A 57671-nucleotide genomic window follows, 5' to 3' on the forward strand; every position below is an offset into this window, starting at 1 on the left:
TATCGATGAACCATGATAAATAAGGGATGGAGGCCATGATCCCGGCTGCCGGGACAAATATATGTCCAACGGTATGCAACCCTTCCATGAACTGCTTGCCCAACCCTTGCTCGCTGTCTTTAATCGATGCAAAAGCACCAATCACGGCACACACCATAATGACATAAATAACGAATTTCCCTACCATCTCCATACAAATCCCCCCTGAATTTCGATTCCTTTTGGCCTATCGATTTTAAAAAAAGGGTATAAAAAAAGACGCCTCATATAGCCCAAACTTAGGTTTTCAGCAGAATTGCCTGCCTACGTCCCATTTGGTCCATCAAAGCGCCATTGCTTCATCTATTCACTTGTTTTTTATCATTAATAACGATTAGCTTTGCCACTTCCTCCATGGAAAGCTGCTTATCCATACTTAGCTTTCTAAGCCTGTTATAAGCGATTTCTTCTGTTACATTCTTTCTTTTCATGATAATTCCTTTTGCTTTTTCAATTACTTTACGATTTGTGAGCGATTCATCCAATTGAGCCATTCGTTCCTGATACTTTTTTGCATTATCAGCCTGCAATAGGGCAATCTCCACTGCTGGGATTAGATCGGCCTCTGTAATCGGCTTTACAAGATATCCTACGATATTGGCTCGTTTCGCCTGGTCGATATATTCGCGCTGGCTGAATGCAGTTAAAAGCAAGACAGGTATCTGAAAGGTATTGGAAATAACTTCGCTAGCCTTAAGCCCATTCAATTTAGGCATTTTTATATCCATCAAAACAAGATCCGGTTGTAAAGCATGTGCCAACTCAATTGCCTTCTCGCCGTCACGCGCATGTCCAACCACATCGAAGCCTGCATCCTTGAGCATAATCGTTATATCAAGCAGAACAATCGATTCATCTTCCACGACCAAAATCCTCTTGACCACTTATCCCACCTACCTATTGTATGGAAATCTTACAGAAGCCAGGGTACCTTCTTTGATCCGATGAATCGAAAACTCCCCATTCAAATCATTTTCCACCGTCATGCGGATGATATCCAATCCCAATGATGGTTTCATTGCCGGCGAATATCCGATGCCATTATCCATGACTTGAATCTCCAATTCAGAACCATCCTTTTGAAAGCAAACGGTAATCTTCCCTTCCGTTCCTTCAATAAAAGCATGCTTCACACAATTATGAATGAGTTCATTCACCACAAGTGCGACAGAAATACCAATGTCAGAATCAATCGAATGAAGCTCACCCGTATATTCGATACTCAGGTCGTTTCGAACTTGATCCTCCGTACACACGATCATATCACCGATTTTTTTAATAAGCTCCAGTAAGTCCACATGATCGACATGGCTGCTTGCCAGAATGATTTCATAAACCGACGATATGCTTAACACCCGATTTAGACTGACCAATAAATGGGGCTTGCTTTCTTTTGGAGCCCCTATCCTCATTTGCAGACGAAGTAAACTGGCAACAGTCTGCAAGTTATTTTTCACCCTATGATGAATTTCACGAATGGCTACTGACTTGCTAATCAGCTCTCTCTCTTTATCACGCAGTTCAGTCAAATCGCGGATGATAATGAACGTTTCGTTGGATTTCTTATTGCCTAAATGGAATTTCTTTATTTGGAAAATTTTCTTCCCAATCGTCATTTCCTTCATTAAAATCTCTTCTTTTGAAGCAAGAATATCGGAAAAACTAGGAAAATACTCGAAAATGCAGTCCCCTAACACACAATCCATCAAACAATTTTCCGTTACTAGATTGATGGCAGCCGGATTCGTATAAACAATTCGATTCTGTTTATTAATCAGGAAAATGGACTCTTCGATAAATTCAGGAACTAAGGAATTTTGCTGTTCTTGCCTATCAAAATGATTCAACGTTTCAGGTTCTTCTAGAATCGCCTTTTCCATAATCAAAACGGCTATGACCCGATTGCATTCCCCCTTGACTGGAACAACACTTTGCTGCACCATCGCTCCCTCTTGAGTCAATGCCCGGTTCACAAACATGTCCTTACCGGTACGCAATACATAAAATACTGCCGGCTCAAAAGCTTCATAAGCAAATTTCCCGACAACCGGATGATCATAAACAGATTTTACTGAATGAGCGCATGCCTCTGCCACGACAATGGCATGCTTTCCTTCACGCACCGGACAGTCAATAAAGACATTCGCTTTATTCAAATCAGCTATCAACGATAAATTCGTTGATAGGTTTTCTAGAATTTGAATATCCTTGTCCAGTAAGTGAGTATGCATCTCGCATAATTCTCGGACAGAAGTTGTCCGTTCCATAAGCAAAACCCCAATAAACGTTTATTCATGGATATTATTATTGATTATTATAGATATTGCCCCTATTTTTGTCAATATTCAAAATATTCTAATGTAATGTATTCTTACATTAGATAGCAATATTTAAATAGTATTCCCTATAAAAAGCCATCGCTAAATTAGCCATTTTATCTAATTTGCATTTCTGTTCAACAAATTTTTTCCACCTCCTAACATTTTCGAATTATTCATATTATCTAATTTATCAAATTATTTTTAGTGATTATGAACAATGACAATCCATAATCATTAAATTAATATGTAATAAATAGATACATAAGATGTTATTTAACATAACACAAAATATGATTATGAATCATTTTATCTATATCACCTGGAAGTACATGTTAATAAACTAAAGATGATGGGGGAAAAATAATGGCATTAGAAAATGATTCGAAAAAAATTGTCAGTATCGATGAAGTGACTACATTCAATAAAAAGAAGTTTAATATGCCACATATTTATGTCATATTATTCGTATTTATCATACTTGCAGCACTCGCAACTTATTTCGTTCCTGCTGGTGTTTATGAGCGAATTCCAGGTCCTGAGGATCGATTGACGATTGATCCAGATTCCTATCGACTCGTTGAACAAACACCTATCACTCCAGTAGACTTCATGACAGCTATACCAAAAGGCTTGGTAGCTGCAGGGGAGATCGTTTTTTTCACATTCATCATCGGAGGAATATTTTCAGTACTACGGAAAACAGGACTTATCGAAATAGGAGTGGATAGATTAGCAAGGCGATTTTCGACAAAAAGTATGATGTTAATTCCTATCCTCACAGTAGTATTTGCTATTATTTGCAGTTTGATTGGAACACAGGAATTAAGTTTAGTGTATGTACCTGTCATCCTCCCCCTAATGATTGCCTTAGGATTTGATTCTATGGTTGCCGTCTCTGTAGCTTTAGTCGCAACTACCGCTGGTTTCATGACAGGCTTTCTTAACCCCATTAACACTGGGTTAGGTCAAAAAATCGCAGGTCTTCCCCTATATTCCGGTATCGAGCTAAGGATTATCGCTTTTATCATTTTTGTTACTGCAGGGCTGGCTTACATTATGCGGTATGCTATAAAGGTTAAAAATAATCCAAAGTGTAGTTTTGTATTTGATGAGGATCAAGCCAAACGGACGCTATACTTAAATAAGCCTGGATCTGAAATATATAAGGTAAATAAAAAACAGAAAATTGCATTAATTTTAACAGTCGGTTTCTTGTTCCTACTCGTATATGGCGTTTTAGCAAAAGGTTGGTTTATGTTGGAAATGGCAGGTCTCTTCATTATCATGGGAATCGTTGTCGGTTTAGTTGCCGGGTTAAACTTATCGGAAATTTGCGAAGCATTTAATGACGGATTTCGAGAAGTTTTGGTCGGTGCCATGATTGTGGGTGTTGCAAGAGCTGTCGCTGTTGTTATGGAGCAAGGTCAAGTAATGGACACTATCGTTCATAGTCTCGGTAATCTTGTCGGCGACTTCCCCGCTGTATTTAGCGCTCTTGGCATGTTTATTGTACAAATGTTATGTAGTCTTTTAATCCCCTCCGGAAGCGGTCAGGCTTTAGTTACCATGCCCATCATGGCTCCATTGGCCGACATCATCGGTGTTACCAGACAAACAGCCGTGTTAGCTTATCAGCTGGCAGACGGGATCGGTAATATATTATATCCAACATCTGGATATTTCATGGCCACCCTTGCCTTAGCAGGAGTCGCCTGGCAAAAATGGGTTCGCTTTTACCTGCCCTTGTTTTTTATCTGGTTCCTCTTATCGGGCGCTTTCTTGATCATCGCTCAAACAATTCACTGGAATGGTTAAATTCAAATTAAAGATATTACAAAATACTAAAGCAACGTTGGATTATTACGTTGCTTTAGTTGAATTACAAGCAATTAAATTAAATGAATCCGCCATTGACCCTAATCGTCTGACCCGTAACCCACTGCGCTTGTTCACTTACTAAAAACGAAACCACATTGGCAATATCATCCGTTTCACCTAAACGTCCGAAGGCATTCATTTTTTTCATCCCTTCAATTTGCTGCTCCGATTTCCCTACATTAAACAGCTCCGTATTAACCGGTCCTGGAGCAATTGCATTGATCGTAATCCCTTTTGGGCCGAACTCTTTTGCCAGATGTCTTGTGAACTGTTCAACTGCCCCTTTTGTACCGGCATACATACTATACGAAGGAAACATCTGGCCTATTACGGAGGTTGAAATATTGACGATCCTGCCTTCCGTCTCCATATATTTCAAAGCTTGTTGGCAAGCAAAGAATGTACCCTTGGCGTTCACTGCAAACTGTTTATCAAAGTCTTCTTCCGTTGCTTCGGAAAGTGGTTTATTTATCATCAGTCCCGCATTGTTCACTAAAATATTGATTTTCCCGAACGCTTGGACCGTTTCTTCGAAGAGATTTATAATTTGGGAAACTTGGCTAATATCTGCTTGGATAGCTACCGCTTCCCCGCCGTTCTTCTTTATACCTTCAACTGCTTCATACGCCTTTTGAGAACTGCCTGAATAGTTTATCACCACTTTTGCACCCAAATCAGCAAGCTGTTCCGCTATAGCACGACCAATACCTCTTGATGAACCTGTAACCAAGGCAACTTTTCCATCCAACCGATTTTCCACTCATTTCCCTTCTTTCTTTTCATGATAGGATTTAACAAACATCCTTCTAGTCCATATTTTACCACCTTTCTCCCTTTACCATCAGCCTAGAGTCGTCCTTTATCTCCCATACTCATGAATTTCACCTCTTCTGGTTATAGTAAAGAAGAAAATAAACGGAGGAGGTACATTCAATGAAAAGTTCTAAAGAATTTGTTGAAAGCATTCAAGAGCAGCAAAAAAAGGAAGAAGGCAATTTCCGCCGTCAAGGCAATGGGAATCCCGCTCAGAAATTACCGAATAAAAAACATTAATGAAGCCCATCTTCAAAAGAATTCCAGTCTTAATATAAGGCCGGGATTCTTTTCACTCCGATGTACTTTTTTTCTTCTTCATCTCTTCGATTTCTTTTGAGAATGTTTCTTCTACCTCTGTTTTATTTCCATATAAAAAGAGGTTATCACCTAATTTGATTTTATACTCAGATAACTCTTTCCTGATTTTCACTTCTCCGCTTTCAATAAACAACATATTGATGTCCGCTCCTTCTGGGATAACATCAAACGCTTTGACATTGATGAATTCTGAGTCCGCATAAATATCGATCTCCATGACCACGTCTTCATCTTCTAAAAACAGGACCTCTTCTATCGGGTGCTCCCATAATTCATAATGATTGTACATTTCACTTTTCATCTTATTCGATATTCTATTATTCAGGAATGGTGCTTTCACTAAAACGGTTAAAATCACCAGTATCCCTATAATGATGCTTAACTCCATCAAGCGTAGATCATCTGTAAGCAATGTACTGATCGATGAAATGATGACAGCAAGGGAGAAAGCACCAAACAAAATTAAAAACATGCTTATTTTCCTTCGAACGGGGTGATCAATAATCGATTTTGACTCGTCAGTTGTAAAACCAGTACCCGTCAGCATGGAGATAACCTGAAATCTTGCCACTGAGCTTTTCAATCCAGTCATTTTCATCAAGGTAACCGATATTTCAATAACAAGAACAATGATAATAAAATAAAGTACCATAAACAGTAAATTCATCAAAATGACCACTTCCTCATCTATGATTTACCCAAATTCCACAAAAGAAATCGCAATCGTTCCTTTTCAAACTCCCATCAATATATTCGTTTACTACGAATAACCGATAAGACAAACAAAAAAACACAGTAAGATCCATTGAATCCTACTGTGTTTTTTAATTGATCAATCTTGATCCATCATAACTTCCAAATTTATTATAATGTTTCGTCTCAAATGGTCTTTAGCAGCAGTTTTTTTAACAGCGGTGTAAATTGTTCCGGCAATTCAGCTACACTCGGAATCATCAGCCGTTCTTTTCCGTAGATGTTTTTCATCGTCAATTCTTCACTTTCATCAATCAATCCGTCTGCTAAAAACAGGCCTATGACTTCTATTCCCTTTTTCCTGGCTTCGGAGACGGCAAGGTGCGTATCGACAATTCCATTTTGATCATATTCGCTTGCTGCCGGTTCACCATCGGAAAATACGAGCAAGAAACGGTTTTTTTCACGTCTTTTTTCCAATTCCATTGTGGCAACCCTGATGCTGTATCCGTCCCGGTTGTCTTCCTCCGGTTCAAGCTGCATGATTTTTGCTCCTGTATTTGCATAAAGAGAATCCGAATGGGACTGGATCACGTGGAAGTAATTCGGCTGATATCCCTCTCTCACTTCATTTGCATCTTCCCAAAATCCCACGATTGAGTGGGGTATCCTTAACTTTTTCAGCACTTCATGAAAGAGGACGACCCCTCGTTTCGTTTCATCCATTTTATTATGCATGGAAGCCGAGCAATCGATAAGCAATGTGAATACGGCATCCATTTCATTTGAATCCTGGTTCTTTTTATAAAAGACCCTTGGATTTTCTTCTAGTACAATCGGCAGTAATTTCTTGGATAAACGACCAAAAGCCAAATCTTTTCTTGGTGCATTCTTTTTATTTTCCAGTGTCTTTTCAATTGTACTTGAAAGTTTTCTCTTAAATGGTTCGATATCAGCAACGAACTCGCGGTAGCGTTTTTCTTCAGTAAGAGTTGGTATTTTTGCTTCTTTGATTACCTGGACGACGTCTTTATTGTCTTCACCAAATGGATGTTCACCACTCTTGCCGATATTCGTTTGCTTCTTCTCTAGCGTTTCCTGCTGATTGTATTCCTTTTGTTCACTTTCACCTGACGAGCCTTGGATGGACGCCAGTGCTTGGTCGGCATCTTCCGCTTCACGCGCACCTCCGCCCATCAAGCTTGTTTTCGTTCCCTGTTCCAATTCAAATTGAAGAAAAGTCGAATTATTCTCGCCATTCTTATTTTCTCGGTGCCACGTGGAGAACTTTTCATCAATGAACTCGCTTTTCTCTTCATCTACATCTTCTGTATCATCGTTCAACAGTTCATCATTTCTAGTCAGTTCGTCAAATAAGGTATTTGCTGTATACTTCTCCACATTTGCAATGGGGAAGATGAAATATTCATTCATTGTATCCTGATATCCATCGTTCACACGAAAAACGATTTGCTCACAAATCCTTGTGATATCACTTGTTTTAGTGGCTTCAAAAACCGAATGGATATTCGGCTTGATTTTCTCCAGTTCTTCCAGTTGCCGCACATTGGCTCTAGGAAAAATGGGATCTGGCCTGTCAGATTGAAGCAGTAAATAGATGAGGCAGTATAATTCATCCAGTGCAAAACTTCTTGTGACATTCGTAGCCAATTGGCTTTCGAAATATTGTTTAAGGTAAGCCCTCCTTACCGAAAACCATTTTTTCGTGCCTGGCCTTTCTTTCTTCACCAATTCTTCTAATCGCAAGTCTTCCAATAAAGCGAACAATTGGGCTGCAAACTTTGGAAGTGAACTTTCCTCGATTATCTCCTGATACGCCTTCATGCTCTGGATTGTTGAATGATGAAGCGTACCTATCGTTCTAAGGAGCACGTCCGTTTTCAACCCAGCTTCCTTCACTTCCTTATTTCCGTTTTCCCAAAAATGACTGGCCGTGACCTTATTCTCGATGGAATCAATGAACGAGCCATAATTATATTCGAATTCCAGCTCCGGAATGCCTGACAAGACGGTCGAGAGATCCTGCAGCTGCAAAAAAAGAGCCGTATCAATTATTGAATCATTGAATCGGATATACTTCATGAGGCATTCTCCTAGTTAGAATAATGTGTCAGCCAAGTTCTTTACAAACTCCCGTTCCCGTTCCTCGTCCAACTTATCCACGATGGAACGAAGAATCGCCCGTTTTGGCGGAATCAATACACTCAGATCGCAAGCATCAAGCAAAGCCCGGATCGATGCCGCATCTTCGGCCACTTTTCCTTGATTCACAGCGTTTATCAGGTCACTCGACAGTTTAACGAACAATTCGATATTTCTTGAATCCTTTAACTTTGTATTGGTCTCGATCAATTGCTTTAATTGCTCCCCTTCAATATAAGGAACCTCGATCACGATAAACCTATTCTTCAGCGCTTCATTCAATGGAACTGTGCCTACATAGCCTTCGTTGATCGCAGCAATGACATTAAAGCCATCTTTAGCAGTGATGACTTCGTTCGTGAATGGATTCGTTATCGTCCTCCTGTAATCAAGCACCCCATTGATCAGCGGCAGTGTTTCAGGTTTAGCCATGTTTATTTCATCTATGTATAGAAAATGACCGTGATTCATTGAATTGATCACAGGTCCTGGAACGAATTCAATCACCTGTTTTTCCTCTTTGTAAGCCAATGTCTTGAAGCCCAATAAGCTTTCGGCATCAAGATCGACTGAGCAGTTCACACTGAACATCGGTTGGTTGAACAAATTCGATAATGTCTCGGCAAACTTTGTCTTTCCAGCTCCTGTCGGACCTTTCAGGAGGATATTCTTCCCCATGCTTAAGGCAGTGATGGCATCTACCATCAACTCCATCTCGGGAGGCAAATACCCGCCTTTCCTGATCAATTCCTCAAATTGAGCAGGAATTTTTTTATTTGTTTGTAATATCGTTGCGATTTCTTTTGGTAATCGATTGATCATTTTGTCCCTACACCCCTTTTTGAACATTTTAAGGCTCTTTCCCATTAAAAACAAACACTAAGAAAAAGAGCTGTCATTTATGAAATGGATCCAAAAAGTCAGTAAGCTTATGAACCAGGTTTCAATGACCGCTATATCAAGACAACTTCCTTTTAAGGACATAGGTGATGTCATGTCTTTCAAATCATGAAAAAACGGTACCTCCAATCGATAGATGGGGCCGAAAGGAATTCTCGCTTCCTCTTCTCTTTTTATAACAAGCAAAATTCTAATGTAGAGTTATTTTGATTAATTTTTTGTTATTTGAATCAAACTAAACTTGACTTAATTTTGAAGGAGAAAGGTGACTTAACAAAATGGCTAAAGTATTATACATCACAGCGCATCCACATGATGATACACAATCTTTTAGTATGGCAGCAGGAAAGGCTTTTATTGAGACTTACAAAGAGGTCAATCCGAACGATGAAGTCGTTCATCTTGATCTTTATAAAGAGAACATCCCTCAACTTGATGTTGATGTTTTTAGTGGATGGGGCAAGCTTCAAACAGGAAAAGGTTTTGAAGAGCTTTCAGCAGAGGAACAAGCAAAAGTCGGACGCCTAGGTGAACTAAGCGATCAGTTTGTTTCAGCTGATAAATATGTATTCGTAACACCTTTATGGAATTTTTCATTCCCTCCAGTAATGAAAGCATATATTGATTCTGTTTCTGTTGCAGGTAAAACATTTAAATACACGGAACAAGGCGCGGTTGGTCTATTAACAGATAAAAAAGCACTTCATATCCAAGCACGCGGCGGTTTTTATTCTGAAGGCCCAGCTGCAGATATGGAAATGGGTCATCGTTATTTAAATGTCATAATGAATTTCTATGGTATTCCTTCTTTTGAAGGCATATTCATTGAGGGTCATAACGCAATGGCAGATAAAGCACAAGAAATCAAAGAAAAAGGAATTGCACGTGCAAAGGACTTAGCTCATACTTTTTAAAAAATAGCGGTAAACGCATCGAATAGTCTCCCCCTTAATAATGACTGTATCTCGAAAATAATGGGATACAGTTTTTTTATGTAATAAAATCAAGCTTTATAGCCTATTCGGTCATAGTTCCATATTTGAGAGAAAAAAGCCAACCGCAATAGAGTCTATCACGTCATATAGACCTATGTGATCATTAGATAAAAAACCGATTCTCCACATGACATGGATAATCGGTTTTTTTAGATAACTTTATTAGTAAGTACTTACTTTTCTATATTCACACTGGGTACTCCGACTGCCGTGCAATTATCGGGCACGGATTTCAAAACGACTGCATTTGCCCCCACTTTCGAATTCGCGCCAATTCGGATGCCACCGTGTATTTTAGCGCCACATCCTATATACGCATAATCACATACGGTAGGTGCTTTTTTCCTTTCTTTATTTTGTCCGAGCGATACTTGATGCATAATCGTAACATGATCACCTATTTGGCAATATGGGTTGATCATAACGCCTTTAGCTCCATGAGGCAGACGTAAATCCTTACCAATTTGACATTGTCCAGGAAACTCACAATTCAGGAAAAGTCTTACAATCAACAAATCTACCATGCGGTACATAATCCATAATACTTGTTTTACGACAGGAATCTTCACTTTATAGTAAATCGTATTGCCTATCCGGTAAATGAACATCACGATTAAACCATGGATTCCGCCCAGTCTCCCCCAGTTATTAATAAATGCCAATTTATTCAACCATTTAAATAATCCCATAACATACCTCCTAAGAGCATGACCCTATTTTATCAAATAGAGATAGTAATTTTCCCTCTTCATTCTCCCAATTATATTCTTGTCTATATGCAGCTTTTCCTCGTTCCCCCATGTTCGTGGCCATTTCAGGGGATTCCAGTAAATAAACCGCTTTTTGAACCATTTCATCCATGTTTGCTACATCGACCGACACTCCACATTCCCATTTATCCAGTACATTTTGAATAAGAAAATCCGAAACCATAAATGGAATGCCAGCGGCCATATATTCAAAACACTTTGTTGTTTTACCACCCATGAAATTAGGATCAGGGACTAAAAATGCCATACCTACATGTGCTTTCTGAATCGATTCAAACGCTTTATCAAAAGCCATTGCACCCTCCAGACTGATATGACCCTCCAAGTTGTTTTTAAAAATGAAAGTGTTCAATTTTCCGATGTATTCTTCACTGCCCGTTCCAATGATCTTCATGTGAAATTTCTTCTTTAAATCCACTAATCTTTTTGCGAGAAGCAGCATGGTTTCCCCGCCACGTATATCTGAAATGCCCCCTAGATAGATAAAGGTAAAAACATCTTCTTTTGCTTCATTTTCTTTCATAAAAGGGACTTTCGGGTAATTATACACGTCCATTGTTGGGCAGGTTAGGAATCGATAATCCTCTTTATACGTACTTTCTGCAAACACGACCCCGTTGCATGCCCTCAGCAATTGTCTCTCCAAGTAACGATACATGCTCAATGCAAATTCGGGGATTTTTTTTCTCATAAGGACCTTTGGTACATTTTCATGCATGTCATAAACGATGACCGGATGATAGCGGGGAATCCATCTGATTGTATTCATTAAAATGAGCAGCTCTGGATCATGAAACTGAATCACATCAGGCTTATCTTTCTTAATCTTCCGATACAAGGCAATCCAATTTAACATACGCCTTTTTCTAGATTGCATTGTTAATAGTTCAACTTCTATATTGGCTGGTATATTATCAGGGATTAGGTTATTTTCAACAGCTATATGCTTCACCTTGTACATTCCTGTTTCCCCAAGAGAAAAGGCTTGGCGAAAATAAATCCTCGTATCATTCCATGGATGCACCGAACTAATATTATAAAATAACTTCATCTGTTATCTCCCTTTTGTAAATCTGTCCCTAGCAATAAATACATGATAACGCAAGCAAAACCCATCCCATTTGTCACAAACGTTGTAGTAAGCGCAGTATCCGCTAAACACCATGCAGGTATGACAAACAATATTGTGCCAATACTATGCCACTTTTCATTTTCCGTCAGGCTATCATAAAGCCATAATATCGCTGCTAAGATCACTGTATAAATCAAGATTCCAATATAACCAAAATTAGAAAAAGCATCGGCGAACATATTGGCATTGGCTGCCATATCAGGTCGGCCAAAGTACTCTGTACCGATAATAAAGGGCGGGGTCTGGTCATAAACAGGATCTATGAATTTTTCAAAAATACTATACGATAGCAAGGCTTTTGGATTATTTGAAAAGAAGTCTACATAATAGGCTGTCAGCAAGCCCGGTGTGATGACCACCCTTCTGGCAAACAAATTAGATAAAAAATCCTGTTCAAGTATATAATCCAGTAAAATGCTGATGCCTAACACCGAGCAAAGGCTCAAACAAAAAAATATGGCGAAATTCCGTCCCTTCCTCTGAAAAGAAATAAATACAATAATTAATATGCCAGTCGATAAAAGGGTGGATTTCAAACCATTGACGGTGTACAAAAGGTATTGCAGTGATAGTCCGATAACCACATAGATATATTTTTTTTTACACAAACCAAAGGCTATGATCAGTGGATTCCAAACTTTCGCAAGCCACTGTATAATATAGCCTGCAAGAGGGGTTAGCTTAGTTCGAAAGCCCATTCGCTTATTATAGATATCTTCAGAATCTATAGGAGGCTTTAGACTAATTCCGCCCGAAACTTTGAAGATGTAAAGAAAAAAAATCAATAATGTTATAACAAAAATGATTTTTAATAGACCGAGATTAACATTAACAGGTGTAAACTTTCTAGCTGGCAATCTATTTACATTTCCTATGATAAGTAAACACAAAAACAAAAGAACATTTGTAAATATAAAATCAGGCTGTATCGTAACAAATAAATAATTTGGAACCCATACTACCGGTATATAGACAATAAAATATAAAATCCAGAAAACGAGTTCAGACGGCTTATCCAGATCTTTTTTTGCGAATACGACGGGCAACAGGATGAAAAACATGGAAGTTGCTACCATCTCCTCACTAGGGGGTTGCCTATATATATATCCCATATAATAATATTCAGGAGTAATAAAATGAACGTAGGAAATATCAAGCAACCAGACGTATATTACAACTAGACCCATTTGAATCAGCTTCATTTTTTTAGGTTATCCTCTCGATCTATGGAATGTATCGCCCTATAGCCGAGGAGAGCAAGAAAGTAGTAACTGGCCCCCATACAAATGCTATAGTATAAAATGGCTGTTTCAGCTGATCCCCCTAAAGTGAAGATGACCAGTACTCCAATAGTTGACAGCAACAACCTTGAAACGTCCCATAAAAGCTGAGTCTGCTGTTTATTGACTATATACAATATTTGGGAAACTGGTACAACAATCACTTGACACAGAAACATAAATGACATCAACCTCACATATTCACCGGAAACACTCCACTCTTCCCCAAAAACAAAACCGAAGAGCCCTGGGGCGATCCACCCTAAAAGTATCAGTGACGGTATACCTGCCATTGCTAACTTAGTAATGATGCTTCTATATAATTTCAAAACTCTTCCAGGCTCATTTTTAATACTTTTAACTACTTCGGCGTAGAATACTGTTGAAATACTCGCTCCCACCAATGTAATGGGTAAACCAATCGTTTTTGAAGCCATGGAAAAATAACCTGTCACTTCGGGTCCGTATAGACGCATTAATAATAAAAATATGATTTGCATAGATAAAGAACTTAAGAATGTTGACCATGTGGAGTATTTGGCGAATTTCTCATATTTTTTAAGCAAATATCCGATTCTCCTATAGTCCACTTTTGGCCAATGCATTTGTTTTAAGTAACATCGCCATATATACGCAAGTGATATTCCTCGTCCAATCATATCTCCCGCTATTAAACCCATTCCTGGAGTGATATGATTAACCGAAATAAGTGAGAACTGACTAATCACATTACTAATTGATTGCAGCAGTTTAGAATGGGTTATACCTTTAAACTTATCTTCTTTTACCATCCAGAAAATCAAAACTTGGTAAATCCCGGCAAATAACAGACCACTTGAAAGCAAAAGGTCATTCATCATCGAAGTTTTAATTCCGTATAATTGAAATAACGATAAATTAAAAAAGCTAAAACTCATATTCAGGATACAAACAACGCCAATCGTAAACATACTAATGTACATTATGTGAATTGTATTCTTATGGTTTTTTTCTAAAGGAATCGCCTTCTCTAAACAAAGAGATGCAAATGACAGGAGAATGGCCAAAAGGGACGTATAGGCTGAAAACACACCAAAATCTGCTGGTTTATATATTCTTGTTAATATGGGCGAACTTACAATGATTATCAGCTGTGCAAGCGAATTTCCCGTTAATAAAACAAGTATCTTATTGATAAAATCATTTTTTATTTTCATATTCTCATACCACGCCACATCTCTATTTTATATACTTACGTACATTGTTCAGATTAGCTAAATCGATCTTTCGTTAACGTTTCTTTTATTTGATCGGCCGGATAGTACATAATCCAGTCAAGAATCGATAAATTTTTTACACACTCTTTCTCATTTTTCACTTCATACACGGGATGAATGAAGTTTTGATAGACTACCTCGATCCCTTCTTGCTGAAATAATTCCACTTCCAAATAATCCTTACCGCTTTTCCCGCTTAAATAGCATGTACCTCCAGTTTGCTTAAGTAAGCTGACTAATCTCTCTGTTTTTCCAAAGGTTGTGTTAAACTCAGTGGAAAGTTGTGTCTCTCCTTCATAGTTTAAATAATGTAAGATCAATTCAATTAAATGAATATTTAAATCGACCAACAAAGCCTGTTCTTTTTGATATGCTTCTTCCAGCATCGGGAAGAAGTCGTGAAAGTACGGGGCATTTTTATAAACCTCTGAAATTTGTTTCAAATGATTCCTTTTCCATTTTTGGTTGGGGGAATGATAACTGATTAATTTTTCATGTAACATTTCAGGCTTTTTTTGAAGTGGCACCGTTAGCCTGGACTCTTTTCCATCCCCACCAAGAATATATGTTTTATTTTGAAAATTACTTGAAGAGTATTTCACATCTGTCAAATATATGAATACATCAGATTGGAAGGCTTTATGAAAGAAACCGCTCCACGGCAGGAAATTAGGTTGGTGAATGGTGACGATCTTCGTTTTTCCCACCTATAAAACCTCTTTTGAAAAAATTAATAGAAACGTTTCCGCGTATTTACAATTCACTTGGGAACCTCTCCAACTGCCAATGTGCTCTGCATTCACTAAGTAATGACCCATATATCCGATTAACTGCGATTGAAATAAGGAAATCATTTGTTTTTTATCTTCCATGAATTCTGTAATATCACTATAAACATTGGGATGAAATTGATTGGCCGCGATGTTATTGTTTTGGTTGATTTGTTCGAATTCATATAACGTAAATTGTTTTTTCCTGAAGCAGCTTCGAACGACCTTTGCTAATTTTTGATGATCTTGATGACTGTCATTCATCCAATGTGTGTAGACTTCGTCTGGATTCACCTTTTCAATGATCGTATCGAGCTCTTTTATTAATGTATGTAAAGGAATATCCTCAACGTTTTGTCCCTCGCAATGCTTAGAGAACTGTACCTCATATCCAAAATTGATAGCTGACTCGATGGCCTCTTGCTTCCTGACATCGATATTGGAAGGGATGGAGAATATGAGGTTGATAATTTGATGGCCTTGGCTCATTAGCTTACGAATTGTACCGCCCATACTAATTTCTGCATCATCTGGGTGTGCTGTTACTAATAATATTTTTTTCATCATGCTCCTCCATTCAATGCCTTTTCAATTATAGCTATCGCTTTAAGTGTTAGGTTCTTTTGTTCTCTATACGCTGTTTTATTTTTTGTTAATATCCATTCGGATAATTCAGTAATTTCATAGATTAAACTATTCTCTTTAATAGGTATACTCAATGTTTCCTCTGTGTTATTTTTGAGATTGTGGAAACTGATTTTTCGAATCTTATATAACGAATGAAGCCTGACCGTTCCTTCCTCACCGTAGATTTCCGATATGGAATCACATGTTAAATGTATTTTTGAAATCAACATCGTCAAGTTAAACTCTTTATATTCAAAAATGAGCGTACCACCTAAATCCATTTTTTCTACGTTCATTTGTTTAAAATAATAACTGTTTACCGGAACTCCAAATAATTGAAGTGCAGCATAAATGGGATAAATCCCAATCGTTCTTAATGTGCCTCCACCATGATTTTCATCAAAAAGTGGCGCTTTTTCTCCATTCAATAAAGCCAAGTATTGGTTCGTGTAGTTTTGATACTTTAGGGTTGCACCATGAATTTTCCCTGCCTTTTTAATGGCATTTTCCAATATATGAAAGTTGGGCTCGTAAATAGATTGTATGGCCTCAAATACAAACACATTTCGTTTATCTGCAGCATGGAAAACCCGATTTGCTTGCTCGGCTGTCATAAATGCCGTTTTCTCCACAATCACGTTCTTCCCATGCTCAATAGCCTTCATCGCATGCTCATAATGGTAAGCATTAGGAGTGGCAATATATACAGTATCCAGCTCCTCATCTTCATAGGCGTCACCCAAAGACGGATAAGCTTTTGAAACTCCTTTATCTTTTGCAAGCTCCTTTGTGCAATGATACCTTCTTCCCCAAATCCCGATTACTTCTCCATTGGAACTTTCATTAATGGCATCAATCATTGCACAGCTAATTATGCCCGTCCCTATTATGCCAATCCTATTTTTCATCGTCATTTAACAGTACCTGTTTGCATGTCGTCACAATGTATGTCAAATCCTCTTCAGACAGTTCCAAGTGACATGGTAACGTAAAGTGCGATTCACTAAATCTCTCGGCATTTGGGAGGGAGACCTGAGCATATTCATCACGCAATGTCGGCTGTAAATGTAACGGGATACCATAACAATGTCCCGTACTTATATGACGCTCCTTTAAATGCTTTTGAAATTTCTCGCTTTGCTCTTTGTTTTTAGACATGACGATAATTTTATAATACGTTGAGTCATTGTGATCAGGCTCCGCTTGGAAATATAGACCATTCTCCCGGAAAACACCTTCTAAATTCTCTTTATAATACTGGAAGATTTCCTGCCTCGAGTGAATCATCCAATCCGCTTCCTGAATTTGCAGGTAACCAAGGAGTGCATTAAATTCACTTAAAAGCATGTCGCTGGATAGCACTTGATTGATGGCGCCACTTTCATTTCCGTGGTGCCTCAGCAACTCACAGTATTTGCTTAAACGCTCATCATCCGTTGTAATGACACCTCCTGTTGCACTGGTTACAATTTTAGTGGGATACATGGAGAATACCCCAGCATTTCCAATTGAACCGGCCTTATATCCATTTATAGCGGCACCAAAAGCATGGGAAGCATCTTCGATCAGATAAAGATTATTCTCATCACAAAACTCTTTCATTTCAAAAATATTACTAGGGATCTTACCGGCAATATACGTAATGAGGACAACCTTCGTATTGGGGGTCACGGCGTTCTTTAAACTATTCAAATCTAAATTGAAATCGTCTAAATTAATGTCACAAAGTACGACTCTTCCTTTCGCATTTTTCACTGCATACACGGGTGAAACGAACGTATTGCTCGGCATGATCACTTCTTTGCCTTCAACATCCAGATACTTTAAAATCACTTCAATGGCGGCTGTTGCACTAGAAAGAGCGACCGCATATTTAGATTTGCTGTATTGTCTGACGCCTTCTTCAAATTTCCGAGTGTAATCCCCTAGAATTAACTTGCCGGAATCCAAAATGCGCGGAAGGTTTGTCAGATATTCTCGTTTTACCCAATCCGTTATCACCGGCTTTGTATTTACGATATTCTCCATATAACCCCATCCTTTTCCATATTTAGATGACCGCCAACCAATTAAATGCGAAGCAGTCTAACACAACCATCAAATGAACACCTTCTTATTTCGTGAATATTTATAGAGTGTTGCCAACTAAATCTGACAGCGTGGTTTCTATTTTCGACACCAATTTCGTTTTCTCATGATTGAGGGCTAACCTTTTTATGTTTTCTTGTATGTCCATATACATCTGTTCGTCACTTTTCATGGTTTTTACATATGCCGCCATTTTTGTTAATTCACTATAGTCAAATCCGTGTCCTGCATGATATTTTGTCATGGCCTCATGCTGCCAGCCTTTATAGTTTATTAAGGTTGGTTTTCCGGCTGCCCAAAAGTCAAACAGTTTATTTTGACTATTCCTATTTAATATTTCATTATTACGTACAAAACACAGACCGATATGGCATATGGCCATTAATAAGTACGCTTCTTTTTTAGAAACCTGATCTAAGAAAATAACGTTGTTTAATTTTTTGCTCTCTTTTACTTGAATTAACCGCTCCTTTTCCTTTCCTTCCCCTACAATTAAATAGACAATATCAGGGTCATCTGTCTTTTCAGCAAGCTCTAAAATAAATTCGATATTATTGATAAATCCTAATGTGCCCGCATATAAACAGATAAACTTCGCCTTCAAACCTAATTTATCCAATGCTTCTTCTTTAACTTCTGAACAAATTCGAGTGAAATGGTCAATATCCGCAAAGTTAGTGACCGTCGAAATTTTTTCCTGTTTAACTCCTTTCTTCAATAAATCTTCTTTCATGCCGGGCGAAAGGACGATGATTTTATCAGCTGCCAAATAAATCATGCTTTCTAACGCAAATAAAAATCTTTTCAACCATTTATTTTTTACAATTCCCATTGCAATGGGGATATCTGGCCATAAATCTCTTACTTCAAATACAAATTTGCATCGCTTCACCTTAGCAAGAAGCATTCCTATTAATCCAATTGTCAAAGGAGTCGAGGAAGCATAAACAACGTCTACCCCTTTCTCCTTCACCCCAATAAAAAAACTTTTATACATATAATGAATAAAAGATAGAATTCTTTTCATATAACCAAATTCTTGTTTATATTTCGTTTTGGTTGATATAATCTTTATTCCCCTACAGGGATCTGTTTCATTTCCGGTGATTATGGTGACTTTATTATTTTTGGAAACCAAAAAATTGGCAATTTCATAGGATCGAGTACTTCCTTTATTGGTATTAAAATATTGATGCAAATATAGAACCTTCACTTCATCACTTCCTCTAAAACTATGTTTTCTGCATACAGGTGTCCATTTCCCAATATGCACGATAATTTACAGGTGAATGTTTAGCCGTATTGCGTTAACGTTCACCCCCAGATAACAAATGTACCATTTAAAAAGTCGAGCCTTGTCCCTGTTTTAGCATGGAGCGTTTCAATTTTGAATCGCTCTAATAAATTTGCAACGCTAATATTTACACTTGTTTTTCGTAATATACGAACGTTTTTTCCGACTCCACCCCTTCTGGCTTTTCCCTTTCCCTTATTCATTCCCTGGTCTGCTGGCATACGGTTCCCAGTTCACCATCTTTTCTTATTCTGTTGAATAAAAAACTGAATATCTCTGTTAAATCAAAATATCCTCTTTCATGAAATGGTTTTGACAAACCGCCGGATACCGTACAGAACGTCCTGGCGATGTGTCTACTTCATTTCCATAAATAGTGTATGAATTTCAATGTTCGAATACATAAAAGGTTAAGTCAAATTGCATGGGCAGAGGGATATTTGTGAAGTGCAAATTGGCACGGATTGCGAGTTGGCTCCTAAAATCCATATGTAGTTCAGGAGTGGAATAGGAAAGCAAGTTACCATGTGTTTATTTAGATCTGGATTGGCGGGAGGGTCATTATTAATCGGGGAGTAACAATAGGGAGTCATACCGTCGTCGATTAAGGTGCTGTCAAAACGAAAGATGTTCCTGATGGAGTGGTTAGTGGTGGCAAGCGTTGTGTCGTCAAGCATATTGAGGGAATTAAAAAGCAGAGCTCACTCATTTCCCGAGTGGCCCTGCCTCCATTTTTTACTTTTAAATTTTCCTTAACGCTTCTGGGATCGCTGTTTCTCCAGAGATTAAATCGAAAGAACGCTTGTAGGTATTTTCTTCGGTCAGTGATGCCAGAATCGTTCGGGCCACATCTTCCCGCGAAATCGAACCTCGTTCCAATTCTTCGGCCGCGGTCACTTTGCCCGTTCCCGGTTCGTTCACAAGACCGCCCGGCCGAATGATGGTATAGATTAACTCGCTTTGTAACAATGCTCTATCCGCATAGTGCTTGGCCACATAATACGGTTTAATGGCTTCATTCCAGTTTTCCCGATTATTGGCTTGAAAAGCACTCACCATGATGAATCGGTTGATGCCCAAATTTTCTGCTGCTTCAATCGTTTTAACAGCACCATCAAGATCAATCAAAAGCGTTTGATCTGCACCAGTGCTCCCTCCGGATCCTGCTGTAAACACGATTGCATCACAGCCCTTTGCTGCATTAGCAATCTCTTCCACTGTGCCCGTTAAACTGACGACTGTGGATTCAATTCCATTTTTCTCAAACTGCTTCCTCTGTTCTTCTTTGCGAATCATTGCTCGCACACTATGCTCCTGGCTATCATTTAATAAATCCACCAGGTGTTTGCCGATCTGCCCATTTGCTCCAACTACGAATACTTTCATTAAAGTCAGCTCCCATGGTAAGTTTTGTTTCATACAAATTATTTCATGTACTTAGATCATTATCAAACAATCAGCCCGTCGTCGATTCATCGCCTTACATTGGAAAAAGTTTGGCAATCACCCTTATGTATTTTATAATAATGATAATACGTGTTCCTTCAGGACACAAAGGGGAGGTGTAAAGATGGCAGTTCCTGTATTAATGCCACCTTCTGCAGCGTCTCATGCAAAGCCTATTATTGGAGGCGATACTTTGCATGGGGTTAAATTAAGCTAAACTCAATCGCCCTACTTATCATTTCTAATATTCGGCTTTGCACCTTATTTCATTCTAAAAAAAGAATAAGGGGCTGGCAGAAATGAACTATGTAAAAGCAACGGCCGTTTTGCCTGAAAAGCTGATCGTTGAAATCCAAAAGTATGTGCAAGGCGAAACCATATATATCCCCAAACCTGAAAAAACCCATCACAAATGGGGGACCTGTTCGGGGTCAAGGGATCTGATTGATGACCGAAATGCCTCTATAAGATCTGCATTCAAAGACGGGCACACCATTCATCAATTAGCCGAAGAACATTTTCTCTCCGTGGAGACCATCAAGAAAATCGTTTATTCTAAATAGAATCAAAGGGCACTGATAATGATATCAGTGCTATTTCTATGTCGAGTACGTTTCTTAGTCGTTTTCCCCCTTTTAATGAGGATGCATTTTCTGTAAAGTAAATAAAAACGTAATATGTATCGCAGCATCAGAAACAGGAGTGAAGAAAATGGAACCTTTTATCAGAAGCGAGCAGTATAACTTCATTAAATCTCAAACACAGATTCTCATAAATGGACATGCGACTGCAAACGATAAGGATGTGATCCACACCCTGAAAACAGTCGCCAAAGAAAGAGTATTAAGCTTATTCAGTGACTTGAGCGAAGAGCAAAAGCAGCTGTTGGATCCGGTTGATACCATTAAAGATCCCGCACAAGCCGACGTCTTTCTCTTGCAGGTAAAGCCCTATGTGATCCCCTTTAAAGAAGTAACCGAAAAAACGATAAAAAAGTTATTTCCTAAAGCGAAGAAATTAAAAGCCCCTTTGTTGGAAAACATCGATTTGAGAGAGATCTCATACTTGGGATGGGATGATGGCGGATCAGGAAAGAAATTCATCATCGCCTATCACCATAATAAACTCACCGGTTTGAACGGTACCATTAAACCCGCCAACAAAAAGGGGATTTGTGCCATTTGCAGTCGTTTTGAAGAAATAGGGATGTTCATGTCTGAAACAAAAGGAACCGTCCAAGGGACATTCATTAAGAAAGGGAATTATATTTGCCTGGATAGTATGAAATGCAACCAGAATATAACCACTTTAGATAAAATGAATGATTTCATCGGGCGTCTGAAATAGAATGAAAAAGCAATCCTCATCATTGATGGATTGCTTTTTCATTGTTGTACTTTTACTCCCTTAAACAAAAGCCAAAAGGCTAATGATAGCTCTTACTCCAGTATTGGCTACTGCCAAGAAGAATAACGTTTTCTAATCGGTATGGTTCGGCAGGAGCAAATGTACAAAACAGTGTAAAACATAGCAAGCATTGCCAAGAGCAAGAACCCAAACACTAAGACTCCAGAATAATAAAGTGGCGCAATTTCTTTATTAAGATTTGTCATTTCTTACATATGAATCAAAAAGAGCTGTGTGGCTGATCCCTATTTACATTATTGGAATCAAGAAATCGGTAAAAACGTGCAGACTTCTAATTACTAAAAGGCAAAAGATCCCGGCAGTTGAGATAACCTCCTTCTCCGCTAAAAAAACCCTCATTTTGCCCTGCTTATAGAATTCAGGTATAATTGAAGAGATACATGAGAGAAGGAATGATATATTGAAAAGCAAAATGAATCAGTTGTTTAAAGACCAAAAGAGCGTTCATGTGCTATATTCCTATAATGAAATAGCAAATTACCTTAAACAGGTTTTGAATTTTATCCAAGACGGCGTCGCGGCAGGAGATTACGTCATTCTTATTGAAAATGACCGTTTATACCCCATTATCCACAAAGAGCTGAGCACGCTGTTGACCAACGATCAAATGGAGTTCATTCACTTTGTAAACAACTTCGATTTCTATTGTTCAAGCGGAAGTTATCATCCTCCTGCTATCGAAGAATACTTTAATAAAATGGTACAGCCCTATGTAGAAAATAAGATTTCTTTCCGATCTTGGGCACATGTGGAGTGGGCAACCATGGAAGAGCCCCTGCATATCATCGAAGATTTCGAGAGAATAGTAGACGAAGCTGTAAACTTGCTGTCGTTTCCATTAATTTGTGCGTATGAAGGACACAAAATGCCAGATTACCTCGAAAAGATTTTGATGGAAACACATCCCTATATTCTAAACGATGATGATATTATCGTATCCAAACAATACGTACCATCACCTTCGACCGTTATAAAAAAATAGACAACACGCCTAGGAAAACCTCCTACGCGTGTTTTTTTCATTGTTGCATGATTGAATGTCCATTACGAATCCCTCGTATATTTCAGCGGGAGCAATTCACTGATTTTCGTCTTGATTGTTTCCCCATCAGCATTCAGTATGACAAAGCAGTCTTTTGCATAATCCGAGATTAATTCACGACACATCCCACATGGGCTAACAACCTTTAAAGCCCTATTTTTTTCATCAGAATAAGGATGCTTAACAGCCACGATCGTATCAAATTACTTTTCGTCTTCCGATATGGCCTTGCCAATCGCAATGGCTTAAGCACATACGGTAACCGGGCCAATATATGCTTCAATATGTACGGCATCCACCATTTTCCCTGACTTTGTTCTTAATGCCGCACCAACATGATGCTTATTTTCCTCGTAAAGCTCCGTAATTTTTGCACTTGCAGCCGCTATTAAATCATGATCCGTCCCATTCAATGGATAGGTTTTGATGATAGTACCTCCTTCTCTACTACTATTTCATTTAGAGATACGATATTTTTGTTTTTGATTAACTATCAACCTTTTACTTTTTTTATCGCTTCTAAAGCCAATAAGCGGAAATAAGAAGCGGCTGGAAAAAGTGCCGTTTCATCTACTATAAACTTAGGATGATGGAGGTCATACGGACCGCCTGAACCTATCATTACGAAAGCACCTGGTATTTTTTCTTGGTAAAAAGCGAAGTCTTCCCCTATGGAGCTAGCTTCTAACGTTTTTGTCGCGTAACCGGCTGTGTCTCCGACCTGAAGCGCCAAATCTGCCCACTCAGGCGTATTATCAACTGATGGGGGGCCTGGATGCCAGGATAATTCAACGTTTGCATTGAATGTTTCACTTATACCGTGTAGGACTTGTATCATACGTTTCTGAATGAACTCTCGCTGGGTTTTACTGAATGTGCGGACGGTTCCTTCTAAATATGCACTATCCGGGATAACATTCCAGGTTGAGCCACTATGAATTTGAGTGATGCTCAAAACAGCCGACTCTTTTGGTGCCACATTTCTGCTAATGATGGTTTGCAACGTTGAGATAATATGTCCTGTTATGATAATCGGGTCATTTCCCTCTTCCGGTTTGGCCGCATGTGACCCAGTTGCTTTAACATGCACTTCAAAGCGATCAACTCCCGCTGTCAGTGCGCCATGTTTTGTCCCTAACTCTCCAACTTTCAACGTCGGATCATTATGAAGACCAAAAATCACATCCACATCATCCAACACACCGGTTTCCATTAAAGCACTTGCACCATGTCCCGTTTCCTCCGCAGGTTGAAATATCAAACGAATCGTTCCGGACAGATTTTTTTCTTCTTTCTTTAATAAAAAAGCAGTCCCCAAAATGACAGAAGTGTGAAAATCATGACCACATGCATGCATCACGCCGGCATGTCTTGAAGGGAAGTCCACCTCAGATTGCTCCAAAATTGGTAATGCATCAATATCGGAGCGAAGTGCTATCGTAGGTCCCGGCTTGCTCCCTTTTATCTCAGCTACGACACCAGTTTTTAATGAAAAATCAAGGGTCTTAATATTTTGAGATTGAAGCGCATCTTTAATTTTTTTAGTCGTTTCAAATTCTTGGTTTGATAATTCAGGTGTCATATGAAGATCACGCCTGAACTCCAATAGATAATTTTCCAATTCTACATTGCTTATAGTCAACGGTTGTCCATCTCCTTAAAAATCCGAATATTAAAGAACGAAAGCTAATGGAATATCAAATGAAGCACTATCGATAATCTATTTGATAAACGTGCAAAGTTTGAGCTCTAAATTAAGTGGCATCGTAAGCATCATAACAATGAATTCCCAGAAATGAAAAGTGTTTATTTTGAATATTTTAACATTGACAATTTATTATACAAGATGCTACCATTTGAAGTAATTTACTATATTAGATTAACGTATCAATTAAAAAAAGGAATACATTACTATGGTAGAAAAAAAGTACAGACATACATACACTTGGTCGGAAGAAACCCTCTTCTAAACTGGAAGCGGGTTTTTATTTTAGACTTAATTCATAGTAAACCAGTAAGGATATTAACATTATAAATCCACTTCGTTGAAAAGTGAAGACACAAAGGAGCAATTGACACATGAAAAAGAAAACAGTAAAACTTGGTGTTTTTTTGGCCGGAACAGGACATCACGTAGCTTCATGGAGACATCCTCGCGCCAATCCGAAAGCCAATATGAGCATCGATTATTTTAAGGGGTTGGCGCAGACTGCCGAAAAAGGTTTATTTGATTTATTATTTTTGGCAGATAGTTTATCAGTTGCAAAGGACTCACATCCTAATATTCTGACTCGATTCGAGCCATTGACCTTGTTATCTTATCTAGCCTCGGCGACTTCCAATATTGGTTTGGTTTCAACGGCCTCTACCACCTACGAAGAACCCTTTAATGTTGCTAGAAAATTCGCTTCTTTAGACCATATTACCTCCGGTCGCGCTGGTTGGAATGTTGTCACAACGTCCCTTGCCTCTACTGCTGTAAACTTCAATAAATCAGAACATTTAGAACATGGTCTTCGTTATAAAAGGGCGACTGAATTTGTTGAAGTTACCAAGAAATTGTGGGACTCATGGGAAGACGATACGTTGGTAATTGATAAAGAAACAGGACAATTCATTGATGAAAGCAAGTTTCATGAAATCAATCATCAAGGTGAGTTTTTTTCTGTAAAAGGACCATTAAATATTTCTCGCTCACCTCAAGGGCATCCGGTCATCGTACAAGCAGGCTCTTCTGGCGATGGGCAATTGCTTGCAGCAAAGCACGCAGAGATTGTCTTTACTGCCCAGGAGAACAAGGAGGACGCGATTTCTTTCTACCATGAATTAAAAGGTCATTTGGCCGCTTTTAATCGCGAGAAAAGCAGCTTGAGCATTATGCCAGGTTTGTTCCCGATTGTGGGACAGACCGAGAAGGAAGCCCAAGAAAAGTACGAGGCATTGCAGGAGCTGATTATTCCCGAAATAGGATTGGCTGTTATGGGAAGGTATTTTGGAAATGTGGATTTTTCGAATATCCCTTTGGATACACCCTTTGCTGATATTTCGTTACCAGATAATGTAGATAGCATCCAAAGTAAATATGATTTGATCGTAAAACGGGCGATCAACGAAAATTTGACATTACGTCAGACATATCAGTGGGTTGCAGGATCACGTGGACATCATATCGCGATTGGAACACCAACGCAGATCGCGGATAAGATTGAAGATTGGGTGAATGGAAATGCAGCTGACGGCTTTAATATTATGCCAGCCCTATTACCTGATTCTTTAACAGATTTTGTTGAACTTGTTGTCCCTGAACTGCAATCAAAAGGAATTTTCCGTACGAAATATGAAAGTAACACATTACGAGGGAATCTTGGCCTGGATAAACCGGTCAATCAATACTCTCATAAGCTTTAAAACATCTAATACCTGGCGGATAAATTCAAATAGACAGAATCACCCAGCCAAAGAGGAATTAACTAGAGTATAGGAGGCGCAAGATGAGTCAAATCTTTCGTGAAGTACGTGTAGAAGATGTCGATAAATTTCTTCAATTAACATTGGATGCTTATGCGAGTATAAGAGAGTTGGATATTCACTTTTCTGCGGCAACGGCCACGAGGGAGGAAGTAATTAAGCACATATCCGAAAATAAGGTGTATGTTCTGGAGGAAAATGGGACATTCATTTCCACCGTATCGATTCGGTTACCGTGGGGCCCAAATCCTGGCCCGCTCGTATTGCCACACATAGGCTGGTTCGCTACAAACCCTGCATATAAACGTCAAGGCATAGGGAAAAAAGTTCTGTCATGGCTCGAAGAAGAAATTTTGAAGAAGCAACTGAGAGCCCCCGCGGTTACACTTGGAACCGCGGATAATCATCCATGGCTAAAAGAAATGTACGAAAAAAGTGGATTTGAAGAAATAGGTCAAAAAGATTTAGGCAAAGGTCATCTCACAATATATTTAAGGAAAATCTTGTTACCAGGACAATATCAAGCTTGGACTGAAAAACATAATCAAACTATTTAAAAATCGGAGGAAAATAACAATGAAAAAAATACTTTCCCTTGGACTCTCTTTACTTTTCATATTAGTACTTGCAGCATGTGGCAATTCAAAACAAGAGGATACGGCCAAAGATTCCAAGCAAAAAACAATCAAAGTGGGGTCAACTGGCCAAAGCTATCCAAATGGTTATCAAGAGGATGGTAAATTAATAGGTTTTGACGTAGAAGTTACAGAACGCATCGCTGAGGATTTAGGATACAAGGTAGAGTGGGTCACTTCTGATTTCAGTGGGATAATGGGGCAATTGGGATCAGGTAAATTAGACACCGTTGCGAATGCGGTTGCTATAACACCAGAACGACAAGAACAATTTCATTTTACAGAGCCATATAGTTATTATGGTGCACAAATTGTATCAAGCACAAAAAACAATGATATTAAAAGTTTGGATGATCTTAAAGGCAAAACCGTTTCCGGTGTGTTGGGGTCTAATAACGTTGCGAACCTAGAAAAATATGATAAAAACGGCGATATCAAAATACGAACTTATGAAACTCGGGATGGCGCAATGCAAGATGCCATTAACAACCGTGTAGATGGATATATCAATTCCCGCCCAATCCTAGTTGCAGAAATAAAGAAAAACGATCTTCCGTTAAAACTAGTCGGTGATCCAGTGGCCTATGAAAATGTAGGATTTCCATTTCCCAAGACAGAAAAGGGCAAAAAATTAAATGAAGAATTCACGGCAGAAATAAAAAAACTTAAAGAAGATGGTACATTAGCGAAGCTATCCAAAAAATATTTTGGTGAAGATATCACCACGAATTCCGGCGAATAAGCATAGCGGAGGTTTTAAAGCATTATGAATTTTGATTTACAATATATGTTGGAAATTTCCCTACAAATCGCAAAATTTATTCCGATCACTCTGGTTTTAGCCATCGTTTCGATGGTTTTAGCCATTATTATCGGACTTGTAGTAGCCTTAATAAGAAATAGCAATATTTTTGGAATCACCCATTTGGCAGGCTTATATATCTCTTTATTTCGAGGAATGCCAACATTGGTACAATTATTCATCATTTACTACGGTTTACCACAATTATTCCCATCGTTGTCAACGATGGAAGCAATCACGGCGGCGATCATTGGATTTAGTTTGAAAGAATCCTCTTATTTAGCAGAAATTTTCCGAGCTGGATTGAATTCCGTGGATAAAGGGCAGATGGAAGCGGGCCTTGCAACTGGCATGAAAAGAGTGCAGATTTACTCGCGAATCATTTTACCACAAGCTGCTTTAAATGCACTGCCAGCAACAGGGAATACATTTATATCTTTGATTAAAGAAACGTCCCTTGCCTTTACATTAGGAATTACGGAGCTATTTGCAGAGGGAAAAATGATTGCATCCGCTAACATGCGCTTTTTCGAAACGTATTTGGTGGTTGGCTTGATTTACTGGCTATTGGTTATTCTTTATTCTTGGATACAAAAATATCTGGAAATTTGGCTCAGCAAACCACTTAGAAGGTGATCATATGATAAAAGTAAGAAACTTAACCAAGCATTTTGATGATAAACAAGTATTGAACGATATTAACTTGGATATAAGAACCGGGGAAGTTGTCGCCATTATTGGTCCATCTGGTTCTGGAAAATCAACGTTATTACGCTGTCTGAACTTGTTGGAAAAGCCCAACAGCGGCACCATCGAAATCAAGGATGTAAAATTGGATACCCAAAAATATAAAGAGAAAGACGCGTACCAATTAAGACAGCAAACAGCGATGGTATTCCAACACTATAACCTTTTTAAAAATAAAACAGCTTTAAGAAACGTAATTGAAGCTTTGCTTGTCAGCAAAAAGATGAAAAAAGAGGAAGCCATTCAAATCGGCGTGGATTTATTGAAACGGGTCGGCTTAGAAAAACAAGCAGAGCAATACCCCGCTACCTTATCTGGTGGACAACAGCAGCGTGTTAGCATCGCTAGAGCATTAGCGGTAAAACCACATGCCATTTTATTTGATGAACCTACCTCCGCTCTAGACCCCGAATTGGTTAATGAAGTTTTACAAGTTATACGGGAGTTAGCGAAAGAGGATACCACAATGGTGATCGTGACTCACGAAATGCAATTTGCGAAGGAAGTGGCTGACCATGTCATTTTCATGGCAGATGGACATATTATCGAACAAGGCACACCAGAACAAGTAATTGAACATTCTCTTAATCCGCGAACTCAGCGTTTTTTACGGCAAATGGGAGATGAAATGGATGGAGCTGCCAGGCAAAAAAGGAAGTGAAGTGTATGAACACGGAAAGGTTATCTGAATTGATTTATCATTCCAATCCGTTGGTGAATGAAGTAGTACTGCAGGCTGCCATCGAAGGACTTCTTGATTATCTTGCCGTTTCCTATCAAACAAAGTCCGAAAAGGAAATTTCGATTTTAAAGCAAATCATTTTGGAAGAAGGCGGAAATGGGACGAGTTACTTGATTGGAAGTCACATACATGCAACAAGATCCCAAGCAGCACTCTTCAATGGCTTTCAAGCTCATTTACTAGATTATGATGATGTACATTCAGATGTAAGGGGCCATCCAAGCGCAGTCATTTTGTCTGCTTTGTTAGCAGTTGGAGAATCTGAAATGCCCGGGAAACGTTTTTTAGCTGCCTATGTGGTCGGTGTGGAGATTATGGCTCGGTTTGGAGAAGCTATGAACCCATATCATTATACAAAAGGTTGGCATAATACAGCTACACTTGGCGTAATAGCTGCAGCTGGTGCGGTTGCGTATTTACGGGAATACTCACCGCGCTTAATAGCTGAAACGATGAGTCTCGCCGCTACCCAATCGGCGGGTCTCCGACTCCAATTTGGTACCGTGATAAAGCCGCTCCATGTAGGGATTGCCGCTAAAAACGCTGTGGATTCCGCGGATTGGATTCGGATGGGATTACATAGCAACCCCGACTTCTTGAACGATAAGAATGGTTTCTTTGAGGTATATACAGAAAATGGAGTTCCAGATCTGACGGCGAACTGGGGAAAGGCATGGCGGATCGTAACACCAGGATTATGGTTTAAACAATATCCTTTTTGTTCTGCTGCGACACATGGCGCTGATGCAGCTGTCTTTTTACATAAGACGTATGATTTATCGGAAGATGACATTGAATCGGTGAGTGTTTGCTTTCCTCCAAATGGTGATTCCGCTTTGATTCACCATAACCCTTCGACTGGTGAAGAAGGAAGATTTTCGATTGAGTATATTGTATGGCTCGCGTTAACAGGCAAACCCCTGACCTTTGCTTCTTTTGAATCGAAACCGATTCCCCATTCATGGAGAGAATCCTTTCAAAAAGTAAATAGAGAGACGGATGCAACGATCAAGCCTTCCAAAGCAGCACTCCCAGTGGGACGATTTACAATTGTGACCGTGACCACAACGAATGGGGATGTACTATCAAAACGAATCGATACACCTAAAGGAAGTCCTGGGAATCCATTAACAAAATCCCAGCTAAAAGAAAAATTGCATAAAGCGGTTGGAGATGAAGGTGAGACAGAGAAAATAATAGCAGCTGTCCATGCACTGAATCACACATCACTTGGTGTTTTTCAAGAAGCTGACTTTAGAAGCTGACAGATAATAAATAAGGCGAACAGTATTTATATACTGCTCGCCTTATTTGTATACCATCCATCCTTGACGTCCCTCTTCTTTAGTACGGTATCTTTACTCGGGAGTTTCAAGCATTACTAGGAGTTTTGCACTTACTCGTGAATACCACATTTCCAACCACAAACAAAAGAAGTACCATAATGAAAATGGCACTTCTTTTGCAATTATGGCAATACTGATGCGCCCATCAAGTAGCGGTCCACTTCACGAGCCACTTCTCGGCCTTCATTGATCGCCCAGACGATGAGGCTTTGCCCTCTTCTTGCATCTCCGGCAGCGAAAACGCCTTCGACATTCGTTCTGTATTCGCCATAGACGGCATCAATTTTTTGATTGACCGTTTCTACGCCAAATTGAGTTAATAGCGGCATTTCCGTTCCTTCAAATCCGATTGCGATGAAAACGAATTGTGCAGGCCATACTTTTTCAGTTCCTGGAACTTCCCTGAAAATGTATATTCCGTCATCGCCTTTGACTTTTTCCATTGAGATTGTGTGCAGTTCTTTAACGGTGCCATTCTCATCCGCTACGATTTTCTTTGTTTGGATTGAATATTGACGCGGATCGGCACCAAACTTCGCTTCCGCTTCCTCATACGCATAATCAAGGGAAAAAACATTCGGGTAGGCTGGCCACATATTATCAGATGTACGGGCCGTCGGAAGGATTGGATGCTTCCCGAATTGTACGACGCTCTTACATTCCTGGCGAAGTGCAGTCGCTACACAGTCCGCTCCTGTATCCCCGCCCCCGATGACGATGACGTCCTTACCCTTTGTGTCTAAAAACTTGCCGTCTTCAAAATTGGAGTCCAACAGGCTTTTAGTAGAGGTCGTCAAGTAATCCATTGCAAGGTGGATGCCTGATGCCCGGCGTCCTTCAATTACCAGGTCACGCTGCTTTTGGGCACCTGTGCATAGGATGACTGCATCATATTGTTCTTGCAGTTCTTCGGCTGAAATATCTTTGCCTACTTCTGTATTGGTTATGAAATCGATGCCTTCCTGGGTCAATAAATTAATTCGGCGTGCAACGACATCTTTTTCAAGCTTCATGTTCGGGATGCCGTATGTCAACAGCCCGCCTGCACGGTCTGAGCGCTCATAAACCGTAACCGAATGACCTGCTTGATTCAACTGGTCGGCACTCGCCAATCCTGCAGGGCCTGAACCGATGATGGCAATTTTCTTGCCGGACCTGCTTTCAGGGATGCGCGGAGTGATCCAGCCATTTTCAAATCCTTTATCGATGATCGTCCGTTCAATGTTCTTGATGGTAACGGCAGGATCGCTTATCGCTACCGTACAAGACCCTTCACAAGGGGCCGGGCAAACGCGCCCGGTGAATTCAGGGAAATTATTCGTTTTCGATAAACGGTCCAATGCTTCTTTCCATCTGCCGCGGTAAACTAAATCATTCCACTCCGGGATCAGATTATGAATCGGACAGCCTGTCGTTACCCGGTTCAATTCCATGCCCATATGGCAGAAAGGGGTGGCGCAATCCATACACCGCGCTCCCTGTGTACTTAACTTTTCATCAGAGAAAGGAGCTGTATACTCACTCCAGTCGCTTAAACGAGTGAGAGGGTTCCGGTCTTTTGGTTTTTCTCGCGGATAATCCATAAATCCTGTTGCTTTTCCCATCTTTCTCTCTCCTTCCTTACTGCATCACAGCTTGTTTAGTGATTTTTTTATCTTGAACGGCATTTGCTTGAAATGCACTCATGATCGCTTCTTCATCTGATAATCCTGCATGCTTCTGCTCTTCGATGCTTTTCATCATCCGTTTGTAATCTTTCGGAATGACTTTTACGAATTTCTTTTCGAAAGTCTCCCAGTTCTCCAGTACATAAGAAGCCTTGGCACTCTCTGTATAATGAAGGTGGCTGTGAATCATTTCTTTTACCTCGCTTGCATCTTCCCCAAGCGTCTCGAATTCTATCATTTCAGCATTGCATAATGCCTTGAATTCTTCTGCATCATCAGCAAGTACATAAGCGATACCGCCCGACATGCCTGCCGCGAAGTTTTTGCCTACGTCGCCCAGAATGACCACACGTCCGCCTGTCATATACTCACAGCCATGGTCTCCAATTCCTTCAACGACAACATTGACTCCACTGTTCCGGACCGCGAAGCGTTCTCCAGCACGGCCATTAATGTAGGCCTCGCCGCTTGTTCCGCCGTATAAGGCGATATTTCCTGCAATTACATTGTCCCCGGCCTCAATCTGATTCCCAGCAGGTGCCGTGATAACGATTTTTCCGCCAGATAAGCCTTTCCCAACATAGTCATTGACATCACCTGTCAAATACATCGACATCCCATTTGGAATGAAGGCACCGAAGCTCTGGCCAGCCGATCCCGTAAAACGAAGGATGATCGTATCTTCAGGCAAGCCCAGTTCTCCATAACGCTTGGATACTTCACTGCCGACAATCGTTCCGACAACACGATTCACGTTTGTAATCGGGAAGCTGACATCCACTTGGGTTTGATCATTTAAAGCAGGCTGCACCACAGGTAAAATCTCACGGATATCCAAGGATTCTTCAATTTTGTGGTTTTGAGGAAGTTGGTACGTACGTATTCCCTCCGGTTGGAAAAGAAGTGTCGTCAAGTCAAGATGCTTCGCTTTCCAATGGTTTTGTGCCCGCTCGCTCACTTGTAAAACATCCGTGCGGCCGACCATTTCTTCCAATGTTCTAAAACCAAGCTCAGCCATTGTTTCCCGCACTTCCTCAGCGATGAAGCGCATGAAATTCACGACATGATCCGGATCTCCAGTGAATTTGCTGCGAAGCTCAGGGTTTTGAGTAGCTACCCCGACTGGACATGTGTCTAAATGGCAAGCACGCATCATGACACAGCCAAGGACCACAAGCGGTGCTGTAGCAAAACCGAATTCTTCCGCTCCAAGGATTGCTGCCATAACCACATCGCGCCCCGTCATTAACTTACCATCCGTTTCAAGGACTACACGGCTGCGCAGGCCATTCAGCATCAATGTTTGGTGTGCTTCGGCAAGGCCCAGCTCCCAAGGAAGACCAGTATGTTTGATACTCGTTTTTGGTGATGCACCCGTACCGCCATCATATCCACTAATAACGATGACATCCGCGGCACCTTTGGCGACACCGGCTGCAATCGTGCCTACTCCAGCTTTTGAGACAAGCTTGACGCTGATTCTGGCATCACGATTTGCATTTTTCAAATCATGGATCAGCTGTGCCAAATCTTCAATCGAATAGATATCATGATGCGGAGGCGGTGAAATCAGACCAACACCTGGTGTGGAACCACGGACCTCTGCAACCCAAGGATATACTTTGTTCCCGGGCAACTGGCCGCCTTCACCCGGCTTTGCACCTTGTGCCATTTTGATTTGAAGTTCATCGGCATTAACAAGGTAATGGCTTTTCACTCCAAAACGACCAGATGCAATTTGTTTAATTCCGCTGCGACGGTTATCGCCGTTTTCATCCACTTGGTAACGGCTAGGGTGCTCCCCGCCTTCACCGCTATTGCTTTTTCCGCCTAAACGGTTCATGGCTATCGCTAATGTTTCATGTGCTTCCTGACTTAATGAACCGAATGACATCGCGCCCGTTTTAAATCGGCTGACGATGGATTCAACGGATTCGACTTCATCTATCGAAATGCTTTGGCGCTTTTGATCGAACGAGAATAAATTCCGTAAAAACCCGAGTCTTTCTTCATTCGCCAAGTTTGAATATTGTTTAAATAAATTATAATCGCCTTTGCGGCAAGCCCATTGCAGCGTATGGATCGTTTTAGGATTGAAAGCATGATGTTCCCCTGTTTTTCTCCACTGAAAATCACTTCCGCTTTCAAGTGTTTGGTCATAAGAATCAGCTGCAGCTTTCCTATGGCGAATCAACGTTTCATCCGCGATCGTTTCCAAATCGATCCCACTAAGCTGCGATGCCGTACCGCTGAAATAGCGTTCGATCACATCAGCACCGATTCCGACCGCTTCGAAAATTTGTGCGCCGCGGTAGCTTTGAATCGTGGAAATCCCCATTTTCGACATCACTTTTACGATGCCTTCTGTCAACGAGCGTACATACTTCCTTACCGTTTCTTCGTAGCTGATGGCTAAACTGCCTTCCAATACAGCCTGCTTATATGTTTCATAAGCAAGGTACGGGTAAATCGCATCCACTCCATACCCGATTAGGGATGCGTAATGATGGACTTCCCTTGCTTCCCCCGATTCGACGATAATGCTCACTTTCGTACGGTTCCCATGACGGATGAGCTCTTGATGAAGGGAGCTCGCAGCCAGCAGGGAAGGAATCGCAGCCTTTTCTTTGCTCATATCCTTGTCAGATAATATCAAAAGGCTGACACCATCAGCGATCGCTTGCTCCGCTTCACGGCAGATGCGATCAAGTCCGCTCTCTAAATCTTCTGAAAATAAGGTATGAATGACTTTGCTTCTGAATTCCGGATAGGCATTTTCTTTCAACTGCTGCATTTGACCAGGCGTCAAAACAGGTGAATCCAATTGAATGCGGCGGCTGTTCGTTTCATCCGGTTTCAGCAGGTCTCCTTCCGCACCCAGAAATGTCATCGTTGACGTGACGATCTGTTCACGAAGCGAATCGATTGGCGGGTTGGTTACCTGTGCAAAGGATTGCTTGAAATAGTTGAATAGTGATTGTGGGCGATCAGATAAGACCGCTAACGGAATGTCATTCCCCATGCTTCCCAGTGGATCTTTACCTTCGTTAATGACCGGCAGTAAATATTTTTGGACATCTTCATATGTGTATCCGAACGCTTTTTGCCTGAATAATAAATCACTCAATGGCTCCCCTTCGAACACAGGTTCTTCGTCACATAATTGAACAAGCTGTTCGTCCAACCATTGCTGGTATGGTTTTTCCTGAGCCATTTCCGACTTGATTTCATCATCGGAAACAATACGGCCTTCCTCTAAATCTATTAAAAGCATTCTGCCTGGGCTTAAACGATCTTTATATAATACATTCTCCGGCTCCACATCAATCACGCCGACTTCAGAGGAGAAAATGATGTAATCATCTTTTGTCACATAATATCGTGCCGGCCTTAAACCATTTCGATCCAGGATGGCACCGATTTGCTTGCCATTCGTAAAGGATATGGCTGTCGGGCCATCCCATGGCTCCATGAGCATGCTATGATATTCGTAAAATGCCTTCTTTTCCTTCGTCATATGCGGGTTTTCCGTCCACGGTTCAGGAATGAGCATCATCGCCGCATGTGCCGGTTTACGTCCAGCAAGCACGAAGAATTCAAGTGCATTATCAAGAATCGAAGAATCACTTCCGTCTATATCCAGAATAGGCAGGACCTTTTGCAGGTCATCCCCGAATGCTTCCGAAACAAACTGCTGCTCACGCGCCTTCATCCAATTCACATTACCTCTAAGCGTATTGATTTCACCATTATGGATCAGGTAACGGTTTGGATGTGCCCGTTCCCAACTAGGAAAAGTATTCGTGCTGAAGCGGGAATGCACTAAAGCGAAGGCCGAAACGAAAGCCTCCTGTTGAAGGTCAAGATAAAAAGCGTCCACCTGCTCAGGCGTCAACAATCCTTTGTATACGATCGTGGCACTTGAAAGGCTGGCAAAATAAAAACGATTGCCACGTTCACGAGCCCAGTTTTCAGCTTGTTTTCTAATAATGAACAGTTTACGCTCAAAAGCTAAATCATCGGTAATCTCAACGCTTGCCCCGATAAATACTTGGCGGATTGTCGGACATGTCTCCTTGCCGACCTCCCCGATTTTAGTTGCATCAACAGGAACCGTTCTCCAGCCTAATAGTGTTTGGCCCTCTTGTTCGATAAATGCATTCAAACGAGCTTCTATTTCATTCCGTTCATCATCATTGTTAGAGAAAAAGAGCATGCCTACACCATAGCGTCCTTTTGCCGGCAAGTTCATTTCCGGGCATGCCAGCCTGAAATATTCATCAGGAATCTGCACCATCAATCCTGCACCATCTCCTGTAAGGGGATCGCTGCCCTGTCCGCCGCGATGATCTAATTGGCACAGCATGTTCAGTCCTTGTTTGACGATGTCATGTGTAGCAAGCCCTTTTAAATGAGCGTATAAACCGATCCCACATGCATCATGTTCAAATTCAGGATGGTAGAGCCCTTGTGCTTTTGGTATTTGGTTGTATGTCATATTAATCGCCCCCATCGTATTCTTACACCGTAATGTCACTTACATTTATTCTAGGTTTTCAAATCGATATAAACAATATATAATTCTAATAGAATCTATCTCAATTTGAGATGAATGGCAGGAGGATGAATAAATGGAACTACGGCAATTACGTTATTTTGTTGAAGTCGCCGAGCGAGAACACGTCTCTGAAGCCGCAGAGCACCTGCATATCGCACAATCAGCAATCAGCCGGCAAATCTCCAGACTGGAAGATGAGCTTGGCGTTCTTTTATTCGAAAAGGTGGGTCGAAATATTCAGCTAACTCCAATCGGTAAAATATTCTTGATTCATGCAAAAACGGCGATACAGGCGATAGAATATGCCAAATACCAAATTGAGGAATTTTTGGATCCTGAACATGGAACCATTAAAATCGGGTTCCCAACCAGCCTTTCCACCCATTTGCTGCCAACCGTCATTTCCGCTTTTAAAGATGAGCAGCCTAATATCGCGTTCCACTTAAGACAAGGATCTTATTCCTCTTTAAAGGAAGCTGTCAAAAATCGCGAAATCGGATTAGCCTTTCTTGGACCAATCCCGACAAACGATCCCGATATAGAAGGGCATATCCTATTCACGGAAAACCTTTCCGCTTTACTGCCCATCACTCACCCATTAGCTGAAAAGAAGAGTCTGCGTCTCAGTGACTTACGAAATGATCCATTCGTTTTGTTTCCAAAAGGATACATCCTTCATAGTATCGCCATCGATGCATGTAAGGCAGCAGGTTTCACACCGAACATTGCCTCGGAAGGTGAAGACATGGATTCCATTAAAGGGCTCGTATCAGCCGGAATCGGAGTCAGTCTGCTTCCTGAAAGTACCTTTTATGAAGTCACTCCAAGACTGACTGTCAAAATCCCGATCGATACACCTGAGGTCAAACGGACTGTCGGCATCATCACACCAAAAAACAGGGATTTGGCACCATCCGAAAAGGTTTTTTACCAATTTGCGAAAAAGTTTTTCTCTGTTCTCGAGCAATATCAATAAAACATGGCGATCCTTCTGCACTGTGAATATGAATCATTTATGGGAAAGCTCTTCCCATAAATGATTTCACTAGACAACTTACAAATAGCCCATTGTCCGAATAACGTATCAAGATTATTCGTTCAGGAGGAATTTAAATGAAACCCACTCATTCACATCTTGCTTGGCATGAAACACTCGAGCTTCATGAATTGGTCGCGGCTCAGTCCAATGCCCTTATGAAATTTAAAAGTGCTTATCCAAAAATAAAAGACCCCATTTTAAAAACGATATATAGACAAACAATTGATACCCTTACCCAAAACATCAAGGAGCTGCTGCAATTTTACCCATTGACGCCTAAGACGGGCCGGGATTACGATGTATTAAGGGATGACGCATCGGCCGCTGCTGCCGGGGAATTGCTGGGCTTCGCCAAATCATCCATCAAAAGTTATGCACATGCCATTACTGAAACAGCTACCCCTTCTCTTCGAAAAGTATTTAAGAAACATTTAAATGGAGCCATCGATACCCATGCCAAAATTTTCAACTACCTATATGAAAGAAACCTCTATCCTGCTTACGACTTGAACCAATTGCTTCAAAATGACGTCGACGTTGCCAATAAGGCTCTTTCCCAACCATTCTAAATGCAAAAAAGGCAAGCATATAGATTGCTTGCCTTTTTGCCGCATTCCGATTCCGGTTTTTATTATAATGTTATAATATATAAGAATTGGTTTTAATTAGGTTAAAAGTATTCGAGAGGTGAAAATCATGAAAAAGATCTTTTTATCCATCATCCTATCCCTGCTCTCACTTTCTTTAGTCGCCTGTAAGGCTAATGATCCAAAATCCGAGAATAACCTTTCAGTTCCTGAGCTGACTGCAAGGGAAAAGGCCATCTTGGAGAATGCAGCTGAACATTCCTTTCTTATCGATTTCAATGTAGATGAAACATACAAGGAGATGTCCATCTGGGTCGAAAAATATGAATTCGGTAAACTAGTAGAAGACGAAAAAGGCCGAATGACAACCGGGATTGAAAAGAATGGAACGATCATCTTCACCACATCCAAAACGGTTGAGGAACAAGACCAATCGATGTTCAATATCAGCATTCAAAACGATGATGGCACGACTACAGCTACATACCCTGAGAAGATTGAGAAGATGGCTGCAAGCGTATCGGGCAGTACAGGTAAAACCGATCTACATGCGACAAACAAGGCTGTATTGGCGAGCATTTGCTATTCAAGCGGAGATGAAGGCATACGTTCACTTTCCACTGATTTTTACAACGATATGGATAGCCATATCGACGAATTAAAGGAATACGATGTTGTCTACCTTTTGAGAAGTGAATTTACAAAATGACAAGTGCAGGTGCAAGCTGAATTGAGCTTGCACCTGCATAGTTTTTCAAATCATCGAGCGGCGTTCATTCATTTTCTATTGTTCTTTATCTTTCCTTTGCGGAATATCACGGACGAGCAGCCTTCTAAGCTAATGGACAAAAAAGGCCGTTTAACATGTGAGTTAAACGGCCTTCACTACTTACTTTTTAGATTTCTTAACGGTTACTTTTGTTGCTTTTCCTGTATTGCCCGCTTTGTCTTTTGCTGAGACATATAATACGGATCCCGCTTTTTTCTTGCTGATTTTGATGGAGAAGTTCCCCTTCTTATCAGCGTTTGCCGTTCCGATGTTTTTATTGTTGTACTTCACAGTAACTGATGAACCTAATTCGGCTTTACCAGTTACTTTTGTTGCTTTGTCATTTACTTCATTCACTTTCGGTGCACCTGGAGCCGTTTTATCGAGAACAGTCACAGTTGCCGCCTTGCTTTCCCGTTTGGCTAAGTCTGTAGCTGTGATGGAAAGTTTAGTACCAGCCTTTTGCTTGCTGATTTTCACTTTGAAATTCCCTTTGCTGTCCGTGTTACCTGAACCAATCACTTTTTTTGCGCTATTTTTGATCGCGATTTTCATGTCCGCTTGTGATTGACCAGTTGCATACGTATCTTTGTCACTTACCGCTTTAACAGTTGGCTTATTGGGCGTTTGGCCCTTCTTCACATATACTTTAAATGAAGTTATTGCTAGTTTTGAAGAATCAGAGATATTCACAGTAAGGAGTTGCTCCGCTTTTTGGACCGGAATCTTAATAGTGAACGTACCGTTAGCTGCGGCTGTTGCTTTGCCGAGCGTTTTGTTTCCGTTCTTCACTTCGATAGCCGAACCCTTTTTGGCTGAACCAGTCAGTTTTGTGTGCGTATCCATTACAAGGTTGACTTTAGCATGTAAATCCACTGCACTAAGTGCACTGTAAGCATTCAGTCTTCCAAATCCAGATACCAAATCTTTTCCGACAGGCAGTTCTTCCTCTGGTAATGGGACTTCTCCATCCTCAGCTAGATAGTCCTCATAAGGGTCTACGTTATCTTCTTCTTCAAACGCGACATATTCCGATGTCTGATGCAGGATTTCCCTTACTTCATTCAATTTCAACCCGGGATTCCCTGACAACAACAAGGCCGTGGCTGCCGCAACATGCGGAGCTGCCATTGATGTACCATCCATGTAGGTAACATTCCCATTAGGTACAAGGCTCGGGATGCCTGTCCCTGGAGCGACCATGTCCAATTTTGATCCATAATTGGAATAATCCGATACTAAATCAAGAGCATTTGTTGCACCGACGGAAATGACATATTTAGATGATGCAGGATAAGAAAGTCCTTGCGCCCCATCATTCCCGCTCGCTACGACAACCATAACATTTTTGGCAGCAGCATCTTTCAAGGCATGTTCTATCGTCCTGCTGTATTCTCCGCCCAAGCTAAGGTTTATCACCTTTGCACCATGATCCACAGCATATTTAATGCCCAATGCGATCTTCTCATTGTCTCCATAACCCGAAGAATCCAAGACCTTCACAGGCATAATTTTAGCTGCTTGATTGATGCCTTGCATGGAATATCCATTATCGGCTTTGGCAGCGATAATCCCGGATACGTGTGTACCATGGCCATTGTCATCGACTGCATTTCCTTTCTTATCGATGAAATTCTTACCTAAGTCCATGCGAACACTATCTTTCAAATCCGCCAGTGAATTATCGACGCCTGTGTCGACAACCGCTACTAATGTTTCCTTTAAATTACGTTTTTTAATAAGGGCCTGCAGTTTTTCGTTATCGATGTCTGCCCCCTTAATGCCTTCCTCTCCACCGGCATTATTTAAAGACCATTGATACGGTGACTGAATGTCGGCTGAAAGTGCTTTGTACGTTTTTACCGGTTCGATATATTCCACTTCTGGAAGTTTTTCGATACTCGATAGAGCTGCTGTGCTCATTTTTGCTTGATTCTTTAACTCTACGACATACATATCATCATACAAAACCTCTTGTTTCTTAGGTGTCGACAATGTTCCATATCCTTTTCCGCTGACCTTGGATTGGAGCGAGCTTAATGATTTCCCAGGTTTAAGTTTGACGATATATTTGCTTTTTGTATTTTTTGAAGCTGGCAGTTCGATCCCTGCTTTGCTTGCGATATCGACGATTCTCTCACCTGCAAGCTTATCAAGATTGATTTTCTTTGCAATGTCGTCCATATCCTTTTTCAATCCTGCTGGAGCGACACCTGCCGACTTAGTGAATAAAGCTTTAATCGCTTCTTGCTGTTTGTTGCTAATGACTGCTGTACTGCTTGCTCCATTTTCATTTAAATCCTCAATAAGGGGCTTAATCTCGACTAAGTGATTATAAACAGCTTCCCGTGCCGTTTTATTACCGGCAAGATGAAGTGCCAGGAATGGGGAAGCCTTATAGTATAAAGAAGAAAGGGTTCGTCCCTCAGACGACTTCGTGAGAACTTCATCTCTAAACACGCGGAGTGTTTTCAACATCGATTCTCCCGTCTTCTTATCGTTTACACTCACTTCGACCGGACATGCTTCAAGATCCATCTCTTCATCCCCAGCGGATGGCGGCAGTGTTACTGAATGAGCATTGATGGAGTATTCCGATTCATTTTTAGCATCTGGTATAGGGTTTCCCTCATCATCCGTTTCGCCAAAATATTCAACTTTAACATAATACGTACCTTCCCATGCATAGGGGAAATCGATTACGGCTTTTTCATCCGGATAAGAAGAGCCAAAATAAATGCCTTCATCTTTTTCGGCTTTTTCTTTATCTTGATAAACGGAAATATTCAAGATTTTATCTGAATTGACCTCGAACTCAATATGGGAGAATTTTTGTATTTCCTCTTCTGTCGGGGTGATTTGGTACCATTGAACATCCGGTTTTTCAAATTTTCCGTCCAAAGTGTCCCCATTTTTAATGGTTTTAACATTTTCAATAGGTGTTACTATTGCAGCTTGAGCGTTTTGTGGAACCATCAAACTGACAATCAGTGCAAAAATAAGTAAAAACGCCATAAATCGACTTACATTCTTAAATTTCACAGTTTCGCCTCCAATAATTGGTTAAAAAATAACAGTACTATACCAAACTATCACACTGTAAAATTTTATCCAACTAATATTTCCCTTTTTATATAGAAAATGCTTGATACAGTTGAACTTCTAGCAGAAAAATGATTCGCATGTACCAATTAAGCAAGATATTTGAGGCCCAATGGCCATCCCATAATAACTGTCGATGCCAGCAATTGATAGATTCACCGTTAATAGATTTAAATCAGTGAAAATACTACCATGACCTTATTCATCTAATGACGAAGCAAAAAAAAAAGCTGTCCCTGCATGAAAACATGCGGAACAGCTCTCATTCGATTCAGTTTGCGACGATATTGACTAATTTGCCTGGTACGGCAATGACTTTACGGATGGTCTTCCCATCGATTTGTTCTTTGATGGCATCATCACCCATCGCAATTTCTTGCAGTCTTTCTTTCGTAGTGTCTGTCGGCACCATTAATTTCGCTTTTACTTTTCCATTGATTTGGATGACGATTTCTACTTCGTTGTCCACCAACTTCGCTTCGTCGAAAGCCGGCCAAGTTCCGTACGTGATGCTCTCTGAATGACCTAGTTTAGACCAAAGTTCCTCGGCGATATGCGGTGCAACAGGTGCAAGCAATTTGACGAAGCCCTCAATATATACTTTAGGAAGCGAATCAGCTTTATAGGCATCATTGATGAATACCATCAATTGTGAAATCGCCGTATTGAATTTCAATTCTTCATAGTTCTCGGTCACTTTTTTAACCGTTTGATGATAGACTTTTTCAAGCTTGCCTGTATCATCCATTTCGGTCATCTTATCTGTGATCGTACCGTCTTCGTTGACTAATAAACGCCAGATACGGTCCAGGAATCGGCGTGAACCATCCAATCCGTTAGTAGACCAGGCAATCGATGCATCCAATGGTCCCATGAACATTTCGTACATGCGAAGTGTATCGGCACCATGGCTTTCAACGATGTCATCAGGGTTCACTACATTCCCTTTGGATTTACTCATTTTTTCATTATTTTCGCCAAGGATCATTCCTTGGTTAAATAAGTTTTGGAATGGTTCCTTCGTTGGAACGACACCGATATCGTACAAGAATTTATGCCAGAAGCGAGCGTACAGCAAGTGAAGCACCGCATGCTCAGCTCCACCAATATAAATGTCGACCGGCATCCATTCTTTTAATTTTTCAGGATCTGCAAGTGCTTCCTTGTTATCTGGATCAATATAACGAAGGAAATACCAGCTGCTACCTGCCCATTGTGGCATGGTATTTGTCTCACGGCGCCCTTTTCGTCCGTTTTCATCCGTTACGTTCACCCATTCCGCGATGTTCGCTAGTGGTGATTCACCTGTACCTGAAGGCTTGATATCCGTCGCTTTCGGTAAAATCAATGGAAGTTCTTCTTCCTTCACTGCAGACATGGTGCCATCTTCCCAATGGATGATTGGAATCGGTTCGCCCCAGTAACGTTGACGGCTGAATAACCAGTCGCGAAGACGGTATGTGATTTTCTTCGTACCGATTTCTTTTTCTTCGAGCCATTTAATCATGGTTGAAATGCCTTCTTCTTTATTCAACCCATCAAGGAATTCAGAATTAACATGTAGACCATCGCCTGTATAGGCTTCACTTTTCACATCTCCGCCAGCTACGACTTCCTTGATCGGCAAGTCGAACTTGACTGCAAACTCAAAATCGCGCTCATCATGCGCAGGAACGGCCATGATGGCACCAGTTCCGTAGCTGATCAACACATAATCAGCAATCCAGATCGGCATTTTTTCACCATTTACCGGGTTAATCGCATAAGCCCCTGTGAACACGCCTGATTTATCCTTTGCCAAGTCTGTTCTTTCCAAGTCGCTTTTATGTTTCACTTCATCTAAATAGGCTTCTACCGCTGCCCTTTGATCAGCCGTCGTAATTTTATCGACAAACTGATGTTCAGGTGCCAATACGGCATATGTTGCACCGAATAACGTATCCGGACGGGTCGTGAACACCGTGAACGTATCTTGGTGACCATCGATATGGAAAGTGACCTCCGCTCCCTCTGAACGGCCAATCCAGTTACGTTGCATATCCTTGATGTTTTCAGGCCAATCCACATCATTCAAATCGTCGATCAAGCGGTCTGCATAAGCTGTGATTCGAAGCATCCATTGTTTCATCGGGCGGCGTTCAACCGGATGGCCTCCACGCTCACTTTTTCCATCGATGACTTCTTCGTTCGCCAATACCGTCCCAAGTGCCGGACACCAGTTAACGGCCACTTCATCAATATATGCAAGGCCCTTTTCATATAATTTCAAGAAGATCCATTGCGTCCATTTGTAATAGTCGGGATCTGTCGTGTTTATTTCGCGATCCCAGTCATAAGAAAAACCAAGGGCTTTGATTTGGCGGCGGAACGTGTTGATGTTGTGCTCCGTGAATTCAGCTGGATCATTTCCCGTATCGATCGCATATTGCTCTGCCGGAAGTCCAAAGGCATCCCAGCCGATCGGATGCAATACATTATAGCCCTGCGCCCGTTTCATCCGTGCTAGGATATCGCTTGCCGTATAACCTTCCGGGTGCCCAACATGAAGACCGGCCCCTGAAGGATATGGGAACATATCCAGTGCGTAGAATTTACGTTTGCCGCTTTCTTCTCCCGTTTTGAATGTTTTATTGCCTTCCCAATACTTTTGCCATTTTGTTTCTATGCTTCTATGGTCAAAACTCATTTGATTTCCTCCTAATTTCCGTATGAAAAACAATAAAAAACCCCTCATCCCAAAATAGGGACGAGAGGATTATGTATATCTTCCCGCGGTACCACCCACATTGGCGATAGCTAAAATCCGCCCAGCTTAAAACATCCGTAACATGGATTAAAACGCCAGGCATTACTTTTTACCTTCACACCCGGGACTCCAAGGCGAGTTCACGACCATCCCAGGTTGACTTGCACCATCCGTCAACTCTCTTTACTGGTTTAAACCGCTACTATTCCTCATCATAGTCTTTATGAGAATATTGCATTTTATTTCATTCTAGTCAATTTCACCGATAATTGCAATAGCCGTACATAAACATTATCGACAGGTTTTTCATTATATATGCGAATTCAAGAAAATTCGTGCAAAAAAGGGAGCTATGCATTCATAGCTCCCTTGCTTCCCTTTAGTGTTGCAGTAAAATCATTTCATTTTTCAATTCATTCAACTGCTGCTGCATCCGAGTGAGCATATCCCGTTGTTGGGCATTAGCGCTGTTGTATAATCGTTCCATATCCGTCAATGCCTCTTCGATATACCTCTGCGAATTTTGAAATTGTTCATCATCATAATGCTCCTGCCGTGAGGCTTCGTTAAATTCATACTCTGCAAAATGGAGAGCTCCTTCACATTGCTCTAAAAAATGATCGACGGATTGTCTGGTTGCCATTACAAACCCTCTCCTTCGCGTCTCATTTGGATGATTCGGAATCATCTTCATTAGTTTGAGCAATTAACGAGTGGATTATCATTTTTTTTGAGGAATTCATCCTTTATCCCAAAACTTTTCCCCTTGATGTGAAATGAACTGCTCGATCCATTCGGCAAAACCCATATGGAGTTTCTCGCCTTCTTCAAAATCATCGATATGGCCTTTTACCATTAAGTACTCCTTATCGCCTTTAGCGACGGCTTCCCCATCGATCACGATATTATCTTGATAAATGCAGGCCACTTTATAGCGTCCTTCATAGGAGTCTTCATATGTGTAATTAATTATGTCATCCAGGCTGTATAAATCATTTTCCCCACCTGATTCTCGTGTTTCGAACAGACGGCATCCGTTCGTTATTTTCAAAAACTCTTTATAATCATCGGGCAGAAGCAGTCCGGTTTTTTCTTCAAAGGAATGAATTTGTTCATCCGAAGCAGGGGAATTGAAGGTGCAAGTGGCTTTGTATATAAATCCATCTTCATTCACTTCGATCACCTGATTATTTTCGGCTAATTTCTTTTTCATTTGTTTAATCGCTTCTTCAACTTGACCGGTCATGTCCATCAGCTCCCGATTGGATATAGTCATTCACTAGATATACTGGCCTTAGCAGCTAAATGTTTACCCTTCAAGTATACAGTATACGCTTTTTTTTCGAAAAAAGACCTAGCTGCCAGAATGTTGTATAATATATGGTGCGCTTTATTATACTTAGGAGGTTGCTGATTTGAATCAAGCAAACCCGTTTATATATGCAACGGATAACAAAAGATATCACACATGGAATTACCACTTGAGAAAACATTTTAGACATAAGGTTTTTAAAGTAGCCCTGGATGGCGGTTTTGACTGTCCGAACCGTGATGGCACCGTCGCACATGGCGGCTGTACCTTCTGCAGTGCCTCAGGCTCGGGTGACTTTGCAGGCAATCGGGTGGAGCCGCTCGAAGTCCAGTTTAAAAAAATCAGCGAACGGATGCATCATAAGTGGAAAGACGGAAAGTATATGGCCTATTTCCAAGCGTTCACGAATACGCATGCACCCGTGGCAGAGCTTCGCGAGAAATACGAAAGTGTTCTGACCCAGGAGGGTGTCGTTGGACTCTCCATAGCGACACGCCCTGATTGCCTGCCCGATGATGTAGTCGAGTATTTGGCAGAATTGAACGAACGCACATACCTATGGGTGGAACTTGGTCTCCAGACGGTGCATGAAAAGACCGCGACGATGATCAATCGTGCCCATGACTTCGATTGCTACAAAGAAGGCGTCGATAAACTGCGCAAACATGGCATTCGCGTATGCTCCCATATCATCAATGGCCTTCCTCAGGAAGATTACGATATGATGATGGAAACAGCCCGGGAAGTAGCCAAACTCGATGTACAGGGCATAAAAATCCATTTACTTCATCTCTTAAAGGGGACACCGATGGTCAAACAATATGAGAAAGGCTTGCTTGAATTCCTGGACCGTGATGATTATGTCAGCCTGGTCTGTGACCAGTTGGAAATCATTCCAAAAGAAATGATCGTTCATCGTATAACAGGTGATGGTCCGATCGATTTAATGATTGGTCCAATGTGGAGCGTCAATAAATGGGATGTCTTGAATGCCATTGATGACGAATTGAAACGCCGCAACAGCTGGCAGGGGAAAAATCACCATACGGAGGTACAATCAGATGAAGCTTGACCGCATTTTGCCATTCGCAAGAATTCTGCTTGAAAAAGCTGTCCAACCCGGGGACATAACCGTTGATGGCACGATGGGCAACGGTTTTGATACGGCCTTTCTTGCAGGGCTTACAGGTAAAAACGGACATGTCTATAGTTTTGACATTCAGAAAGAAGCCATCCAAGTAACAGGGGCCAAACTGAAAGACGAAAATTCACATGAGCATTGCACGCTCATTCACGATGGGCATGAACAAATGAGCAAATACATCAAGAAAGAACATTTTGGAAAAATCACAGGGGCGATATTCAACCTAGGCTATCTTCCTGGCGGAGATAAATCCATCATCACCCAAGCCAATACGACGATATCGGCCATTGAACAGCTTTTCGAGATGTTGGCACCAGAAGGCATCATCATCCTCGTCATCTACCATGGTCATCCAGGAGGTTCGGCAGAACGTGATGCATTAATGGATTATGTACAGGACTTCCCTCAACAAAAAGCACATATCCTGAAATACGGCTTCATCAACCAAGCCAATAATCCGCCATTCATTGTCGCGATTGAAAAGAGATGATGACTTTTGACACCGTTCTATACGAACGGTGTTTTTTCAATCCACACTGCAGAATTACCAATCATAACATTTTGAATTTTTCGTCTATAATGATTATAATTGATAGAAAATAGATAAGAGGGTGCAGAAAGTGGAACATTTGCCTACTTCATTACTGACAGATATATTGACTGAAAAAATCAAAAGGGATTCAAGTGAACAATACGGGGATTTTGTCAGCTCGCTTAACTCGTTGACAGAAAAACAAAAAAACATGGAGGACCTCAAACAATTCGATCAACTTTTTGATAAGTTCCTGCCACAGCTCGATTTAATGATTTCCACACAAAATCATGAAGCGGTCATGAATATGAAAGCGACGCTTTTGGACCTATTCGCCAATGACTTATCCTTCAAATCCATTTTTCTTCTATCCACTGCATTATCCAATAAAAAAGAACTTACACACTTGAACCAATTTATGTACCCGGTTACTTTCTGGGCACCGGTCATCAAGTCGAATGAATTGCTTAAAAACGCAGGCTGATCCAAATAAAAAAAGCTGCCGAGGTCTAACTTCGGCAGCTTTTCATTATATATCCTGACAGTATGTACTGATTAAACGACATACCCTAATATCTTTAAACGGTTTTCAACAAAACTCAGCGCATATTGGAAAACATCATCACGCTCAGGTTCGTTAAAGATTTCATGATAGAGTTTTGGCCATTCCTTATACTGCTTTTCACTGGCCAAGTTATAATTAAACCACTCACGTACCGCCTTTTTATTCACGATTCGGTCATCTCCGCCCTGCATGACCAAAAGCGGCACATCCTGAAATTCAGGTATCTCTTCAAAAGCATCCTTCATTGCCTGTGCAAGTTCACGATACCAGCGAACTGAAACCTTAGTGATGTATAATGTATCGTTTCTATCGGATTCACGAATTTCTGAACTTCTCGTTGCCATTTCAGGTGTTAATCCGGAATCTACCCTGAACATAGGCATCACGAGGTTCAAACCATGCGAGATGGTAGTCAGGAACTTCGGCGGCTTCGTCATGAGGCCTAGACATGGTGAAGATAAAATCACCCCTGCAATGTCCCATTCCTCTTCCTGAAGAAGGCGTATCGAAATTAAACCACCCATGCTGTGTCCAAGTAAAAAGACCGGCAGTGAATATTCGTAGGCTTCTTCTATCCAGCTTTTCACTTCGTCTAAATATTCATCAAAGGAATCGATATGTCCCCGGTAGGCGCGAGTTGTCATTCCCTGCCCAGGAAGGTCGCCCATCACGACATGGTATCCCGCTGAAAGCCACATTTGTGTTACCCACTTATAACGGCCATGATGTTCCATTGCCCCATGAATGATGACAATGACGCCTTTTGCGTCTCCTTCAGTCTCCCATTTCCACATTCGAAATCCCCCTTTCACTTTTCACTTGTTGTTTCCGTTCCTTGATAGTTAAAAATAATATATATAAATTATAACCATATTCGTGTTTTTCGACAAAAAAGAAATCTAACAAGTTGTACATTCGTATTATAAATAGCCAAGTGTATTTGCATACGGTATATTAAAATAATACATAAAAACATTCACTTCGGAAAGGAAATGATTGAAAATGATTATTTATCCGTTTAAAGGCAAAGAACCTGATATTGCTGAAAGCGCTTATATTGCTGAAAACGCTGTCGTGACGGGTGATGTGAAAATTGGTGACGAATCGTCGATTTGGTTCAATTCCGTCATTCGTGGTGATGTAGCCCCAACCATCATCGGGAAAAAAGTCAGTATACAGGATAACAGCGTCCTGCACCAAAGCCCGAATAATCCATTGATCATCGAGGATGAAGTAACCATTGGCCATCAGGTCATTTTACATAGCTGTAAAATTCGTAAAGGCGCTTTGATCGGCATGGGATCGATTGTGCTTGATGCAGCCGAAATCGGCGAAGGAGCTTTTATCGGTGCAGGCAGTCTCGTCCCCCAAGGAAAAGTCATTCCGCCAAACATGTTAGCATTCGGACGCCCAGCAAAAGTGATTCGCGAAATCAATGAGGAAGACCGTCAGGATATGGAACGTATCGTACGCGAATATGCCGAAAAAGGACAATACTATAAAAATGCAGAGCGAATAAAATAAGTTAACGAATATTAGCCCGAAACTTACGAGTAAACAGCCGAGATTCATGTTAACGCTCCATCACAAGTATTTACTTAAATCTCAAAATGGGATTTCTTGAATTATTCCCTCTTCAGGCGAAATTAATCCATAAAAAAAGGTGCCCCGCTAATGCGAGGCACCTTTACTTTTATGAATTATGCTTGTGCTTTTAACGATTCTGCTTTATCTGTGCGTTCCCATGGCAGATCAACATCTGTACGGCCAAAGTGTCCGTAAGCAGCTGTTTGTTTGTAGATTGGGCGACGAAGATCGAGCATTTTGATGATTCCAGCTGGACGAAGGTCGAAGTTAGCGCGAACTAGGTCAACAAGCACTTCTTCGCTAACTGTACCAGTTCCAAATGTATCAATCGAAATGGATACAGGCTCTGCAACACCAATTGCGTAAGCCAATTGTACTTCCGCTTTGTCAGCAAGGCCAGCTGCCACGATGTTTTTCGCAACGTAACGAGCAGCATATGCCGCAGAACGGTCAACTTTCGTAGCATCCTTACCAGAGAATGCACCGCCGCCGTGGCGAGCATATCCGCCGTACGTATCAACGATGATTTTACGTCCAGTAAGACCAGCATCCCCTTGAGGTCCGCCAATTACGAAACGGCCAGTCGGGTTGATGAAGTACTTCGTTTCAGCATCGATCAATTCAGCTGGAACAACTGCTTTAATGACATGTTCTTTTAAATCGGCTTGAATTTGCTCAAGCGTAACTTCTGCATCATGTTGTGTAGAAATGACGATTGTATCTACACGAACAGGACGGTTGTTCTCATCATACTCCACAGTTACCTGTGTTTTACCATCAGGGCGTAAGTAAGCAAGCGTTTCGTCTTTACGAACTTGAGCCAAGCGGAATGAAAGTTTATGTGACAATGAAATCGGAAGCGGCATAAGCTCCTCCGTTTCATTACAAGCGAATCCGAACATAAGACCTTGGTCCCCTGCACCGATTGCATCGATTTCTTCCTCTGACATGTTTCCTTCACGAGCTTCAAGAGCTTTATCGACACCAGCTGCGATATCGGCAGACTGCTCATCGATGGAACTCAATACAGCACAAGTTTCAGCATCGAAACCGTATTTCGCACGTGTGTAGCCAATTCCTGCAATCGTATCACGAACGATACGCGGAATATCCACGTAAGCGGATGTTGTAATTTCACCAGCAACAAGTACAAGACCTGTTGTTACACTTGTTTCACACGCTACACGTGCATTTGCATCCTTAGCAAGGATAGCATCTAAAATGGAATCTGAAATCTGATCACAAATCTTGTCCGGATGGCCCTCTGTAACAGATTCAGAAGTAAATAGACGTTTCTTTGACATCATATTTCCTCCTTGGAAGTTAGTATGTTGTAGGCATAAGCCTGATTTTTTACGGAACTCGTTTCCCTCATTAGTTTCAACTATAGACACAGAATTACTTTAAAAAACACAAAAACCTTCCCTGGCAAATGAGGAAAGGTTTAACATTCTGTCTTCTATCCTTTCACTCTTATCGTTCAAGGGTTTTTTACCTTGCTCAGGTTAGCACCATCACCACTATTCCTTGAAGAACCATCGCTTTATTTTCGGCGATCGATCTTGGAGTCAAGTTCAATATGGCAGGTTGCTGGGTTTCAAAGGGCCTGTCCCTCCACCAACTCGGGATAAGAGAATCCGTACAATTTAAGATATTATCGTACTTGGTCGGAATTTGTCAATGCTTTTTCTTAAAAGAACAATTCCCTCCCAAACAGTGTTCACGTAAAAACCGTGCTGAATCAACGTCCTTAAAGGATTTCAATTAAAAAACGCCAATATAAATGTTGAAAATTCCCATTAATTCATAACTTCCGTATTATTTGAAATACTATGCTTAATTACTTCCTATTTAATAAAAGGAAAATTTACTTACTTTAAAGTATATGCGATAATATTGACTCGGTTCCTGCCGATTTTACCGGTTTAAAATGATGAACGAATCAGCTGAAATTTATCACAAAACAAAATAAATAGTATAGACTATTTAAATGAATGTGTTATACTAATTGTAATATAAAAACTTAAACAAAGGAAGGTACCTCATATATGAATTCTGTAGATGTTTCTAATGAGTTACACCAATTATTAGCAGGAAACAATGTGTACACTCAACTTTCAGTACCTCAATTGGTCGAAAAAGTATTAAGCAGACATGAAGGAGTATTAACATCAACCGGCGCAGTAAAAGCTGAAACAGGCAAATATACTGGTCGGTCACCTAAAGATAAATATATCGTGGAAGAAGCATCCGTTAAAGATAAAGTCGATTGGGGTTCAGTGAACCAGCCAATTTCTGAAGATGTGTTCAATAAACTATATAATAAAGTAGTTGATTACCTAAAAGCAAAAGAAGAGCTTTTTGTTTTCAAAGGTTTCGCTGGTGCAGATGAATCATCACGTCTTCCAATTCGTGTTGTTAATGAATATGCTTGGCATAATCTTTTCGCCCATACTTTGTTCATTCGTCCGAACGAAGAGGAGCTAAGAGGTCACGAAGCAGAATTCACAATTCTTTCGGCACCTAATTTCAAAGCGGACCCAGAAGTGGACGGAACGAAATCCGAAACTTTCATCATCGTTTCATTTGAACGCCGTACCATCCTGATTGGCGGAACGGAATATGCCGGAGAAATGAAAAAATCGATCTTCTCAATCATGAACTACCTACTTCCAGAGGCAGGAATCCTTCCAATGCATTGCTCTGCTAACGTAGGACGTGAAGGGGATGTCGCTTTATTCTTCGGGCTGTCTGGTACTGGTAAAACAACTTTATCTGCAGACACTAATCGTAAACTGATTGGTGATGACGAGCACGGCTGGTCTTCTAATGGTGTATTCAACATCGAAGGCGGCTGCTATGCAAAAACAATCAACCTTTCTCGCGAAAAAGAACCGCAAATTTTCGATGCCATCCGTTTCGGTGCCGTATTGGAAAACGTAGTTGTGGATCCTGAAACACGTGAGGCAAACTACGATGATAGTTCACTAACCGAAAACACTCGTGCTGCATACCAAATGCAAGCGATTGATAACATCGTGAGCCCAAGTATCGCAGGACACCCTAATACAATCATTTTCTTAACAGCTGATGCTTCAGGCGTACTGCCTCCAATCAGCAAGCTTTCCAAAGAACAAGCAATGTTCCATTTCCTAAGTGGATACACTAGTAAATTGGCTGGTACTGAAAGAGGGGTAACTTCACCGGAAGCTACATTCTCGACTTGCTTCGGTTCACCATTCTTACCGCTACCTGCTCAACGTTATGCTGAAATGCTTGGTGATAAAATTGACGAGCACAATTCAAAAGTATACCTTGTCAACACTGGATGGACCGGCGGAGCATACGGAACTGGTAGCCGTATGAAACTTGCCTACACTCGTGCAATGGTACAAGCGGCACTTGAAGGTGAATTATCGAACATCGAAACGGTCAAAGATGATATCTTCGGTCTGGATATTCCACTTCATGTTCCTGGTGTTCCTGATGAAGTGCTTCAACCAATCAAAACTTGGGCAGACCCTGCTGCTTATAAACAATCAGCAACAGCCCTTGCCGCTCAATTCCGTGCAAACTTCAAGAAATTCGGAAGCGTTCCAAGTGAAATCGAAGAACTTGGCGGACCGATTGCTTAATAAATTGAACACAAAAGGACCAAGCTCTTGCTTGGTCCTTTACGATTTGTAGACAAAAAGGTTAGGTACGAGACTCCTGCGGGATACGTGTCCAAGGGAGACCCCGCAGGCGCAATAGTGCCGAGGAGGCTCCCAGACCGCCGGCGGAAAGCGAGTGCCTGGAGCGGAAATTAACTGTCATTTTTTTTATTGCGACATCTCTCCATACTTCGTCTCAGAAAGCCATTCCCTTACAGCATCAAAAAAGGCACTGACTTTAAGTCAGCACCCTCCTCATTCCTACCCTATTACCATTTGGATTTAAATGATCGCTTTATTCCTAGCTTTCTTCATGGTGTTCGTTTTGTATTGATAGATATTGCCCAAGTTGGCAACCGGAACTTCGGTTTTAGTTGTATCAATGCAATTCCGTGTATCCAAAATCATTTTATTGGCCATAAGATTCGATAGCTTATCATAATCCATCATTTTAAATTCATCATGGTCAGTCAGGACAAGGATCAAGTCCGCATCGGTTACAGCGTCTTCCACTGAAACGACTGGCATCTTTCCAGATTGAACATGCGGGTCATGCAAGGCAACATCTACATTTTCCATCCCCATCAAGATATTGACGACATCAATGGCCGGACTTTCACGAATATCATCTACGTTTCCTTTATATGATAGACCGAAAACCGCTACCTTTGGATGGCGGATTCCCTCTAGAATCATCCTTACGCTATTGACAATGTAATAAGGCATCGATACGTTCGTATCACGGGCCAATTTAATGATTCTCGCATACTCTGGTGACTTTGCAACGATAAAATAGGGATCGACCGCTAAACAATGTCCGCCGACTCCTGGTCCCGGTTGGTGAAGATTTACACGTGGGTGCTTATTTGCCATCGATATGACATCTAAAACATTGATGTCCAGCTGGAAGCAAACCTTCGCCAGCTCATTTGCGAGGGCTATATTCACATCACGGAAAGTATTTTCCATCAGCTTGGACATTTCCGCCGTTTTCGCATCGGTTTGAATGATCTCCCCTTGAACGAATGTTTTATAAACAAGGCTTCCTTTATAAGAACATGTTTCAGTGATTCCTCCGACGATACGATTATTATGAACTAACTCTTCAAGAATCCTTCCTGGTAATACACGTTCCGGGCAATGAACGAGGAAGATGTCTTTACCGATCGTGAGTCCGGTCATTTCAATCATGGGTTTGATATGATCATCCATGCTTCTTGGCGCTATCGTCGATTCGATAATGATGACATTTCCCTTTTTGATAAAAGGAAGAATGGTGGATGTCGCTTCCAAGACATAAGTTAAATCACATGATTGATGCATGTCCTCTTTATTTGGAGTTGGGACCGCAATAATGAAAACATCTGCATTTTCCGGGCTTAAAGCAGCTCGGAACTTATTGGAATCAAGTACTTCATGCAATACCTGCTCAAGTCCAGGTTCTTCGATATGGAGCTTACCACTATTCAAATTTGAAATAACTTCAGGCTGGATATCCACACCGACAACATCGACACCGTGTTTCGCAAACATTAATGAAGTTGGAAGCCCTATATAACCTAGTCCCATTGTACAAAGTTTCATATTAACCACTCCTATCATATTTTTCTGCCATTCTCGTTTTGTTAGGCAGATTGATAAATATCGATAAAGATTTCCTTCTCTTGTTTCCAATTGTATTTTTGTCGGGCATTCAAGCAGTTACTGCTCATTTCCGCCCTTTTTTCAGGATGTTTCAATAGGTAATTGACACCTTCTGCAATTGACTTGGGATCATGCGAATCAACACAAACGCCAATCTGTTCCGTATCGACCACCTTTTGAATTTCTGGAAAGCTGCAGGCTACGACAGGCACACCGCTCATCATGTATTCAAACAATTTATTGGAAGAAGCGGAGTAATGATTAAAGCAAACATTATTCAATACCTGAAAACCTAAATATGCATTTTTTGTATAATGGAGCAACTCATCAACCGGAACCTTCGGCAAGAACTTCACCCGATGCTCCAAATTCATGTCACTTACCTTCTTCATCAAATCATCCTTGATTCTTCCATCCCCTATAAAAACGACCGTCCCTGCCTGGATCATCGGTACAGCATCAACCAATTGCTCTAAACCCCTGCCCATTTGAACACCGCCTTGGTATAACAATATCGGTTCGTTCTGTGGCAAATCGAGCAGCTCATGCAAATTCACTGCCGTACTTTCCTCCGGATTGGTTGGAATCGGGTAGTTATGGACTACATTGGGATAAAGACCATATAAGTCTTCGTTATATTTAGCTCTCGTATGGTTTTCGGCAATCATTTCATCGACAAAATATAATAGGGACTTCTCCATCATCCCGTAAATTCGGCTATTATATCCCGTTCTGCTCGTTTGTACTTCATGCGAATCATAAATCAGTTTTTTTCTTCGCAGCCATTTACTGCTGATCACTCCCTGCATTAGGGTATTCAAGTCATTCGAATGATAAAAATCATATTTCTTTTTCCGGCCATGATAGATCATTTGACCAAAAATATAGCTTCTTGTTAATAAGGTCGGCAGCTTCGTTTTAGTCATGATCAAGGAGCCAATGGCAAGGAGTGCAAGGGAACCGAACAGAATTCCCGACCCTACCCAGCTAGTGATCAAGTTAAAGTCCATCAGCGTGTTCCAAATCAATAAGGTCAATAGGACGATTTCAAACTTCTTTTTCTTCAATTTGCTTACGACCCTGAGAATCCTATTAAGTGCCTCCCAGCGGTTATTCACCCTAGTGACAGTAAAACCATTTCGATGTTTCTCCTTTTTGGGTAAATCCTTGATCTTCCAATTATGAATGGCAATTAAATCAACTTCATAACCCACTTCAGTAAGTGCAGTGCACTCTCTTAGAACCCTTGCATCGTTCGTAAAGTGATTCCATACAAACATACATACCTTCTTCGTCATGTTGTCCTCCACTTCTTTTCAGCCCGACGCTTCCATCACATTGATGAGACCTTTAATATTTTTAGACCATAGGAAATGTTGTTTTGCATACCGGTAACCATTTTCTCCTAGTTCTTCACGAAGGGTTGGATCAAGGGCCATCGTCAAAATATGCTGACTGATTTCATCAACACTTCTGCTATGCGCCACTACCCCGCATTCTGCTTCTGTGATTATTTGCTTGGCCCTTCCTGAAACATCAGCGACAATGGGCTTTCCGACACACATATAATCGATGATCTTTCCAGGCAGTACCTTATTGAATACATCTTTTTCAACCAAGCTTACATACGCAATATGGGAGGTTGACACTTCATGAAGAGTCACCCTTCTATTCATCGCATTAATGACCTTAATATTGGTCAATCCTTTGGAGCTGATTTCCTTCTCTACATCGGATATCCGGTATCCATATCCGATAATCGAAAACTCG

50 protein-coding genes, 1 pseudogene, 1 riboswitch and 1 other annotated feature (2 of these 53 only partly in view) are annotated in these 57671 nt (G+C 40.9%); of the genes and pseudogenes, 20 read left to right on the plus strand and 31 right to left on the minus strand.

Features of this window, described 5'->3' with window-relative positions; translation table 11 throughout:
• From eutH to ACQKMH_RS22000, 3 genes are all read right to left on the minus strand, one after another.
• On the minus strand, positions 1-193 hold the start of the coding sequence (eutH, locus tag ACQKMH_RS21990; RefSeq protein WP_427589519.1) for an ethanolamine utilization protein EutH. 1079 nt of this gene lie to the left of the window's left edge; 193 of the gene's 1272 nt are visible here — the first part of the coding sequence; its start codon is at positions 191-193; its stop codon lies off the left edge, out of view.
• A gap of 145 nt (positions 194-338) precedes the next feature.
• On the minus strand, positions 339-923 hold the full coding sequence (locus ACQKMH_RS21995) for an ANTAR domain-containing response regulator (protein ID WP_427589520.1): 585 nt from the start codon (positions 921-923) through the stop codon (positions 339-341).
• A 9-nt stretch (positions 924-932) separates the two neighbouring features.
• Positions 933-2306, minus strand: a complete 1374-nt coding sequence (locus tag ACQKMH_RS22000) for a histidine kinase N-terminal domain-containing protein (RefSeq protein ID WP_427589521.1) — start codon at positions 2304-2306, stop codon at positions 933-935.
• A gap of 417 nt (positions 2307-2723) precedes the next feature.
• Here ACQKMH_RS22000 and ACQKMH_RS22005 point away from each other — a divergent pair, with 417 nt between their 5' ends.
• Complete coding sequence (locus tag ACQKMH_RS22005; RefSeq protein WP_427589522.1) at positions 2724-4175, plus strand: YfcC family protein; 1452 nt, start codon at positions 2724-2726, stop codon at positions 4173-4175.
• 79 nt (positions 4176-4254) lie between these two features.
• On the opposite strand, the gene ACQKMH_RS22010 is transcribed toward ACQKMH_RS22005, so the two are convergent.
• The gene (locus ACQKMH_RS22010) at positions 4255-4998 is read right to left on the minus strand and encodes an SDR family oxidoreductase (RefSeq protein WP_427589523.1); all 744 of its coding nucleotides are present in this window, start codon (positions 4996-4998) and stop codon (positions 4255-4257) included.
• 173 nt (positions 4999-5171) lie between these two features.
• Here ACQKMH_RS22010 and ACQKMH_RS22015 point away from each other — a divergent pair, with 173 nt between their 5' ends.
• Complete coding sequence (locus ACQKMH_RS22015; RefSeq protein ID WP_061465287.1) at positions 5172-5291, plus strand: DUF4023 family protein; 120 nt, start codon at positions 5172-5174, stop codon at positions 5289-5291.
• Positions 5292-5343: 52 nt separating this feature from the next.
• On the opposite strand, the gene ACQKMH_RS22020 is transcribed toward ACQKMH_RS22015, so the two are convergent.
• From ACQKMH_RS22020 to ACQKMH_RS22030, 3 genes are all read right to left on the minus strand, one after another.
• Positions 5344-6039 carry a TrkA C-terminal domain-containing protein gene (locus tag ACQKMH_RS22020; RefSeq protein WP_427589524.1) on the minus strand — a complete coding sequence of 232 codons (696 nt, stop codon included), beginning with the start codon at positions 6037-6039 and terminating at the stop codon, positions 5344-5346.
• Between the two features lie 212 nt (positions 6040-6251).
• The gene (locus ACQKMH_RS22025) at positions 6252-8168 is read right to left on the minus strand and encodes a vWA domain-containing protein (protein WP_427589525.1); all 1917 of its coding nucleotides are present in this window, start codon (positions 8166-8168) and stop codon (positions 6252-6254) included.
• 15 nt (positions 8169-8183) lie between these two features.
• Complete coding sequence (locus ACQKMH_RS22030; RefSeq protein WP_427589526.1) at positions 8184-9050, minus strand: AAA family ATPase; 867 nt, start codon at positions 9048-9050, stop codon at positions 8184-8186.
• 356 nt (positions 9051-9406) lie between these two features.
• Between ACQKMH_RS22030 and ACQKMH_RS22035 the strand changes: the two genes are divergently transcribed.
• A complete protein-coding gene (locus ACQKMH_RS22035; RefSeq protein ID WP_427589527.1) occupies positions 9407-10042 on the plus strand; it encodes an FMN-dependent NADH-azoreductase in 636 nt (211 codons plus the stop codon).
• A 254-nt stretch (positions 10043-10296) separates the two neighbouring features.
• On the opposite strand, the gene ACQKMH_RS22040 is transcribed toward ACQKMH_RS22035, so the two are convergent.
• The 11 genes from ACQKMH_RS22040 to ACQKMH_RS22090 all read right to left on the minus strand — a co-directional run bounded on the left by ACQKMH_RS22040 (position 10297) and on the right by ACQKMH_RS22090 (position 20726).
• Positions 10297-10812, minus strand: a complete 516-nt coding sequence (locus tag ACQKMH_RS22040) for a serine O-acetyltransferase (protein ID WP_427589528.1) — start codon at positions 10810-10812, stop codon at positions 10297-10299.
• 10 nt (positions 10813-10822) lie between these two features.
• Entirely contained in the window at positions 10823-11944 is a 1122-nt protein-coding gene (locus ACQKMH_RS22045) for a glycosyltransferase family protein (protein ID WP_427589529.1), read from the minus strand.
• Positions 11941-13227 carry a hypothetical protein gene (locus ACQKMH_RS22050; protein WP_427589530.1) on the minus strand — a complete coding sequence of 429 codons (1287 nt, stop codon included), beginning with the start codon at positions 13225-13227 and terminating at the stop codon, positions 11941-11943. The genes ACQKMH_RS22045 and ACQKMH_RS22050 overlap by 4 nt, the downstream gene beginning before the upstream one ends.
• Positions 13224-14501 (minus strand): oligosaccharide flippase family protein, encoded by a 1278-nt coding sequence (locus ACQKMH_RS22055; RefSeq protein ID WP_427589531.1) that lies wholly within the window; start codon positions 14499-14501, stop codon positions 13224-13226. Before ACQKMH_RS22055 ends, ACQKMH_RS22050 begins: the two co-directional genes overlap by 4 nt.
• Positions 14502-14554: 53 nt before the next feature.
• Positions 14555-15268: a WbqC family protein gene (locus tag ACQKMH_RS22060; protein WP_427589532.1), complete on the minus strand. Its 714-nt coding sequence runs from the start codon at positions 15266-15268 to the stop codon at positions 14555-14557.
• The gene (locus ACQKMH_RS22065) at positions 15269-15895 is read right to left on the minus strand and encodes a PIG-L deacetylase family protein (RefSeq protein WP_427589533.1); all 627 of its coding nucleotides are present in this window, start codon (positions 15893-15895) and stop codon (positions 15269-15271) included.
• The gene (locus ACQKMH_RS22070; protein WP_427589534.1) at positions 15895-16872 is read right to left on the minus strand and encodes a Gfo/Idh/MocA family protein; all 978 of its coding nucleotides are present in this window, start codon (positions 16870-16872) and stop codon (positions 15895-15897) included. Before ACQKMH_RS22070 ends, ACQKMH_RS22065 begins: the two co-directional genes overlap by 1 nt.
• Positions 16856-17986 carry a DegT/DnrJ/EryC1/StrS family aminotransferase gene (locus tag ACQKMH_RS22075; protein ID WP_427589535.1) on the minus strand — a complete coding sequence of 377 codons (1131 nt, stop codon included), beginning with the start codon at positions 17984-17986 and terminating at the stop codon, positions 16856-16858. Before ACQKMH_RS22075 ends, ACQKMH_RS22070 begins: the two co-directional genes overlap by 17 nt.
• Positions 17987-18086: 100 nt before the next feature.
• The gene (locus ACQKMH_RS22080) at positions 18087-19259 is read right to left on the minus strand and encodes a glycosyltransferase family 4 protein (protein ID WP_427589536.1); all 1173 of its coding nucleotides are present in this window, start codon (positions 19257-19259) and stop codon (positions 18087-18089) included.
• Positions 19260-19360: 101 nt separating this feature from the next.
• The gene (locus ACQKMH_RS22085; protein ID WP_427589537.1) at positions 19361-19543 is read right to left on the minus strand and encodes a hypothetical protein; all 183 of its coding nucleotides are present in this window, start codon (positions 19541-19543) and stop codon (positions 19361-19363) included.
• 538 nt (positions 19544-20081) lie between these two features.
• Positions 20082-20726 (minus strand): SDR family oxidoreductase, encoded by a 645-nt coding sequence (locus tag ACQKMH_RS22090; protein ID WP_427589538.1) that lies wholly within the window; start codon positions 20724-20726, stop codon positions 20082-20084.
• 359 nt (positions 20727-21085) lie between these two features.
• Between ACQKMH_RS22090 and ACQKMH_RS22095 the strand changes: the two genes are divergently transcribed.
• From ACQKMH_RS22095 to ACQKMH_RS22105, 3 genes are all read left to right on the plus strand, one after another.
• A complete protein-coding gene (locus ACQKMH_RS22095; RefSeq protein WP_427589539.1) occupies positions 21086-21349 on the plus strand; it encodes a CD3324 family protein in 264 nt (87 codons plus the stop codon).
• A 148-nt stretch (positions 21350-21497) separates the two neighbouring features.
• Positions 21498-22133: a FusB/FusC family EF-G-binding protein gene (locus tag ACQKMH_RS22100; RefSeq protein ID WP_427589540.1), complete on the plus strand. Its 636-nt coding sequence runs from the start codon at positions 21498-21500 to the stop codon at positions 22131-22133.
• Positions 22134-22614: 481 nt separating this feature from the next.
• On the plus strand, positions 22615-23196 hold the full coding sequence (locus tag ACQKMH_RS22105) for an MEDS domain-containing protein (protein WP_427589541.1): 582 nt from the start codon (positions 22615-22617) through the stop codon (positions 23194-23196).
• A 62-nt stretch (positions 23197-23258) separates the two neighbouring features.
• Here ACQKMH_RS22105 and ACQKMH_RS22110 read toward each other — a convergent pair.
• A pseudogene (locus tag ACQKMH_RS22110) lies at positions 23259-23687 on the minus strand (cytidine deaminase).
• Positions 23688-23749: 62 nt separating this feature from the next.
• Positions 23750-24898, minus strand: coding sequence for an amidohydrolase (locus ACQKMH_RS22115; RefSeq protein WP_427589542.1), 1149 nt, complete (start codon positions 24896-24898; stop codon positions 23750-23752).
• 437 nt (positions 24899-25335) lie between these two features.
• On the opposite strand from ACQKMH_RS22115, the gene ACQKMH_RS22120 reads away from it, so the two are divergent.
• The 6 genes from ACQKMH_RS22120 to ACQKMH_RS22145 all read left to right on the plus strand — a co-directional run bounded on the left by ACQKMH_RS22120 (position 25336) and on the right by ACQKMH_RS22145 (position 30915).
• A complete protein-coding gene (locus ACQKMH_RS22120) occupies positions 25336-26664 on the plus strand; it encodes an LLM class flavin-dependent oxidoreductase (RefSeq protein ID WP_427589543.1) in 1329 nt (442 codons plus the stop codon).
• An 83-nt stretch (positions 26665-26747) separates the two neighbouring features.
• A complete protein-coding gene (locus ACQKMH_RS22125) occupies positions 26748-27281 on the plus strand; it encodes a GNAT family N-acetyltransferase (protein WP_427589544.1) in 534 nt (177 codons plus the stop codon).
• A 19-nt stretch (positions 27282-27300) separates the two neighbouring features.
• On the plus strand, positions 27301-28101 hold the full coding sequence (locus tag ACQKMH_RS22130) for a transporter substrate-binding domain-containing protein (protein WP_427589545.1): 801 nt from the start codon (positions 27301-27303) through the stop codon (positions 28099-28101).
• 24 nt (positions 28102-28125) lie between these two features.
• Positions 28126-28797, plus strand: coding sequence for an amino acid ABC transporter permease (locus ACQKMH_RS22135; RefSeq protein WP_427589546.1), 672 nt, complete (start codon positions 28126-28128; stop codon positions 28795-28797).
• 4 nt (positions 28798-28801) lie between these two features.
• On the plus strand, positions 28802-29569 hold the full coding sequence (locus ACQKMH_RS22140) for an amino acid ABC transporter ATP-binding protein (RefSeq protein WP_427589547.1): 768 nt from the start codon (positions 28802-28804) through the stop codon (positions 29567-29569).
• A 5-nt stretch (positions 29570-29574) separates the two neighbouring features.
• A complete protein-coding gene (locus tag ACQKMH_RS22145) occupies positions 29575-30915 on the plus strand; it encodes an MmgE/PrpD family protein (RefSeq protein WP_427589548.1) in 1341 nt (446 codons plus the stop codon).
• Positions 30916-31118: 203 nt separating this feature from the next.
• Here the strand turns inward: ACQKMH_RS22145 and gltD are convergent, their stop codons facing one another.
• Together gltD and gltB are read right to left on the minus strand one after the other, a co-directional pair.
• Positions 31119-32600 carry a glutamate synthase small subunit gene (gene gltD / locus ACQKMH_RS22150; RefSeq protein ID WP_427589549.1) on the minus strand — a complete coding sequence of 494 codons (1482 nt, stop codon included), beginning with the start codon at positions 32598-32600 and terminating at the stop codon, positions 31119-31121.
• A 16-nt stretch (positions 32601-32616) separates the two neighbouring features.
• A complete protein-coding gene (gene gltB, locus ACQKMH_RS22155; protein ID WP_427589550.1) occupies positions 32617-37161 on the minus strand; it encodes a glutamate synthase large subunit in 4545 nt (1514 codons plus the stop codon).
• Positions 37162-37294: 133 nt separating this feature from the next.
• Between gltB and ACQKMH_RS22160 the strand changes: the two genes are divergently transcribed.
• The 3 genes from ACQKMH_RS22160 to ACQKMH_RS22170 all read left to right on the plus strand — a co-directional run bounded on the left by ACQKMH_RS22160 (position 37295) and on the right by ACQKMH_RS22170 (position 39556).
• Positions 37295-38197, plus strand: coding sequence for a LysR family transcriptional regulator (locus tag ACQKMH_RS22160; RefSeq protein WP_427589551.1), 903 nt, complete (start codon positions 37295-37297; stop codon positions 38195-38197).
• A gap of 137 nt (positions 38198-38334) precedes the next feature.
• Entirely contained in the window at positions 38335-38829 is a 495-nt protein-coding gene (locus ACQKMH_RS22165) for a spore coat protein (protein ID WP_427589552.1), read from the plus strand.
• 127 nt (positions 38830-38956) lie between these two features.
• Positions 38957-39556, plus strand: coding sequence for a hypothetical protein (locus ACQKMH_RS22170; protein ID WP_427589553.1), 600 nt, complete (start codon positions 38957-38959; stop codon positions 39554-39556).
• 180 nt (positions 39557-39736) lie between these two features.
• Here ACQKMH_RS22170 and ACQKMH_RS22175 read toward each other — a convergent pair whose 3' ends face one another.
• The 4 genes from ACQKMH_RS22175 to ACQKMH_RS22190 all read right to left on the minus strand — a co-directional run bounded on the left by ACQKMH_RS22175 (position 39737) and on the right by ACQKMH_RS22190 (position 46710).
• Positions 39737-42658, minus strand: a complete 2922-nt coding sequence (locus ACQKMH_RS22175) for a S8 family serine peptidase (protein WP_427589554.1) — start codon at positions 42656-42658, stop codon at positions 39737-39739.
• Positions 42659-42989: 331 nt separating this feature from the next.
• The gene (gene leuS / locus ACQKMH_RS22180) at positions 42990-45404 is read right to left on the minus strand and encodes a leucine--tRNA ligase (protein ID WP_427589555.1); all 2415 of its coding nucleotides are present in this window, start codon (positions 45402-45404) and stop codon (positions 42990-42992) included.
• A gap of 53 nt (positions 45405-45457) precedes the next feature.
• Positions 45458-45689 (minus strand) — a binding site (T-box leader).
• 154 nt (positions 45690-45843) lie between these two features.
• Positions 45844-46107, minus strand: coding sequence for a DUF2524 family protein (locus tag ACQKMH_RS22185; protein WP_427589556.1), 264 nt, complete (start codon positions 46105-46107; stop codon positions 45844-45846).
• Between the two features lie 96 nt (positions 46108-46203).
• Positions 46204-46710, minus strand: a complete 507-nt coding sequence (locus ACQKMH_RS22190; protein WP_427589557.1) for an SMI1/KNR4 family protein — start codon at positions 46708-46710, stop codon at positions 46204-46206.
• Positions 46711-46879: 169 nt separating this feature from the next.
• On the opposite strand from ACQKMH_RS22190, the gene ACQKMH_RS22195 reads away from it, so the two are divergent.
• The 3 genes from ACQKMH_RS22195 to ACQKMH_RS22205 all read left to right on the plus strand — a co-directional run bounded on the left by ACQKMH_RS22195 (position 46880) and on the right by ACQKMH_RS22205 (position 48936).
• Positions 46880-47848 (plus strand): TIGR01212 family radical SAM protein, encoded by a 969-nt coding sequence (locus ACQKMH_RS22195; RefSeq protein ID WP_427589558.1) that lies wholly within the window; start codon positions 46880-46882, stop codon positions 47846-47848.
• Positions 47838-48410 carry a class I SAM-dependent methyltransferase gene (locus tag ACQKMH_RS22200; RefSeq protein ID WP_427589559.1) on the plus strand — a complete coding sequence of 191 codons (573 nt, stop codon included), beginning with the start codon at positions 47838-47840 and terminating at the stop codon, positions 48408-48410. Before ACQKMH_RS22195 ends, ACQKMH_RS22200 begins: the two co-directional genes overlap by 11 nt.
• A gap of 130 nt (positions 48411-48540) precedes the next feature.
• The gene (locus tag ACQKMH_RS22205) at positions 48541-48936 is read left to right on the plus strand and encodes a hypothetical protein (RefSeq protein ID WP_427589560.1); all 396 of its coding nucleotides are present in this window, start codon (positions 48541-48543) and stop codon (positions 48934-48936) included.
• A 71-nt stretch (positions 48937-49007) separates the two neighbouring features.
• Here ACQKMH_RS22205 and ACQKMH_RS22210 read toward each other — a convergent pair whose 3' ends face one another.
• Positions 49008-49811: a lysophospholipase gene (locus ACQKMH_RS22210; RefSeq protein WP_427589561.1), complete on the minus strand. Its 804-nt coding sequence runs from the start codon at positions 49809-49811 to the stop codon at positions 49008-49010.
• A gap of 211 nt (positions 49812-50022) precedes the next feature.
• On the opposite strand from ACQKMH_RS22210, the gene ACQKMH_RS22215 reads away from it, so the two are divergent.
• A complete protein-coding gene (locus tag ACQKMH_RS22215) occupies positions 50023-50541 on the plus strand; it encodes a gamma carbonic anhydrase family protein (RefSeq protein WP_427589605.1) in 519 nt (172 codons plus the stop codon).
• 176 nt (positions 50542-50717) lie between these two features.
• Here ACQKMH_RS22215 and metK read toward each other — a convergent pair whose 3' ends face one another.
• A complete protein-coding gene (gene metK, locus ACQKMH_RS22220) occupies positions 50718-51911 on the minus strand; it encodes a methionine adenosyltransferase (RefSeq protein WP_427589562.1) in 1194 nt (397 codons plus the stop codon).
• A 163-nt stretch (positions 51912-52074) separates the two neighbouring features.
• Positions 52075-52238: riboswitch (SAM riboswitch) on the minus strand.
• A 414-nt stretch (positions 52239-52652) separates the two neighbouring features.
• On the opposite strand from metK, the gene pckA reads away from it, so the two are divergent.
• Positions 52653-54239 carry a phosphoenolpyruvate carboxykinase (ATP) gene (gene pckA, locus ACQKMH_RS22225; protein WP_427589563.1) on the plus strand — a complete coding sequence of 529 codons (1587 nt, stop codon included), beginning with the start codon at positions 52653-52655 and terminating at the stop codon, positions 54237-54239.
• Positions 54240-54539: 300 nt separating this feature from the next.
• Here pckA and ACQKMH_RS22230 read toward each other — a convergent pair whose 3' ends face one another.
• The 3 genes in view from ACQKMH_RS22230 to ACQKMH_RS22240 are tightly spaced (at most 41 nt apart) and all read right to left on the minus strand, a layout consistent with a single transcriptional unit that may run on beyond the window.
• A complete protein-coding gene (locus ACQKMH_RS22230) occupies positions 54540-55841 on the minus strand; it encodes a nucleotide sugar dehydrogenase (protein ID WP_427589564.1) in 1302 nt (433 codons plus the stop codon).
• Between the two features lie 41 nt (positions 55842-55882).
• Positions 55883-57199: a glycosyltransferase gene (locus ACQKMH_RS22235; RefSeq protein WP_427589565.1), complete on the minus strand. Its 1317-nt coding sequence runs from the start codon at positions 57197-57199 to the stop codon at positions 55883-55885.
• An 18-nt stretch (positions 57200-57217) separates the two neighbouring features.
• Positions 57218-57671: the 3' end of a glycosyltransferase family 4 protein gene (locus tag ACQKMH_RS22240; RefSeq protein ID WP_427589566.1), read on the minus strand. 752 nt of this gene lie beyond the right edge of the window; the window shows 454 of its 1206 coding nt (coding positions 753-1206); the start codon falls outside the window, past its right edge; its stop codon occupies positions 57218-57220.

It is taken from the genome of Peribacillus sp. NPDC097895 (assembly GCF_050277555.1).
Lineage (GTDB): Bacteria > Bacillota > Bacilli > Bacillales > DSM-1321 > Peribacillus.

What these genes read in the sequence shown, in the direction of transcription:
- ACQKMH_RS22000 (WP_427589521.1), bottom strand. Translation starts at nt 2,306, where the DNA reads ATGGAACGGACAACTTCTGTCCGAGAATTATGCGAGATGCATACTCAC.
- ACQKMH_RS22005 (WP_427589522.1), top strand. Translation starts at nt 2,724, where the DNA reads ATGGCATTAGAAAATGATTCGAAAAAAATTGTCAGTATCGATGAAGTG.
- ACQKMH_RS22015 (WP_061465287.1), top strand. Translation starts at nt 5,172, where the DNA reads ATGAAAAGTTCTAAAGAATTTGTTGAAAGCATTCAAGAGCAGCAAAAA.
- ACQKMH_RS22020 (WP_427589524.1), bottom strand. Translation starts at nt 6,039, where the DNA reads ATGAATTTACTGTTTATGGTACTTTATTTTATTATCATTGTTCTTGTT.
- ACQKMH_RS22025 (WP_427589525.1), bottom strand. Translation starts at nt 8,168, where the DNA reads ATGAAGTATATCCGATTCAATGATTCAATAATTGATACGGCTCTTTTT.
- ACQKMH_RS22030 (WP_427589526.1), bottom strand. Translation starts at nt 9,050, where the DNA reads ATGATCAATCGATTACCAAAAGAAATCGCAACGATATTACAAACAAAT.
- ACQKMH_RS22035 (WP_427589527.1), top strand. Translation starts at nt 9,407, where the DNA reads ATGGCTAAAGTATTATACATCACAGCGCATCCACATGATGATACACAA.
- ACQKMH_RS22040 (WP_427589528.1), bottom strand. Translation starts at nt 10,812, where the DNA reads ATGGGATTATTTAAATGGTTGAATAAATTGGCATTTATTAATAACTGG.
- ACQKMH_RS22045 (WP_427589529.1), bottom strand. Translation starts at nt 11,944, where the DNA reads ATGAAGTTATTTTATAATATTAGTTCGGTGCATCCATGGAATGATACG.
- ACQKMH_RS22050 (WP_427589530.1), bottom strand. Translation starts at nt 13,227, where the DNA reads ATGAAGCTGATTCAAATGGGTCTAGTTGTAATATACGTCTGGTTGCTT.
- ACQKMH_RS22055 (WP_427589531.1), bottom strand. Translation starts at nt 14,501, where the DNA reads ATGAAAATAAAAAATGATTTTATCAATAAGATACTTGTTTTATTAACG.
- ACQKMH_RS22065 (WP_427589533.1), bottom strand. Translation starts at nt 15,895, where the DNA reads ATGAAAAAAATATTATTAGTAACAGCACACCCAGATGATGCAGAAATT.
- ACQKMH_RS22070 (WP_427589534.1), bottom strand. Translation starts at nt 16,872, where the DNA reads ATGACGATGAAAAATAGGATTGGCATAATAGGGACGGGCATAATTAGC.
- ACQKMH_RS22075 (WP_427589535.1), bottom strand. Translation starts at nt 17,986, where the DNA reads ATGGAGAATATCGTAAATACAAAGCCGGTGATAACGGATTGGGTAAAA.
- ACQKMH_RS22085 (WP_427589537.1), bottom strand. Translation starts at nt 19,543, where the DNA reads ATGAATAAGGGAAAGGGAAAAGCCAGAAGGGGTGGAGTCGGAAAAAAC.
- ACQKMH_RS22090 (WP_427589538.1), bottom strand. Translation starts at nt 20,726, where the DNA reads ATGAAAGTATTCGTAGTTGGAGCAAATGGGCAGATCGGCAAACACCTG.
- ACQKMH_RS22095 (WP_427589539.1), top strand. Translation starts at nt 21,086, where the DNA reads ATGAACTATGTAAAAGCAACGGCCGTTTTGCCTGAAAAGCTGATCGTT.
- ACQKMH_RS22100 (WP_427589540.1), top strand. Translation starts at nt 21,498, where the DNA reads ATGGAACCTTTTATCAGAAGCGAGCAGTATAACTTCATTAAATCTCAA.
- ACQKMH_RS22120 (WP_427589543.1), top strand. Translation starts at nt 25,336, where the DNA reads ATGAAAAAGAAAACAGTAAAACTTGGTGTTTTTTTGGCCGGAACAGGA.
- ACQKMH_RS22125 (WP_427589544.1), top strand. Translation starts at nt 26,748, where the DNA reads ATGAGTCAAATCTTTCGTGAAGTACGTGTAGAAGATGTCGATAAATTT.
- ACQKMH_RS22130 (WP_427589545.1), top strand. Translation starts at nt 27,301, where the DNA reads ATGAAAAAAATACTTTCCCTTGGACTCTCTTTACTTTTCATATTAGTA.
- ACQKMH_RS22135 (WP_427589546.1), top strand. Translation starts at nt 28,126, where the DNA reads ATGAATTTTGATTTACAATATATGTTGGAAATTTCCCTACAAATCGCA.
- ACQKMH_RS22140 (WP_427589547.1), top strand. Translation starts at nt 28,802, where the DNA reads ATGATAAAAGTAAGAAACTTAACCAAGCATTTTGATGATAAACAAGTA.
- ACQKMH_RS22145 (WP_427589548.1), top strand. Translation starts at nt 29,575, where the DNA reads ATGAACACGGAAAGGTTATCTGAATTGATTTATCATTCCAATCCGTTG.
- gltD (WP_427589549.1), bottom strand. Translation starts at nt 32,600, where the DNA reads ATGGGAAAAGCAACAGGATTTATGGATTATCCGCGAGAAAAACCAAAA.
- gltB (WP_427589550.1), bottom strand. Translation starts at nt 37,161, where the DNA reads ATGACATACAACCAAATACCAAAAGCACAAGGGCTCTACCATCCTGAA.
- ACQKMH_RS22160 (WP_427589551.1), top strand. Translation starts at nt 37,295, where the DNA reads ATGGAACTACGGCAATTACGTTATTTTGTTGAAGTCGCCGAGCGAGAA.
- ACQKMH_RS22165 (WP_427589552.1), top strand. Translation starts at nt 38,335, where the DNA reads ATGAAACCCACTCATTCACATCTTGCTTGGCATGAAACACTCGAGCTT.
- ACQKMH_RS22170 (WP_427589553.1), top strand. Translation starts at nt 38,957, where the DNA reads ATGAAAAAGATCTTTTTATCCATCATCCTATCCCTGCTCTCACTTTCT.
- leuS (WP_427589555.1), bottom strand. Translation starts at nt 45,404, where the DNA reads ATGAGTTTTGACCATAGAAGCATAGAAACAAAATGGCAAAAGTATTGG.
- ACQKMH_RS22185 (WP_427589556.1), bottom strand. Translation starts at nt 46,107, where the DNA reads ATGGCAACCAGACAATCCGTCGATCATTTTTTAGAGCAATGTGAAGGA.
- ACQKMH_RS22190 (WP_427589557.1), bottom strand. Translation starts at nt 46,710, where the DNA reads ATGACCGGTCAAGTTGAAGAAGCGATTAAACAAATGAAAAAGAAATTA.
- ACQKMH_RS22200 (WP_427589559.1), top strand. Translation starts at nt 47,838, where the DNA reads ATGAAGCTTGACCGCATTTTGCCATTCGCAAGAATTCTGCTTGAAAAA.
- ACQKMH_RS22210 (WP_427589561.1), bottom strand. Translation starts at nt 49,811, where the DNA reads ATGTGGAAATGGGAGACTGAAGGAGACGCAAAAGGCGTCATTGTCATC.
- metK (WP_427589562.1), bottom strand. Translation starts at nt 51,911, where the DNA reads ATGATGTCAAAGAAACGTCTATTTACTTCTGAATCTGTTACAGAGGGC.
- pckA (WP_427589563.1), top strand. Translation starts at nt 52,653, where the DNA reads ATGAATTCTGTAGATGTTTCTAATGAGTTACACCAATTATTAGCAGGA.
- ACQKMH_RS22230 (WP_427589564.1), bottom strand. Translation starts at nt 55,841, where the DNA reads ATGAAACTTTGTACAATGGGACTAGGTTATATAGGGCTTCCAACTTCA.
- ACQKMH_RS22235 (WP_427589565.1), bottom strand. Translation starts at nt 57,199, where the DNA reads ATGACGAAGAAGGTATGTATGTTTGTATGGAATCACTTTACGAACGAT.